Origin of the sequence: Microcoleus harperi Pol14_C6 (genome assembly GCF_036701295.1) — a bacterium.
Classification (GTDB): Bacteria; Cyanobacteriota; Cyanobacteriia; order Cyanobacteriales; family Microcoleaceae; genus Microcoleus.
The window spans coordinates 39,476-97,146 of record NZ_JAUBQN010000007.1; the positions used below are offsets into that span (position 1 = coordinate 39,476).

36 protein-coding genes and 1 tRNA gene (1 of these 37 cut by a window edge) are annotated in these 57,671 nt (G+C 46.7%); 15 read left to right on the forward strand and 22 right to left on the reverse strand.

All coding sequences use genetic code 11. The features are described 5' to 3' along the window. The 5 genes from QUA27_RS07660 to QUA27_RS07680 all read right to left on the reverse strand — a co-directional run. A partial coding sequence (locus tag QUA27_RS07660; RefSeq protein ID WP_333067287.1) for a DUF4347 domain-containing protein occupies positions 1 to 5,366 on the reverse strand: 5,366 nt, incomplete at its 3' end. A gap of 503 nt (positions 5,367 to 5,869) precedes the next feature. Next, positions 5,870 to 13,771 carry a DUF4347 domain-containing protein gene (locus tag QUA27_RS07665; RefSeq protein ID WP_333067288.1) on the reverse strand — a complete coding sequence of 2,634 codons (7,902 nt, stop codon included), beginning with the start codon at positions 13,769 to 13,771 and terminating at the stop codon, positions 5,870 to 5,872. A gap of 333 nt (positions 13,772 to 14,104) precedes the next feature. Next, on the reverse strand, positions 14,105 to 14,983 hold the full coding sequence (locus tag QUA27_RS07670) for a 3'(2'),5'-bisphosphate nucleotidase CysQ family protein (RefSeq protein WP_333067289.1): 879 nt from the start codon (positions 14,981 to 14,983) through the stop codon (positions 14,105 to 14,107). Between the two features lie 98 nt (positions 14,984 to 15,081). Continuing rightward, entirely contained in the window at positions 15,082 to 16,209 is a 1,128-nt protein-coding gene (locus tag QUA27_RS07675) for a cupin-like domain-containing protein (protein WP_333067290.1), read from the reverse strand. 232 nt (positions 16,210 to 16,441) lie between these two features. Beyond that, positions 16,442 to 17,299 (reverse strand): sugar kinase, encoded by an 858-nt coding sequence (locus QUA27_RS07680; protein ID WP_333067291.1) that lies wholly within the window; start codon positions 17,297 to 17,299, stop codon positions 16,442 to 16,444. Positions 17,300 to 17,348: 49 nt separating this feature from the next. Here QUA27_RS07680 and rsmI point away from each other — a divergent pair, with 49 nt between their 5' ends. Further along, complete coding sequence (gene rsmI, locus QUA27_RS07685) at positions 17,349 to 18,230, forward strand: 16S rRNA (cytidine(1402)-2'-O)-methyltransferase (protein ID WP_333067292.1); 882 nt, start codon at positions 17,349 to 17,351, stop codon at positions 18,228 to 18,230. A gap of 83 nt (positions 18,231 to 18,313) precedes the next feature. Next, complete coding sequence (locus QUA27_RS07690; RefSeq protein ID WP_333067293.1) at positions 18,314 to 19,531, forward strand: glycosyltransferase; 1,218 nt, start codon at positions 18,314 to 18,316, stop codon at positions 19,529 to 19,531. A 180-nt stretch (positions 19,532 to 19,711) separates the two neighbouring features. Here QUA27_RS07690 and QUA27_RS07695 read toward each other — a convergent pair whose 3' ends face one another. Beyond that, positions 19,712 to 20,710 carry a DNA cytosine methyltransferase gene (locus QUA27_RS07695; protein ID WP_333067294.1) on the reverse strand — a complete coding sequence of 333 codons (999 nt, stop codon included), beginning with the start codon at positions 20,708 to 20,710 and terminating at the stop codon, positions 19,712 to 19,714. Between the two features lie 141 nt (positions 20,711 to 20,851). Here QUA27_RS07695 and QUA27_RS07700 point away from each other — a divergent pair, with 141 nt between their 5' ends. Beyond that, entirely contained in the window at positions 20,852 to 22,117 is a 1,266-nt protein-coding gene (locus tag QUA27_RS07700; protein WP_333067295.1) for a bifunctional folylpolyglutamate synthase/dihydrofolate synthase, read from the forward strand. 5 nt (positions 22,118 to 22,122) lie between these two features. On the opposite strand, the gene QUA27_RS07705 is transcribed toward QUA27_RS07700, so the two are convergent. From QUA27_RS07705 to QUA27_RS07715, 3 genes are all read right to left on the reverse strand, one after another. Beyond that, the gene (locus QUA27_RS07705) at positions 22,123 to 22,698 is read right to left on the reverse strand and encodes a Uma2 family endonuclease (protein WP_333067296.1); all 576 of its coding nucleotides are present in this window, start codon (positions 22,696 to 22,698) and stop codon (positions 22,123 to 22,125) included. A 394-nt stretch (positions 22,699 to 23,092) separates the two neighbouring features. After that, positions 23,093 to 24,376, reverse strand: a complete 1,284-nt coding sequence (locus tag QUA27_RS07710) for an ABC transporter substrate-binding protein (protein ID WP_333067297.1) — start codon at positions 24,374 to 24,376, stop codon at positions 23,093 to 23,095. Further along, on the reverse strand, positions 24,366 to 24,656 hold the full coding sequence (locus tag QUA27_RS07715) for a hypothetical protein (protein ID WP_333067298.1): 291 nt from the start codon (positions 24,654 to 24,656) through the stop codon (positions 24,366 to 24,368). Before QUA27_RS07715 ends, QUA27_RS07710 begins: the two co-directional genes overlap by 11 nt. A gap of 172 nt (positions 24,657 to 24,828) precedes the next feature. Here QUA27_RS07715 and pilM point away from each other — a divergent pair, with 172 nt between their 5' ends. The 8 genes from pilM (at position 24,829) to QUA27_RS07755 (ending at position 41,098) form a co-directional block, all read left to right on the forward strand. Continuing rightward, positions 24,829 to 25,923, forward strand: a complete 1,095-nt coding sequence (gene pilM / locus QUA27_RS07720; protein ID WP_333067299.1) for a type IV pilus assembly protein PilM — start codon at positions 24,829 to 24,831, stop codon at positions 25,921 to 25,923. A gap of 399 nt (positions 25,924 to 26,322) precedes the next feature. Then, entirely contained in the window at positions 26,323 to 27,228 is a 906-nt protein-coding gene (locus QUA27_RS07725; protein WP_333067300.1) for a PilN domain-containing protein, read from the forward strand. Next, positions 27,225 to 28,025 (forward strand): pilus assembly protein PilO, encoded by an 801-nt coding sequence (locus tag QUA27_RS07730; RefSeq protein ID WP_333067302.1) that lies wholly within the window; start codon positions 27,225 to 27,227, stop codon positions 28,023 to 28,025. The genes QUA27_RS07725 and QUA27_RS07730 overlap by 4 nt, the downstream gene beginning before the upstream one ends. Before the next feature lie 475 nt (positions 28,026 to 28,500). Further along, positions 28,501 to 30,903 (forward strand): secretin GspD/PilQ domain-containing protein, encoded by a 2,403-nt coding sequence (locus QUA27_RS07735; protein WP_333067303.1) that lies wholly within the window; start codon positions 28,501 to 28,503, stop codon positions 30,901 to 30,903. A gap of 951 nt (positions 30,904 to 31,854) precedes the next feature. Continuing rightward, entirely contained in the window at positions 31,855 to 32,163 is a 309-nt protein-coding gene (gene hbs / locus QUA27_RS07740) for a non-specific DNA-binding protein Hbs (RefSeq protein ID WP_278187376.1), read from the forward strand. A gap of 15 nt (positions 32,164 to 32,178) precedes the next feature. Beyond that, positions 32,179 to 33,312, forward strand: coding sequence for a threonine-phosphate decarboxylase CobD (gene cobD, locus QUA27_RS07745; RefSeq protein WP_333067304.1), 1,134 nt, complete (start codon positions 32,179 to 32,181; stop codon positions 33,310 to 33,312). Positions 33,313 to 33,527: 215 nt separating this feature from the next. After that, entirely contained in the window at positions 33,528 to 35,003 is a 1,476-nt protein-coding gene (locus QUA27_RS07750) for a dihydrolipoyl dehydrogenase family protein (protein ID WP_333067306.1), read from the forward strand. 620 nt (positions 35,004 to 35,623) lie between these two features. Beyond that, positions 35,624 to 41,098, forward strand: a complete 5,475-nt coding sequence (locus QUA27_RS07755) for a trifunctional serine/threonine-protein kinase/ATP-binding protein/sensor histidine kinase (RefSeq protein ID WP_333067307.1) — start codon at positions 35,624 to 35,626, stop codon at positions 41,096 to 41,098. A 504-nt stretch (positions 41,099 to 41,602) separates the two neighbouring features. Here QUA27_RS07755 and QUA27_RS07760 read toward each other — a convergent pair. The 3 genes from QUA27_RS07760 to QUA27_RS07770 all read right to left on the reverse strand — a co-directional run bounded on the left by QUA27_RS07760 (position 41,603) and on the right by QUA27_RS07770 (position 45,050). Further along, a tRNA-Ser gene (locus tag QUA27_RS07760) sits at positions 41,603 to 41,689 on the reverse strand. A gap of 60 nt (positions 41,690 to 41,749) precedes the next feature. After that, positions 41,750 to 44,359, reverse strand: coding sequence for a ComEC/Rec2 family competence protein (locus tag QUA27_RS07765; RefSeq protein ID WP_333067308.1), 2,610 nt, complete (start codon positions 44,357 to 44,359; stop codon positions 41,750 to 41,752). A gap of 211 nt (positions 44,360 to 44,570) precedes the next feature. Then, positions 44,571 to 45,050, reverse strand: coding sequence for a DUF4079 domain-containing protein (locus QUA27_RS07770; protein WP_333067309.1), 480 nt, complete (start codon positions 45,048 to 45,050; stop codon positions 44,571 to 44,573). 252 nt (positions 45,051 to 45,302) lie between these two features. On the opposite strand from QUA27_RS07770, the gene QUA27_RS07775 reads away from it, so the two are divergent. After that, positions 45,303 to 46,349 (forward strand): endonuclease/exonuclease/phosphatase family protein, encoded by a 1,047-nt coding sequence (locus tag QUA27_RS07775; RefSeq protein ID WP_333067311.1) that lies wholly within the window; start codon positions 45,303 to 45,305, stop codon positions 46,347 to 46,349. Positions 46,350 to 47,177: 828 nt separating this feature from the next. Here the strand turns inward: QUA27_RS07775 and QUA27_RS07780 are convergent. The 4 genes from QUA27_RS07780 to QUA27_RS07795 form a co-directional block, all read right to left on the reverse strand. Next, positions 47,178 to 47,522, reverse strand: a complete 345-nt coding sequence (locus QUA27_RS07780; RefSeq protein ID WP_333067312.1) for a DUF1815 family protein — start codon at positions 47,520 to 47,522, stop codon at positions 47,178 to 47,180. A 316-nt stretch (positions 47,523 to 47,838) separates the two neighbouring features. Then, entirely contained in the window at positions 47,839 to 48,570 is a 732-nt protein-coding gene (gene radC / locus QUA27_RS07785; RefSeq protein WP_333044167.1) for a RadC family protein, read from the reverse strand. A gap of 122 nt (positions 48,571 to 48,692) precedes the next feature. Next, positions 48,693 to 49,316 carry an excalibur calcium-binding domain-containing protein gene (locus tag QUA27_RS07790; protein ID WP_333067314.1) on the reverse strand — a complete coding sequence of 208 codons (624 nt, stop codon included), beginning with the start codon at positions 49,314 to 49,316 and terminating at the stop codon, positions 48,693 to 48,695. A gap of 448 nt (positions 49,317 to 49,764) precedes the next feature. Beyond that, complete coding sequence (locus tag QUA27_RS07795) at positions 49,765 to 50,007, reverse strand: hypothetical protein (RefSeq protein ID WP_333067315.1); 243 nt, start codon at positions 50,005 to 50,007, stop codon at positions 49,765 to 49,767. A 238-nt stretch (positions 50,008 to 50,245) separates the two neighbouring features. Here QUA27_RS07795 and QUA27_RS07800 point away from each other — a divergent pair, with 238 nt between their 5' ends. Then, complete coding sequence (locus tag QUA27_RS07800; protein ID WP_333067316.1) at positions 50,246 to 51,262, forward strand: succinate dehydrogenase/fumarate reductase iron-sulfur subunit; 1,017 nt, start codon at positions 50,246 to 50,248, stop codon at positions 51,260 to 51,262. 94 nt (positions 51,263 to 51,356) lie between these two features. Beyond that, positions 51,357 to 51,545 carry a CAB/ELIP/HLIP family chlorophyll-binding protein gene (locus QUA27_RS07805; RefSeq protein ID WP_333067317.1) on the forward strand — a complete coding sequence of 63 codons (189 nt, stop codon included), beginning with the start codon at positions 51,357 to 51,359 and terminating at the stop codon, positions 51,543 to 51,545. A 234-nt stretch (positions 51,546 to 51,779) separates the two neighbouring features. On the opposite strand, the gene QUA27_RS07810 is transcribed toward QUA27_RS07805, so the two are convergent. From QUA27_RS07810 to psbX, 5 genes are all read right to left on the reverse strand, one after another. Beyond that, on the reverse strand, positions 51,780 to 52,400 hold the full coding sequence (locus QUA27_RS07810; RefSeq protein WP_333067318.1) for a pre-peptidase C-terminal domain-containing protein: 621 nt from the start codon (positions 52,398 to 52,400) through the stop codon (positions 51,780 to 51,782). Between the two features lie 204 nt (positions 52,401 to 52,604). Further along, on the reverse strand, positions 52,605 to 54,053 hold the full coding sequence (locus QUA27_RS07815; RefSeq protein WP_333067319.1) for a trypsin-like peptidase domain-containing protein: 1,449 nt from the start codon (positions 54,051 to 54,053) through the stop codon (positions 52,605 to 52,607). A 109-nt stretch (positions 54,054 to 54,162) separates the two neighbouring features. Further along, positions 54,163 to 55,287, reverse strand: a complete 1,125-nt coding sequence (locus QUA27_RS07820) for a redoxin domain-containing protein (RefSeq protein ID WP_333067320.1) — start codon at positions 55,285 to 55,287, stop codon at positions 54,163 to 54,165. A 266-nt stretch (positions 55,288 to 55,553) separates the two neighbouring features. After that, on the reverse strand, positions 55,554 to 56,366 hold the full coding sequence (locus tag QUA27_RS07825; RefSeq protein WP_333067321.1) for a Ycf66 family protein: 813 nt from the start codon (positions 56,364 to 56,366) through the stop codon (positions 55,554 to 55,556). Between the two features lie 280 nt (positions 56,367 to 56,646). Beyond that, a complete protein-coding gene (gene psbX, locus QUA27_RS07830; RefSeq protein ID WP_333041933.1) occupies positions 56,647 to 56,766 on the reverse strand; it encodes a photosystem II reaction center protein PsbX in 120 nt (39 codons plus the stop codon). Between the two features lie 124 nt (positions 56,767 to 56,890). Here psbX and QUA27_RS07835 point away from each other — a divergent pair, with 124 nt between their 5' ends. Beyond that, positions 56,891 to 57,175, forward strand: a complete 285-nt coding sequence (locus QUA27_RS07835) for a YggT family protein (protein WP_006634856.1) — start codon at positions 56,891 to 56,893, stop codon at positions 57,173 to 57,175. A gap of 81 nt (positions 57,176 to 57,256) precedes the next feature. On the opposite strand, the gene accC is transcribed toward QUA27_RS07835, so the two are convergent. Further along, a protein-coding gene (gene accC / locus QUA27_RS07840) for an acetyl-CoA carboxylase biotin carboxylase subunit (protein WP_333067322.1) crosses the window boundary here: on the reverse strand, positions 57,257 to 57,671 show its end. 941 nt of this gene lie beyond the right edge of the window; 415 of the gene's 1,356 nt are visible here — the last part of the coding sequence; its start codon lies beyond the right edge, outside the window — the gene reads right to left on this strand; its stop codon occupies positions 57,257 to 57,259.

Here is a 57,671-nt window from a genome sequence, read left to right on the forward strand (position 1 = left end):
TGTCCTACAGTGCCACCACCGCCTGGTTGTCCTACAGTGCCACCACCGCCTGGTTGTCCTACAGTGCCACCACCGCCTGGTTGTCCTACAGTGCCACCACCGCCGATTGGTTCTGGCGCTAAATCGTTATCCGCGATCGCCACTGTCACCCCTGGAACCACAACCGCATTATACTTAGCATCCGTGCTAGTCACAGTGTGAGCAATATTAGCGCTCTGCACCCCTTCCACAACCGTATCGTCAACAGCATTTACCGTAACGGTTTGAGCCTTATTCCAATTATCTGGCGTGAAAGTTAGAGGCGCGCTCGTCTCAATCTGATTACCTGTTGTGAGAGTGATGGTGACAGGGGCGGTCGGCTTGGATTTCAGCACCGCACTGTAAGTACCAATTGCACCGCCTTCTGTAACAGTTGTTGCCGTGGGAGTAATAGAAATACCAGCGGTATCATCGTCTTTATTGCTAAGGCTAACATCCGCTACATCTCGGTTGCTGTAATTCGCATCTGTGCTAACAGTAGCCCCCGTGACAACTTTGTAGTCAATATCGCCGTCAGCAAGGCTATCGTCAACCCCTGTTACTGTCACCTGTTGCGGTGCACTCCAGTTATCGGGAGTGAAAGTTATGGTATTAGGAGAAACTGTTCCCTCGGCCACATTATCCGTGTTCAAACCGATAGTAACATTAGCAGTCGGCTTAGTATTCAGAACCACAGTAAAGTTAGCACTACCGCCGGCTTCACCTGTAGTTAATCCCGCAGTTGGATTCACCGTAACTCCCGGAGTTTCATTGTCACTGTTGGTGACTGTGACATCATCAGGATTGAGGTTATTAAAATTAGGATCGGTGCTCACAGCAACAGCCGTGACAATTTTGTAAGGTTGATCGCCATCAACTAGCAAATCGTCAACACCTGTCACCGTTACTTTTTGGGGTTCATTGTAGTTAGCGGGAGTGAAAGTTATGGTATTAGGAGAAACGGTTCCTTCGGCAACCTTGTCACTGCTCAAACCGATTGTAACATCAGCAGTTGGTTGAGCATCGAGTTTGACAGTAAAATCTGCCTGACCACCAACTTCACTTGTACTTAATGCTGTTGGGTTAATAGTAAAGCCAGCCGTATCATCATTACTGATAGTTGTGGTAGCAGTAGCAGTGGTAATTGTCGGTGTAGAATCTAATACCGAGGGATTGGACAGCGTAACCTCAAGGGTTTCATTGGCTTCGATCGCCGCATCGCCTAAAACATCCAGAGTAATGGTTTTCGATGTCTCGCCCGCTGCAAAATTAATCGTACCAGTCGCAGCAGTTGCACCGGATGTGCCACCGATGTTTTTGTAGTCGCTGGCGTTGCTTGCAGAACCGCCGATGGCATAATCTACTGTGCTCGGCAAGTCAGTGCAACCGCTGCGGGTAACAGTAAAAGTGGCAGCAGTTGTGCCGGAGTTGCCTTCTGTAACGGTTGCAACACCAGCAGTAACCGCGTAGTCGATCGGATTAAGCAGAATTGTCACCTTGCTAGCACCCGATCCGATGCGATCGCCTGGCCCTGAAATCACTCTGTTAAATCCGGCGTAAATCTCGGAATTGACTGGCCCGGTAGCATCAACTTGACCGTTGAGGGCGTAAAGATACGGCGAATTCAAGCTATTTTTTAGCCCATTTTTGTTATCCCACCCAAGTTGTTCGTTGCTGACTTCTAACTCGACACGGGAACCATTACTAACAAAGTTAGGCACATTTCCTGGGGTAAGTTCTCCGCCAGCAGGTGTATTGTAGTCATTCCCGAAAACGCTCATATTGCCGTTAACAATGTTCATCTCGGCATCACGGCTTTGAGTGCTTGCATCCCCTCCATAGCCATTGTTTGAGGCAGAGTCGCCGAGATTTACCGTCCATCCTGACGGGGCTTTGTCGTATTCAACGATAAATTTTGCTTTTTTGATTTTGCCGTCAAAATTGATTTTGGCTACGGCTTCTAACCAACTGTCTGCGTTGGAGTCGGTCGGGGTATTTACTAGAGAAATAAACTGGTTTGGTTGACCGGTAATTGCGCCTGTTTTGAGGTCTATTTGGTACGGACTCAGGCTTGATGTACCAACCGGTGGTGGCGGTGGTGGCGGTGGCGCTACATCGTTATCACTAATCGCCACTGTCACCCCTGGAACCGCAATCCCGTTATAATTCGTATCAGCGCTGCTCACATTGTGAGTAAGATTAGCGCTGTGCGCGCCTTCCACACTCGTATCGTTAACAGCTTTCACCGTAACGGTTTGAGGGTCATCCCAATTATCCGGAGTGAAAGTCAGGGGGGCGATCGCCTCAATCTGATCACCTGTAGTGAGAGTGATAGTTACAGAGTCGCTCGGCTGCGATTTGAGCACCACACTGTAGGTACCATTCGTACCGGCTTCTGTAGCAGTTGTTTCCGTAGGAGTAATAGAAACACCAGCCGTATCATCATTAGTAATAGTGGTGGTAGCAGTAGCAGTGGTAATTGTCGGTGTAGAATCTAATACCGAGGGATTGGACAGCGTAACCTCAAGGGTTTCATTGGCTTCGATCGCACTGTCGCCTAAAACATCCAGAGTAATAGTTTTCGATGTCTCGCCCGCTGCAAAATTAATCGTACCAGTCGCAGCAGTTGCACCGGATGTGCCGCCGATGTTTTTGTAGTCGCTGGCGTTTGTAGCAGTACCTGCGATCGCATAATCTACTGTGCTCGCCAAGTCAGTGCAACCGCTGCGGGTAACAGTAAAAGTGGCAGCGGTTGTGCCGGAGTTGCCTTCTGTAACGGTTGCAACACCAGCAGCAATCGCGTAGTCGATCGGATTGAGCAGAATTGTTACCTTGCTAGCACCCGATCCGATGCGATCGCCTGGCCCGGAAATCACTCTGTTAAATCCGGCATAAATCTCGGAATTGACTGGCCCGGTAGCATCAACTTGACCGTTGAGGGCGTAAAGATAGGGGGAATTCAAGCTATTTTTTAGCCCGCTTTTGTTATCCCACCCAAGTTGTTCGTTGCTGACTTCTAACTCGACACTCGAAGCGTTAGTCACAAAGTTAGGCACATTTCCTGGGGTAAGTTCTCCGCCAGCAGGTGTATTGTAGTCATTCCCGAAAACTGCCATACCCCCGTTAACAATCTGCATCTCGGCATCGCGGCTTTGAGTGCTTGCATCCCCTCCATAGCCGTCGTTTGAGGCAGAGTCGCCGAGATTTACCGTCCATCCTGACGGGGCTTTGTCGTATTCAACGATGAATTTCGCTTTTTTGATTTTGCCGTCAAAATTGATTTTGGCTACGGCTTCTAACCAACTGTCTGCGTTGGAGTCGGTCGGGGTATTTACTAGAGAAATAAACTGGTTTGGTTGACCGGTAATTGCGCCTGTTTTGAGGTCTATTTGGTACGGACTCAGGCTTGAAGGTTGATCGTTTGCTGCAATAGTTAGTGTGGTTTGTTTGGTTGTACCGGCAACGCCACCGGTGATTGCGCCAAAGTTGAGGATTGCGGTTTCGGCGTTTTCAGGGAGATTGTCAGGCTTGATAGTAACTGCAACATTCTGAGTGAGAGTAGTAGTGCCGGCGGGGAAAGTAACAGTAGTAGGCGAAAAGGTGTAGTCTGAATTTTCGGTGGCACTGCTGCTGGGGTCGATGACAATTGGCACTGTTACAGCAGCGTCAGGAGTGGCGCTGATAGTAACGGGAATATTGACTACTGTATCCGCAGTTCCTTCAGTGCCACTGTAAGTGGCCGCACCGAAATTTACCGCCGGGGATGTATGCAGCAGAATCGAGGTGTTTTGACCACCAAAGTTCGCCGTAGCTAAATCGGATAAGCCATCTTTGTTAAAATCGCCTACAACAATACCTTGGGGATTGGTTCCCACAATAAAATTAGTGGCAGTCCCAAAGCTGCCATTGCCACTTCCAAACAAGACGGAGACATCGCCCGAACCATTGTTGGCTGTGGCTAAATCGAGTTTTCCATCGGCATTGAAGTCGCCACTAGCAATAGCAAGGGGTTGTGTTCCAACGCTAAAGTTGGTAGCTGCACTAAAGCTTCCTGTGCCATTTCCTAACAGTATTGATACGTTGTTGGAGCCACCTTCATTGCTGGTTGCTAAGTCAGGATTATTGTCCCCGTTAAAGTCTCCTAAAGCAATGTAATTAGGGCTATTTCCAACGGTAAAGTTAGTGGCGGCGCCGAAAGTGCCATCAGCATTCTGCAACAGGATGGATACGTTGTTAGAACTAAAGTTCGCTGTCGCAAAGTCAGACTTGCCATCCTTGTTAAAGTCGCCGACAAGCACAAAATAAGGATTTGACCCCACGCTCAAATTAGTAGCTGCGCCAAAAGTACCATTACCATTTCCCGGCAAGATGGAGACGTTGTTAGAGCTTTGATTGGCTGTAGCTAAGTCAGAATTGCCGTCCCCGTTGAAGTCTCCCACAGCGACGGTATACGGACTTGACCCCACCCCAAAGTAGGTGGCAGTACCAAAAGTGCCATCGCCATTTCCTAACAGGAGAGAAACGTTGTTAGTCAAATTATTGGCCGTAACCAAGTCAGAATTGCCGTCTTTGTTAAAGTCGGCTACAGCGACAGACCAGGTATAGAGATCGCTTGGCGGGCTGGTGTTAAGATTAGTGGCAGCGCCAAATTTGCCAGTGCCATCTCCCAATGCGATCGAGACGTTGCGATTAGGTCCAGTGGTGGCAAAGGCTAGGTCAAGATTCCCATCTTTGTTAAAGTCCCCAGTCGCAACTTTACGGAGGCTGTAGGTTATGGGAAAATTAGTGGCAGGATCAAAAGTAGACAGAACGTACTCGTAACCCGCTAACACTTCGGCTTCAAATACCAGCGGCGTTTCTATTGAACCGATTGTGACTTCCAGTTCCCAATCGCCACCTTTTGCTACACTTCCGGTGAGGTTTTCCGAAGCCGCAACGCTAGCCCCGGTTAATTCACTCAAGCGTTTAACAAATGCTTTACCGGTCTGGCCTGCTGCTACGGAACACCCGTACAAGAGGATATTAGGTTGATTTTTGCTCCTTGAGTCGGCTTGTGGCGAAAACCATTGCTGTAGATCATCTCGATCGCACTCTATATCATCTAAACTCAAGCTACCATCGCCGAGTTGCAAGCTGCCGGGAGCACCGTGAGAAATGATGTGAATGCTGTCAATATTGCTGCGAAGAGCTAAAATTTCTGTAATTTGGTCGATCGCATCCCGGTTGGCATCCAAAACGACTACTTCCGTACCCGCTTTTACCCCAGCCACTAAACTTTGATAATTTTCTACTTGACGATCGATAAAGGCGATCGACCTTCCTGAACCTTGATTATTTAAATTTGGCATACTGCACCTACTAATAGCTAAAAAAAGACAATGATTCCCCTGTTTCGCGACTTGCATCGGAAACACTTTCTGAAGGTTGTAGTAACAATAACTGTTTTTTTAGAAAATCTCTATAAATTTTTCTTTATAAACCACTATTTAATTAAAGTTTTGATAAAGTTGGGGAATTTTATTAAGTAATATTGCGGATGAGCCAGCGCGAGATGGAGTAAATAACACAAAAAACGTTCAATAGCAAGTGTGATTAGACTGAAATATTAACAGCAGGATTTTTGATACATATGTGCGATCCGGTTCCGTCATTCGTTTCAACCCCTAGCGGATTTTCGGGCAAGGGTGGGGGCGGGTTTACGAGATAATTGGTTTTAGGCAATTATTTTTCGTAAAACCCGCCCCTAAAACTTATTCGTTACCATCTTGAGGGGCGATTCCCTACGGGATAGCTTCGCTTCACGTAGTTACTTCAAACTCCGATAGAATAAGTGCTTGAACCCACATCTTTCTTAAATCAATCCGAAATTAACGGCACTGATACTGCTAGCAGAAACACCACTGAGAGAAGCTAAAATTTCCCCTGTTTGGGCAAACCGGATTAAAGTTGAACCGCTATCTTCGGCAATTGCCAATTGCGAGAAACTCAACCCATTACCCAACACTAACAAGTCTTTACCAACTTCAAAATCATCAATTGTATCAATACCGGAATTGGTAGAGAGTAAGAACTTATCATTGCCTACATCCCCTACTAAGGTATCATCGCCCCAATCGCCACTGAGGAAATCGTTACCCTGACCTCCTAGCAGAATATCATTGCCTTGACCGCCGTAGAGGGTATCGTCGTCCTTTTCACCAATTACGATGTCTTCACCTCGATTACCAGAAAGGAAGTCACTGCTGGCACCACCAGTCAAAGTATCAAAACCCTTTCCGCCGTAAAGCGTATCGTCCCCAATTCCACCATCTGTTAAGTCGTTCCCCTGGTTGCCATTCATCCAATCATTGCCATCAAGGCTAAACAGCAAGTCATTTCCTTTTTTACCGCGCAATATATCATCGCTAGCGCTGCCCATAAGGGTATCGTCGCCATCTGTACTTTCGGTGGTATTTGTCCCATCTTTGACGAATTCAATACCGCTTTCTGGGAATGGTTCTTCGGGTGTAGATGGTGTATTGGAGTCATCAGTATCTAAGGTATTGCGGACTGTTGGGTTGTTAGCTGTCGCCGCCTGAATTTTGGTATTTAGAGATGCACCAGTATTTTCGGAAATCGCCGACTGAATCGTTTTATTTCCGGCTGCGACTTGCAGTAAATCTTGGGCTACTTCTCCTTGTGCAACTTTTTGTATGCGGGCGATTTCTGTCGCGGCATCTGAGGGCGAGGAATTGCTGGAGGCGAGATCCTTTATTCGCTGATTTCCTTCGGCAATAATTTGGGCAGCCTCCGAGGCAATACTAGATAGTTGCGGTACTTGCACTTGACTCGTCGCCGACTCAATAATCGCCTGCACTTGTGTGGAATTGCTTAAGTCGAGAGTACCAGATTTAATTTGATTGGCAACGACGGAAATTACGCTCTTGGCAATCTCATTTTTAGCAGTATTTGAAGCACCGCTAATTAAATCTGTGACTAAAAAAATGGTATTTTGCAAGCTCGCGTGTGCTGCATAAACCGCCAAACCGTTCGGGTCGTTTTGAGTAATTGCCTGTAGCGGATCGTAGCTAGTCAAGTCAATTCCCGACGGCAATCCCAGGGCAGATTTCACCTGAATTTGCGCCTGATTGGAGTCAGTACCTTGCTCTATCAACTCGGTCAATAGGGTAGTTAACGGAGTGACGACAATAGCATCAGGTGTGGCAAATAGGGGCGTTTGCTGCGGCAAATAAGTAGAAGTATCGATGCCATCGGTAAGGACAATTTTGCCTTCATTTGGTTCGATATCGCCGCTGTTATTTTTGTCGAAATCGTCAAGAGAGACATCTAAATCAAAACTGCCATCGGCGTTAGTAATGGTGAAGGGTTCGTTATCATCTCGGATACCGTTAAAGTTGCCATCAAAGAAAACAGTAGCCCCGGCCATGTAACCGTCAATTGCTCTGCCCCTAGTGCTAGAACTCGGCCCCAAACTAAAGCTAGCTAACTCAAATGTGGCAAAGTTATTATCGTAGACTGTTTTGTAATCAAATCCGCAAGGATAAGGTATGGTGAAGCGCTTCCGAAATATTTTGAAAGTTTTCTCACAGATTTTGACTGAAATTGTCTTAACTTGAGCGCCCAAGAAAGCATTAACTTGTCCTGTTACATCAAACAGTTCCGATGGTTTGCTGATACGGGAAGTAATTTCCGATGTTCGGATTTTTCCGTCGCCCCCTTGTTTGGGCTGGAACTCTCCGATATCTATCAAATCAATGCCTACCTTTCCTTGAATTCCACCTTTGACATAACCCTCGGCAATCCCAACATCCAACCCTGCACCGACTGCAATGCTAGCGTCAAGTGTGAGTTCGTCAACATCTAACCCAGTGCCATCAGCATTTTCGCTATCGCTCACATAAAATCCATCCAAAACTTTGCCAGCAGAGTCAGCAGCAAAATTCGAGTTTTTCCACTGGTTTAATCCGTAGGTATCGTACCCAAATCCTAGATGAGCTGAAGCACTAAACTTGCCTTCCAGTAAACCCTTGAGCGGCCCAAATATCGGAAAACTTTGCTCAACATTAAAGTCAAATCCCAGTTTGGGCATCTGATAGGTGAATAGCGAAACATCGGGTTTACCTATCAGCAATTGAATCGCGGTTTCCGGTTTGGTCAAGAGTGGCAAGTCAAAGCCATCAATATCTTGTAAGGCATTTAAGAACTCCTTGACCTTGCCACTTGTTTTGGAGTTGATTTGTTGGTTAGCGGTTTGCTGTACAGCAGTTTTGGCAACCGGGGAAGCATTCTGAAGATTAGCATTTGGCTCGGCAACATCTATATTCCCCAGAGTGTAGGAACCAAAATCGATTTTATCCGGAGAGTTTGCTATTTGGTTTGCCAAGTCAACAACTTTATCAACCTTGGCAACCGCCTCTAAAAAGCGAGTATCGATATCGCGACCAGATATTTTTGCTGCCAGCTCTAGTACACTGACTATGCCATCCCCATTTTTATCAAATGCCCCCGCTAGACCGAGTTTAGACAGTAACTTGGTGTCGGCATTGAGGAAGTTGATAACTGGTCGAAATGGTTTAATGACATCGGAAATTTTACCGATACTTGGTTTGGCAAAATTATTGACAAATGTTCCCAAATCTAGTTGCATATTGTTAAATGCAACTGCGGGCTTTTGCGGCCCGGTTAATTGACCGTTAGCGTAATTTAGGATGGGCCAATCCACTGCTAAGTCGAAGTTATACGAGGGGAATGCAGCATTGCCGTTGATGCTGGTTTTTGCTGTGAGACCGAGATTAGCATTGCTCGTTAAGTTGGCATTGAATAAGTCTTTCAACTGATAGTTGCCTTGCAGTTCTGGCAAGGTGAGGCGAGAGCCATCATTGGGGCTGCCGAGATTGTCTAAGTCATTGAGCTTGACTTCGAGGTTGGCATCGACTTTAGTAGGGTTGTTGGTATCGTTTGCCAGGTCTACTTGGAAAAAACCTAAGTTGCCTTTAGCCTTGAATTGGTCATCTAGGTTCAAGTCAATGTTGGCGGTTAACTGGGTTTTGTCAGTATCTATGTAGCAGCCAAACTCTTTACTGACACCAACTCCTAGAGACAAGTTGTAGTTGTATTTTGATTTGGCTTTTCCATCTACATCTAAGCTTAAGGCTGGTACTCCTAAATTTTGCGAGAGATTGATATCGGGAAACTGATATTGCTTGCTAAGAGTAATTAGCAAGGTACTCTCATCAGCACTAGAATTCTCGGTTAGAGCAACATTGAAGTCAGATCCCAGTGCAGTGCGGAGGCTACTTTCTAACTGGCTCAGAGTTTGATTTCCCGGATTTTTAATGGTATCGACTAGCTTAGTCTTGAAGTTCCCAATAAAATCTGGCGAAATGTCCTTGAGGGGGCCGACAATGGGTAGGTTAACTGCCTGTAATTGGTCGTCAAGAATTTTCTCAAGTTTATCCAATCCAGCTTCTACGCCACACCAATTCTTCTGTGTGTCGATGGTATCAACAGGTATCGGTGGCGTCGGTGTCGGCACTGGTGGCGTCGGTGTCGGCACTGGTGGCGTCGGTGTCGGCGGCTCGACTATTACTGGGGGTGTAGGCGGTGTCGGCGGTGTCGGCGGCTCGACTATTACTGGCGGTGTCGGCGGTGTCGGCGGTGTCGGGGGCTCGACTATTACTGGCGGTGTCGGCGGTGTCGGGGGCTCGACTATTACTGGCGGTGTCGGCGGTGTCGGCGGTGTTGGCGGTATTGGTGCAGTGTCGTTATCAGCGATCGCCACCGTCACCCCTGGAACCACAACCACATTATACTTAGCATCAGTGCTACTCACACTGTGAGTGATATTAGCGCTGTGCGCCCCTTCCACAACCGTATCATCAACAGCTTTCACCGTAACGGTTTGAGCTAGATTCCAATTATCTGCTGTGAAAGTCACAGGCGCGATCGCCTGAATCTGCTCACCTGTTGTGAGGGTTATAGTTACAGGGGCGATCGGCTGGGACATTAATTCGATATCATAACTGCCATTCGCACCGCCTTCTGTAGCAGTTGTTTGCGTGGGAGTAACAGAAATACCAGCCGTATCATTGTCCTTATTGGTAATGGTAACATCCGCTAGATCTCGGTTGTTATAATTCACATCTGTACTAACAGCAGCCGCCGTGACTATTTTGTAGTCAATATCGCCGTCAGCACTGCTATCCTCAACCCCTGTTACTGTCACCGGCTGCGGTACACTCCAGTTAGCCGGAGTGAATGTTAAACTATTTGTCGAAACAGTTCCCTCGGCAACATTATCCGTGTTCAAACCGATAGTCACATCAGCAGTCGGTTGAGTATTTAGAACCACAGAAAAGTTAGCCTTGGTGCCCTCTTCCCCAGTAATTAATCCCGCCGTCGGATTAATTGTAATTCCCGGAGTGTCATCGTCACTGTTGGTGACGGTGACATCATCAGGATCGAGGTTATTGTAATTAGGATCGGTGCTGACAGCAGCAGCGGTGACTATTTTGTAAGGTTGAGGGCCATCAGTTACTAAATCGTCAACACCACTTATCGTTATTGTTTGCGGTTCATTGTAGTTAGCGGGAGTGAAAGTTAAGCTATCAGTCAAAACAGTTCCTTCGGCAACATTGTCACTCCTCAAACCGATGGTAACGTTAGCAGTTGGTTGAGAATCGAGTTTGACTGTGAAATCTGCCTTGCCGCCAGCTTCTGTTGTTGATATTGCTTTTGGACTGACAGTGAAGCCAGCAGCATCATCATTAGTAATAGTTGTGGTGGCAGTAGCAGTGGTAATTGTCGGTGTAGAATCTAATTTCGAGGGATTTGACAGCGTAACCTCAAGGGTTTCATTGGCTTCGATCGCCGCATCGCCTAAAACATCAAGAGTAATGGTTTTCGATGTCTCGCCCGCTGCAAAATTAATCGTACCAGTCGCAGCAGTTGCACCGGATGTGCCACCGATGTTGTTGTAGTCGCTGGCGTTTGTAGCAGTACCTGCGATCGCATAATCTACTGTACTCGCCAACTCAGTGCAACCGCTGCGGGTAACAGTAAAAGTGGCCGCAGTTTTGCCTTCATTGCCTTCAGTAACGGTTGCAACACCAGCAGTAATCGCGTAGTCGATCGGACTAAGCAGAATTGTCACCTTGCTAGCACCCGATCCGATGCGATCGCTATATGCGGAAATCACCCTGTTAAATCCAGCGTAAATCTCGGAATTGACTGGCCCGCCATCATCAGCTTGACCGTTGAGGGCGTAAAGATACGGCGAAGTCAAGCTATTTTTTAGTCCGCTTTTGTTATCCCACGCAAGTTGTTCGTTGCTGACTTCTAACTCCACACTTGAAGCGTTAGTCACAAAGTTAGGCACATTTCCTGCGGTAAGTTCTCCGCTAGGAGGTGTATTGTAGTCATTGCCGAAAACGCTCATACTCCCGTTAACAATGTTCATCTCGGCATCGCGGCTTTGAGTGCTGCCATCCCCTCCATAGCCGTCGTTTGACGCAGAGTCACCCAGATTTACCGTCCATCCTGACGGGGCTTTGTCGTATTCAACGATAAATTTCGCTTTCTTGATGTTGCCGTCAAAATTGATTTTAGCTACGGCTTCTAACCAACTGTCGCTGTCTGAGTCTTCCGGGGTATTTACTAGAGAAATAAACTGGTTTGGCCCACCAGTAATTGTGCCTGTTTTGAGGTCTATTTGATACGGAGTCAGGCTTGAAATAGTACCGTTGGCTGGAATAGTTAATGTGGTTTGAGCCGTTGTATCGGCTATACCACCTGTAATTGTGCCAAAGTTGAGGATTGCGGTTTCGGCGTTTTCAGGGAGATTGTCGGGTTTGATAGTAACTGCAACATTCTGGGTGAGAGTAGTAGTGCCGGCGGGGAATGTAACCGATGTAGGGGAAATGGTGTAGTCTGAATTTTGGGTGGCTGTGCTGCTGGGGTCGATCGCAATTGGTACTCTTACATCAGCAAAAGGAGTGCCGCCGCTGAGAGTAACGGGAATATTAACTACTGTATCTGTTGTTCCTTCTGTACCGCTGTAAGTAGCCGCACCGAAATTAACTGTATTGGGTGTATTCAGCAGAATTGAAACATCTTTAGACGTAAAGTTTGGCGTCGCTAAATCCAACTTGCCGTCAGCATTAAAATCTCCCGCCGCGATCGAACGGGGAAGAGTTCCTACACTAAAATTGACTGCCGTACTAAAACTGCCAGTACCACCCCCCAACAAGACTGAGACATTGTTATCTCCGCCGTTAGACGCGGCTAAATCGGTTTGGCCGTCGCCATTAAAGTCACCCGTAATTACAGATTCGGGAGATGAGCCGACACTAAAGTTGGTAGCAGTACCAAAATTACCAGTACCATCCCCCAACAAAACTGAAACGTTGTTAGAACCGCTATTCGATGCAGCGAGATCCAGTTTGCTGTCGCCATTAAAGTCGCCTGTAACGACAAAGTGATTCCCCGTCCCCGCACTAAAGTTAACGGGGGCGCTAAAGTTCCCCGTACCATCTCCTAACAAAACTGAGATATTGTTAGTGGCGCTATTGTTCGATGTGACTAAATCGACTTTGCCATCGCTGTTAAAGTCGGCTGTGGCAATAGTAAGAGATGCTCCTGTATTAATGCTAACGGGAGTGCTAAAGCTACCAGTACCGTCTCCCAAAAGAATTGAAAGGTTGTTGCCACTCAAAGGGGCTGTGACTAAATCTAACTTGCTATCTCCATTAAAGTCGCCTGCAGCGATCGATCGAGGATTTATCCCTTGACCGAAATTGGTAGGATTACCAAAAGTGCCAGTACCTGTCCCCAGCCGGATCGAAACGAAATTGCCGTTAGCGCCACTGATAGGATTGGCTACAGCTAAATCGAGTTTGCTGTCTCCATTAAAGTCGCGCACTGCAATGGAATTAGGAACCTCGTTGCCGGGGTTAAATAAGTTAGTAGGAGTACCAAAGCTGCCCGTACCCGTCCCCAACAATATGGAAATATCTCTGGAGTTGAGGTTGATCACGGCTAAGTCGGGGAAACCGTCGCCGTTAAAGTCGCCCGTACCAATTGAAAGAGGAGTTGCCGTCGGCGAAAAGCCCGCACTAAAGTTAGTAGCCTTACTGAAGCTGGAGAGAATGTGGTTGTAAGCCGCTAACACTTCTGACCGAAATGCTAAAGGTGTTGCTATTTTCTCTGATGTTACTTCTAGGAACCAGTCGCCGCCTTTTGCTGCACTTCCGGTGAGGTTTTGCGAAGCAGCAACCGACGCGCCGGTTAACTCACTCAGGCGTTTTATAAATGCTTTACCTGTCTCGCCTGCTGCTACGTTGCACCCATACAAAAGAATGTGAGGTTGATTGTTGGGGATTGAGTAGGTTCGTGGCGAAAACCACTGCTGTAGCTCCTGCCGATCGTACTCTATATCATCTAAACTAAAGCGAACGTCGCCGAGTTGCAAGCTGCCCGGAGCACCGTGAGAAATGATGTGAATGCTGTCAATATTGGTACGATGGCCTAAAATTTCAGTAATTTGGTCGATCGCATCCCGGTTCCCATCCAAAACGACTACTTCCGTACCCGGTGTTACTCCGGCAATCAAACTTTGATAATCTTCAACTTGAGTGTCGATAAAGGCGATCGACCTTACTGAAACTGGAATATTTAAATTTGGCATAATCCACCTGACTGCGGTTTCAAAAAAATACAAAAATTCCGGTATTTCGTGACTGGCGTCCGAAACCATCTATCAATTTTTATGTATACAGACACACCCTTTATCCGTAAAAACCCGGCGAGTCCTCATCTTTTGTCCTAAAAATAACAGTTTTTTTACAGAAAGTATGTAAATTTTTCTTAAAAAATACCCGATCAATTAAAATTTTGATAAAGATGTGAAAAATACTTAAGTATTATTACTGTAAAAAACGTGAGATTGATTTACCACAAATATTTATGAAACGTAAGTGCAAGTGTACAGAAATTTCAAACTCAGCAATTTTGATACATACTTTAGGGTGCGTAAGCAATTAGTCGTGCAGAAAATACGGTCTTCTAACGCACCCTACTAAACTTTTGATTACTTCAAACCCCCATCTATCCCCGCTAAAATCTTCTCAGCTTGCCCGCACAAAGCAGCGTGACAGCAACCGTTACTCGCCAACAATCCCCCCCACTGACTCACATCTCCCCGGTTATATTGCAAAGTAGAACCGTCAAAACGAGTAAATTGACCGCCTGCTTCAATCAAAATTAATTCCGGTGCCGCTAAATCCCAATCTTTCGGTGCAGACTTTCCCGAAAGCGCAATATAAACATCAGCCTTTTGTTCGACAATTGTCGCAATTTTACAGCCGATACTGCCGACAGCTATTTGATTTTGACAAGGTAGTTTTTGTAACAATTGATTAAAGCGATCGCCCCGGTGACTGCGACTGGTTACTATAGGTAAATCTGCCACGATATTTCGCGCCGAAACCTGCAATTTGACCGCAGAACCCTCGCGACTTTCCATAAAAGCGCCAGCATCGCGGATTGCGTAATAAATCTTTTGCTGTTGGGGCCAAGCCACAACTGCCAATACCGGTCTTCCCTCGAAAGCTAAAGCAATGTGAACTGCAAATTCACCTGTCCTGTCAATAAAATCTCGCGTTCCATCCAAAGGGTCAATAATCCAAACCCAACTTTGAGGTAAGGGAACTTGACCGTTGGTTTTCAAATAAGATTTGTAAGTTTCTTCGCTGAGATAGCCAAATTCTGCATTCCCTAAAGCCGACTGCAATTCGTCAAGAATGTAAGAATTGACAGCGATATCGGCGGCGGTGACGGGGCCATCTTTTTTTTCTTGGATGTCGAGGTTAGGAGTGTTGGAATCCTGCCGATAATAGGATTGTAGGATATCTGATGCACTCCAGGCGATCGATCGGGCAATTTCGCTGATTTCTTCGAGAGTTTTCATGAATTTCTTTTTTTTGAACCGCAGATAAACGCCGATTAACGCAGATTTCTGTAGGGGCGGTGCCCCCGTGCCCGCCCCTGGGAACCATACATTAGCAATTACCAATTAATATGAGGATATTTCCATTCATAATAATTAGGAAATACAAAATTAGTAAACGAAACCGAAATACTAACCTCCAATGATTTTACATGGTGCCACCAACCTACAGGAATAAAGATAGCTTCTCCCGGTTCCAAAATCACTTCAATAATTTTTGCATCTCTGTAAAGCGGGTATTTGTCATAATCGGGATTTTCGCCGTCCACCTTGCTGAAAACTCCGACGTGATTATAAAGCAGAGGTGTTTGTTGCGGAGAAATCAATTTAATTAGTTTGCGACCCGACACTTGAGCTAAAATTAAATTAACTGGGTCATGGTGCAGCGGTGTAATCGTGCCTTTCGGACCGAACCAAAAGAAAACTCTGCCTTTTGTATCCGTTGGATTGAGGTATTCGGGGAAAATTTCAATGTCGTTGAATAGGGGTTTAAATTCCTCTCTTTCCAGAGTTTTGTTGTTAGCAACCATGTAGTAGTCGTTGCTAGGCCCGCCCTTGACGACCATCTCTACATATTTGCGGAACAAAACAATTTTTTTGTGATTTTCTATTTTGATTTCGTAATTCGGGTCTGAGTTGCGGTTGGCTTGAATTTGTACCTCTGCATCGCCATATTTTTGCTGCAAATACTCCGGCGTCCACAACTGCAAGGCTTTCCAGTTGTGCATAATATTGGTAATAATTACTGGAGTATTTTTTGCGTAGTAATTTTCGAGAAAATACTCTCTAGACAGGCTGCTTTTGCGTTCGATTGTACCAAACTTGGAAGACAATGCAGCTAATTGATTGCTAATCCTGAGATGCGATTCTAATTTCTGCAATAACTGCACGTACTGACTACCTGCTTGAAAGTAGGGATGAGATGATATTTCCCTAACTTCAGCGGTGGCTGTTTCCGCATCTATGCCGGTATTTATTAAGGCTTGAATTATTTCGGCGTCGGGTTGATTTAATAATTTGTTGGCCGCCACCCACTGTTTCATATTGTCGGGGACTTCTGGTTTGCTTGGCGCTGCGAGTAGATTAGGCAAGTTTTGCGTCAGCCATTCTAGATTAACCTGTTGTTGCTCGCTTAGGGTAATCCGCAAAGGGGGAAGGGTGATACTTAGAGGTTGGGTGTCAGGCATGATTAGGGTATGTTGTTTTGGAAATGTTTTGTGTGACTTTCACTTGTCTTACTAATATAGCAATTTTGCTAACGAACCGCGAAGGCGCTAAGGGCGCTAAGGAAAATAAGAGGGAAGTTCACAAATTTTGTCGAGGTTGCTGTCAAGATTTTAACTTAACAAGTGTTGCCAGTTCAAGTTTTCTAGCTTTTAGCGGTTTTAACCGGATAGTTTGGTTAATTTTAATTTAAAGTTAACTCTTATTCATCCAGGCGCGGGTTCCGAAGCTTTGGCAGGAATGGGAAGCGATTTTAGCCGCTGCGGTGAGAGTATCGGTAAAGTTATTTTGTAATATGTAGTGGCAGAAAGCCCCGTGAAAAATATCGCCAGCGCCTAAAGTATCTGTGGCTTGAATTTGAGGTATTTCTATACTGCCGTAACTGCCATTGCTGAGGTATAAAATGGATTTTTCACCGCGAGTGATGGCAATATTGGAAATGCCGGCTGCTGAGAGATAAGCAAAGACTTGTTCTGAATTGTCGCAGTCGGGCGGATAAAAATTATCGGAACATACCGCCCATTCAACAAAAGGCAATATTTCCTCTAATCCGGGTTTCCAACTGCCTCCGTCTAGGACAATTGGAATGTTTTTTGAGTTGGCAAGTTGAGCAATTTCTTTGCTGGCTGCGATTTGATGTCCGTCAACCAGTACAATACTAACTGATGTTAAAATATCCGGGTTAATCGCTTGACGGTCAACCTGAGATTTAGTAGCATTAATCGAGACTAGCGATCGATCGCCCGTTGCTTCAGTTACAATAATCGAGGAAACTGGCGGCGAGTGCGATCGCCCGGGTTGCAAATCAATTATCCTGACATTATACTCCGCTAAGTCTGCACGAATTAATTGGGCGATCGCGTGAGTGCCCAAAACACCAGCCCATACCGCCGCATTCCCCAAATAGCTAAAAGTGACCGCAGCATTGACCGCCGGCCCGCCCGCAGCAATGGTACAATCCGAAGCAACAACTTTCTGATTTTCACCCGGAGGCCCAACAGCCAAATAAACTAAATCTAAAGTCGCCAATCCCAAAAACAATCCGGTTTTCATATCTGCGTTAATCCGCGTTCATCTGCGGTTAAAAAATCCCAATCTTAAAATGCAAGCAAATCCCACCACAGGAACACTTTACATCGTAGGAACCCCGATCGGCAACCTGGAAGACATGACATTTCGCGCCATCCGAATCTTGCAAACAGCAGACTTCATCGCCGCCGAAGATACCCGCCATACCGGCAAACTTTTGCAACATTTCCAAATCAAAACGCCCCAAATCAGCTATCACGAACACAACCAACACCAGCGACTTCCCGAACTCATCGACAAACTGATTTTAGGCAAAGATATCGCCCTCGTCACCGATGCCGGAATGCCGGGAATTTCTGACCCCGGATACGAGTTAGTCAAAGCTTGCGCCGATGCTAATATTAACATTATTCCGATTCCCGGCCCGACTGCCTGCATAGTTGGCATAACTGCATCAGGATTACCCACAGAAAGATTTGTATTTGAAGGTTTCTTACCCGTGAAAGGTCAAGAACGACAACAAATTTTAGAAGCTTTGCAAATAGAATCCCGCACTATAATATTATACGAATCTCCCCACCGATTGCGGCAAACTTTACAAGATTTAGCAAATACTTTGGGAAGCGACAGACAGATTGTGCTGGCGAGAGAGTTAACTAAAATGCACGAAGAGTTTTGGCGTGGTAGTATAGAAAGTGCGATCGCACTTTACACCAATCGCGAACCCCAGGGAGAATTTACCCTCGTAATTGCCGGCATCCAAACAGCAGCCCCAATATTTTCCGAAGACGCCATCAAAGCAGAATTGCAAACATTAATTTCCGAAGGCATAAGTCGTTCCCAAGCCAGCCGCCAGCTAGCGCAACAAACATCCCTTCCCCGCCGCCAAATCTACCAACTCGCCCTCACAATTGGCGACAATGAATCAGTAGAAGAACCCTTAGATGAATTGTGAATAACTCTCTTCTCTTCTCCTCTGCGCCCTCTGTTCCCTCTGCGGTTAAATAAAAAAAGCTAGATACTCACACTCAGGATTATATGGTACGCGGAAACTACGATCGACAAAAACCATATTTACGGAACCCCCACATCAACAAATCAATCGCCGAAATTTATGCAGACTTAGACGCCTTTACCTGGGAGATATTTGAAGACCAACCCCACCGCTTCGATACCGTCAGTTTCTACGTCTTGCTTCCCCCACTGTTTTACGAAGGGCGTTTCATTAAAGGAATTTATTTCAGCGAAGCAGTCGAACTCATCAACAAACTATTTCCCCAACTTTCCTCAGTATTTTTATCCTTCGCCTATTCGCCTGGAATCTCCTACTCCTGGGCCCCCATAGCTGATGCCTACTCTAGTTTATACAAAAACCCGCAGCGAGATAAATGGTTTCGCGAAACTTATCCCGATCGCGCTCACAAACCAATCATACCACTGCAAGACACCGACTTCATCAACGAATACTTAATTTCCCCTCGCAACGTCCCCGCCAAAGACATAGACTTGCTAGCCGTCGCCCGAATTTCCGAAGAAAAAAATTTGCCAATCATAGCCAAAGCCTTAAAAGTTTACCGCCAAAAATATCCGCAAAAACCGATAAAATTAACAGTAGTAACAGGCCACGAATTTGATGCTAGCAACCTGAAAACTCTCGACCAGTACGCCTTACAAGAATGGCAACAAGTGGAAGAAATTTTAACCAATACCCCCGACTACATTAACTTAGTGCCGAGAGTAGACTACTACAGCGAAATCCCCACATATTATTCGCGAGCCCAAGCATTCGTCCTCGGTTCCCTCCTCGAAGGAAAAAACCGGGGAATTACCGAAGCCATGAGTTGCAACGTACCAGTAATTTGTTTTGAAGAATTCAATCAATACGCCAGAGGCAACTCGCCTGTTTTCCCCGAAGGTGCGGGTCTTTACGCCAAATTCGATCCAGAATCTCTCGCAGATACTATATATACAGTATTGGAAAATCAAACAGAATTCAAACCGCGATATCAGTATTTAAAGCATTGCGGTCGCAAGAACTTTTTCAATAATTGTATAGACAGTTTTCCTTACTATCAGCACAACATTCCCGACTACAAACCGGGAGATGCGATTAACAATTTGTGGCTAGATTTAGCCGTTCAACAAAATTATCAAGTTAGTTTGAATAGCTTTTTGTACGGAGGTTCTCCGTTGTCTCATATTCGCGGGATAAATGCGATTCAGCACAATCTCGGTCAGTTAACAAAATTCAAATGACAGATAATTCGGAATGATGAAACCACAGAGGACACAGAGGAAGAGAAGAGAGAGATGAATAATTCTGATGATGTCAACGGATTTGAGATTAGTCTTCATAGCGAAGAATTTCGCTAAAAGCCCCGTGGAATTGATTCCCTACCGACTGGTAGATGGTCGGTTTCAGTTGACACCTATGCCCTATTCCCTATGCTTTATGACAATATCCTCAAAAATCTTACTTGCCAAAACTCTTGCTAAATTCACAGGAACAGCATTGCCGGTCATTTTGTATCCATCCGCAATATACTTGTACTTGAAAATAAACTCATCCGGGAAAGTCTGAACTCTCGCACACTCTCGCACAGAAAGCCGACGGTAAGGCTGAGGCGAATTGGGGTCAAAAATGCGTTTGTCTTTGCCAACCAAAATCATTTTACTAGCTTGAGGATGGAGAGGTGCGTGTCTGCCGCTTGCCTGAATTGTAAAAGAAGGTTCTGACCAACTTCGCACTCGATTGCGCGACATATAAATGCTGGAAAACCCCAAATCGGCACATTCGTGATTTGGGACATAATCGTGATAATTATCTAATTTACCCTTAACTGACATAGGAGCGATCGCCTGCAAATCAAAAATCGCATCTTTCAGCGTCAAAACATCGGTTCCAGGTTCGGGAAACTCAAAACCAAAACCCAGAGTTTCCCGATAGCCAACAACAATCACCCTTTGCCTATCTTGCGGAACCCCAAAATTTCTAGCATTCAACAACTTGTACGAAACCCGATATCCGATGTCCTCAAACTGCGATAATATATAGGTAAAAGCATCCTTATTTCTGGGGGCCAAGATACCGCTAACATTCTCAGCTAAAAAAAACAAAGGCTGCTTGTCCCGCACAATTCTGATATACTCCCAGAAAAGTTGACCCCGACAGTCATCAATCCCCCGTTTCGCCCCGGCTTCACTCCAACTTTGACAAGGAGGCCCGCCGATAATCCCAATACAGTTGGGAATCTCATCAGATTTGATTTTTCTGATATCTCTGCGATCTAAAATAGTTTCAGGATGATTGAAATTATACGTATCCCAAATAGACTTATCATATTCATTCGCCCAAACCGCATTAAAGCCAGCCAAGCGAAAACCCAAATCTAACCCCCCACAACCAGAAAACAGAGAAATAATATCCAAAGCCACCTTTTTTCACCAGCAATAAATACAATAACTCAATTATAAACCTCTCTTTTCTTAGATATCTCTCTCTTTCTTCTCTCACTCTGCGCCCTCTGCGGTTAATAAAAAAAAAATTACACACACAAACAGAATTTATCATCCTCAATGAATGCAGAATCCATCCTCCAATCCTACCAACATTTCGGCGTCCACCTCGGCCTAGAAAGAACTCACCAACTTCTCCAAAAACTAGACAACCCCCACCAACAAATACCCATTATCCACGTTGCCGGCACAAACGGTAAAGGTTCCGTTTGCGCTTATCTCTCTTCCGTACTAACAGAAGCAGGCTATCGAGTCGGACGCTACACATCCCCGCACTTAATCGATTGGACAGAAAGAATTTGTATCAACCAAAAACCGATTTCCTCAACACAATTGCAGCAATGTCTCGAACGAGTTGTCGCCGCTACCGAAAACAACACTGAAACTCCCACTCAATTTGAAATAATCACCGCAGCAGCTTGGCTGTATTTCGCCGAACAAAAAGCAGATATTGCAGTTATAGAAACTGGATTAGGAGGAAGATTAGACGCGACTAACGTTTGCGAAACACCTCTCGCTAGCGTCATTACTTCTATCAGTCTTGAACACTGGCAAATACTCGGCCCCACCGTCGCCGATATTGCTGGGGAAAAAGCGGGAATTCTCAAATCAAAGTGTCCGGCAGTTATCGGAGAATTGCCAGAATCCGCTAGAATAGTAATAGAAAAACGCATTCAAGAATTAGACTGTCCGGCAACTTGGGTAAAACCAGCAGTAGATTTAGGACAAGGATTTGCAGAATATCAGTTTAATCAAAATGCGGATAAAATAAAATATCAATTGCCGCTGCTGGGAAAAATTCAATTAATGAATTCAGCAATTGCGATCGCAACTTTGCAACTTCTCCAAAACCAAGGATGGCAAATTTCCCCAACCGCCATCGAAAACGGTATCGCCAAAACCCAATGGCCCGGAAGACTCCAGCAGACAACTTGGAAAAACCGCAAAATATTAATTGACGGCGCGCACAACCCCGCCGCAGCTATCGCCCTGCGTGAATATGCCGATCGCCTGAACCATCACCCGTCACCGATGAACTGGGTAATCGGCATTCTTGCGACTAAAGACTGCGACGATATTTTGAAAGCATTACTCAAAAAGGGCGATCGACTTTACCTAGTTCCCGTACCCGATCACAACTCATCATCCCCTGCAGAATTAGCCGCCATCGCTCAAATTATCTGCCCCGAATTAACTCTCTGTCAAGCCTTCCCCGACTTAACCACAGCCTTAGATGCTGCTGTTACAGGCGACAACCTAACAATCCTTTGCGGTTCCCTTTATCTCGTCGGCTATTTTCTGCAACAACAACAATCCCAAGCTTAAACGCATCAGAATTGTGTTTCTTCCTCAGTAAAGATAGGAGGCCACAATTCCGAAACAGGCAATTCCCAACCCGGAAAAAGTTCTGCTACTGTTAAGATATCGCTATTTCCTAAAACAGTAGGTTCACCTGTAGAGCGATAAATAGTCACTGTTTCTTCATCAGGATCGATCAGAATTCCGACGATCGCACCCAATTCTATAAACTTCAAAACCTTGGTTTCTATAGGCTTAATGCGATCGCTCTGAGATTTAATCTCAACCACCAAATCGGGAACAAGTTCTCCAAAATAACGCGGACTTTGGCGCAATCGGGCGGCGCGCACAAACGAAACATCCGGTGCTTTGACATTCGTATCCGGCATGATGAAACCGCCTGCGGAGTCAAAGACTCTCCCCAAGCGACGGGGATTTATCCAAGCGAAAAGAAAGGCGATGAGACGGCTACTGATTTCACTGGATACGATGTCTGATGGCCCCATAACTAAAAGTCTCCCGTCTTCTAGTTCAATTTTGTAATCTAAACCCGCTTCCGAAAAAAGGGTTTGAACTTGGTTTAAATCTTTGAGTGTCATCGCTGGCATAAGAATTTTCTTCTATTCCGATCTGAGCTTTGATTTTAACACGAGTCAAATTTCTGAATATTTGAGGAATTCTGGCTATCTTTTTACAAATATTCAATCAAGCTGAATTGAGAAAGGCGATCGCACGGGAGCAATAAACCCGGTTTCTGGGATGAGCGCTCGTGCTTATCAACAAACATTTACTTCTAAAATATTGGAGATTGTCTTATCCAGAGTTCTCCTCCGACTCCGCCTTGTGAAAAGGCGATAATTTCATCATTCGATAATAACTTAAAAGCTTATATAGGGGATTATATATGGCGGCACAGATTCCCATTATTTAATAATACGTCAAGTGACAAAAAAAAGCAAGGGGCGAGAGCAAATAAAATCCCGCCCCTGCTGCAATTCAAAACTACCTTTGATCCCAAGCCTTAGTCGCATCAGCCACAGCCTGTTCTACCGATTTCTCCTCCAACATTGCAGCCTGCAAATTGTCATAAATCGCCTTTTGCAACTTCTTAACATCCTTGAGAGGCGGAATCAATAGCTCGGCGGAACTCAATCCAGAAGCACTAACAATCCGAGCTCGATCGGCTGCAGGAGCATCAGCCGGAACGTTCTTAAAATAATCGTCCTTTAAAGCCTCAACCGTAGAAGGCAAAACATTAGCAGCCTTAGCAAAAGCCAACTGATTTTGAGAATTAGTCACGTACAAAGCAAACTTGACAGCATCATCAGGGCGCTTGCTGTCGCGAGGCACAACCAAATTCATCACCGCCACAGTCTTCTTGCCGGTTTCCCCCGTAATTTGAGGCGCAGCAGCCGAAACAGCACCTATACTAGGAGCATTCTCAGAAATTGCCTTCAAAAACTGAGGCCCAGAAGCCAACAAAGAAGTTTCCCCAGCTTGATAAAGCTCGATCGCTCTGCGATGTCCCTGCACCAAAACATCCTGCGGCAAAAGTCCGTTTTTGTACAAATCTACCCAATACTGAAAAACAGCTTTGCCCTTAGCAGTATTAAAAGCCGCCTTGCCTTTAGCGTCAATCAAAGGCACACCCATCTGCACGAAAGATTGCAAAACTTCCGCCGAATCTTCCGGCACAAAAGTCACAAAAAAAGCAAACTTACCAGTCTTCTCCTTCACCTGCTTCGCCACCTGTGCCAACTCGGCATAGGTAGCCGGAGGCTTAGCAATTCCAGCCTTCTTCAGCAACTCCGTATTGTAAATAGTTACCCCAGTCGTGAGATACCAAGGAATGCCAAAACTCTTGCCGTCGAGTACGCCAGCTTTCCAGATATTTGGCAGATAGGTCGATCGAACTTGCTGCGGAATCCGAGAATCCAAATCCAGCCAAGCATTGCGTCCCGCCAACAGCGAAGCAAAATCGGGATTCAGGTTCACCACGTCCGGCGCAGTTTTCGCCGAAACAGCCCCCAAAATCTTGCTTTCCATCGCCGACCAAGGAACGTCCACCCAGCGCACCTTCACCCCCGGATTTTCGGCTTCAAAACCGGCGATCGTCTTGTTGAAATACTCAGTAAACTGAGGTTGAAGCTGCATAGTCCAGAACTCGATTTCCTGCGTATTATTTGCCTCGGAATTAACAGCCGGCTTGCCACAACTCACCACCGCAGCCAGCAGCAGCCCCACCAGTCCAAAAACAGCAAACAGTTGCCAAGATTTACGTTTCATAGAATAAAATTTGAGAGTTATGGGAACCGTTAGATAACAAAGCGTGAAACGAAGCTATCCCTTTCCCCGCAGGGGTTCCCGTTCCCCGTAGGGGTTCCTGTAGGGTAGGGTAGGGAATCGCCCGAATCAAGCGCGATCGAGTCAGTAACAGAGTTTTGTACCTGGACCCAGGAGCGAGATAGTCTGTTTTTGTGCAGAATCGGCAGGTTTTCGGTCGATCGAGCTGGAATTTATTGACATTCGCAGCAGAATAGCTATTGTCAAGTAAATTGGATAGCATAAAATCGGAACTAGCGATCGCGCAACACAGACGGAGCTGCGTAGCTACGGCGGGATACCGAGATTACAGCACTATTTCGGCAGTTGGAAACCAACCCTCCAACACCGGACTCGCTGAATCAGGCTGGCCAACAACAAAAGAAAAAAATAGTAATTACCGGCGACCCAATCACATGGTTAACTTTTTCAAAGGTCTACTTTCCCAACGCCAGCCAGGAATCGGGATCGAAATAGCCCCAGACCGCATCAACATCATTCAGCTAGAAAAGAAAGCTCAGGCATTAAAATTAGGCATCCTAGCCTCCATAGAAGTTCCAGAAGACATAGTACAAGAAGGACAAATAGTCGATCCGCCGGGAATGGCAGAACTAATACGTACCGTCCTTGCCGACAACAAAATCAAAGCCAAGCGAGTAGCCACAGCCATTCCCGGCCGCGAAGCCGTCATCCGCCTCATCCCAGTTCCTGCAGAACTCAACGAAGAAGAACTGCGGGATTACATGAACGCAGAAGCAGGACTGTACTTGCCGTTTCCCAGAGAAGACGCCGACGTAGACTATCAAAAAATAGGCCTTTTTGTAGATGACGACGGAGTAGAAAAAGTGCAAGTAGTGTTAGTAGCAACCCGCAGAGAAGTTACCGACACATACATCGAAACCTTCAAAGAAGCCGGACTGATTATAGACGTACTAGAAGTAACCAGTTTTGCCCTAATCCGCACCCTCAAAGAACAACTGCAACAATTTTCCTCCCAAGAAGCAGCAGTTCTTACCGCCATAGAATTTGACAGCACCGAGTTAGCTATAGTAGTGGACGGTATACCTCAGTTCAACCGTACCATCCCGATCGGCACCTACCAAATCCAGACCGCCCTCAACCAAGCCATGAACCTGCCGCCAACCAGAGACACCAGCGAACTGCAAGGCATGACCCTGCCCGTCACAGATACAATGGGCGCATCGGGAGACGCCAATCCGGGAACAAATGCGATGATAAAAGTATTGGGAGAACTAGCAGACGAACTGCGCCGCTCAGTAGACTTTTACCTCAACCAGAGCGAAGAACTCGAAGTAGCGCAACTGCTGCTAGCAGGCCCGGGAGCTGCGATCGGCAAACTAGACGAATTTTTTATGCAAAGATTAAGCTTGCCCGCATCTCAAGTCGATCCCATCGAAACCCTAGGACTCGAAATCAGCCAAGAAATTACCCCAGAACAGCGAGCAGGTTTAGGAGTCGCGCTAGGTTTAGGACTAAGGGAGGTTATGTGAACTAACAGTTTTAGATGAGAGAAAAACCGATTTGAGAATTTTAGGTAAAAGCCCCTTCCAAAAGAAGAAGGCAGAAAGCAGAAGGTAGAATATTGGAGGTAGAAGGTAGAAGGTAAAAGGTAGAATATATCGGAGGTAGAAGCAGCCCCTTCCTTGAGTAGAAGGCAGAAAGTTGTTTCTTTCTTCCCTAGATAAATCCTTCACTTGTACCAGCAATCTTGGGTTCTGTCTAAAATCTAAAATTTCAAATTTAAATCTATAGCAACAGCCAAGACAGTGAGGACCTTCTTAATTGCTGAAACATAAGCGGTAGATTACTTTTTACTTCTTCCTTATGTCTTTTACCTTCTACCTTGTGCCTTCTTCCTTCTTCCTTCTGCTATAAAAACGAGTGAAGCCATGTACAGCCTAGATATTAATTTTCTCAACGACCGTCCGGACTACAAACCAGTCACAGTAACCAAAAGCTCAGCTAAAAAAAGTTCCGGTGGAGCCAAAGACCAACTGCCCATATTTGGGGCGGTGCTGTTTGCCCTTGGCATCAACGCCGCAGTCATGGGCGCCTGGTGGTGGGCTACTAACGAAAATAACAAGTTGGCCCAACAACAAGCCACCATCGACCAAGAACTGGCAACGTTAAACACTCAAGCCAACGTCATCAAAGCCATCAATGCCGAAACCGACCAAGTTACCGCCGAATACAAAGCATTAGCAGGAGTATTTGACCAAATTAAACCTTGGTCGGCGATGCTGCAAGACCTGAGTGTCCGCACTCCGGCGGGAGTGCAAATTGGCAAAATCGAGCAAATCGACCCCAGTCCCTCCCCCGTGGCAGCAGCACCCCCTCCCCCCGCAGCCACCCCCGCAGCCAGCCCGTCCCCAGGGGCGAGTCCGTCCCCAGCCAGCCCTACCCCGGCTGCCGCTCCCCCCCCCGTCGTCCCCCAGCAGGCAGCAAAAGTACAAATTTCGGGGATCGCCAGTACCTTTGCTCAAGTTAACGACTTTATGCTGCTAGTCCAGCGCTCTCCTTTCTTCCTCAACACCGATACCAAACTGGTAGCGGCCACATTAAAGAACAACCCCGCACAATTACAAGTACGCAACCAAAACGCAGCACCACCAGAACTTCCCAAACTGCGACCGGTGGTGGAATATAAAATTGAAACGACGCTCAGCCCGACGGGGGCCTCCGAGTTGCTCCCCGAGCTGCGAAGCAAGCAAGCAGACGGGCTCGCAATACGGATAGAAACACTTCAAGAAAAAGGAGTGCTAGAACCACAAAAACCAGAGGTGAAAAAACAATGACAGCAAATCAGTTTATTCCCAGCGGCGCACAAGCAGAAGAGACAGGAGCTCAGGAAATATTCGGCATTAAGCTGACACCCCAAGTCCAAGCAATCGGCATCGCCGTTCTCGGTCTCGGAATTGCCGGCTACCTCGGCTACCAGTTCGTACTGCCCGAATTCCAAAAAAGCGGCGAATTCCAGCAAAAACTTAGCGAAAGCAAGCAAACGCAACAGCAATTGCAAACTCAAATTCAAAAAAAGGCAGAAGCAGAAGCCAAGCAAGAAGAAGCAAAACAGCGTCGGGCCAACGTGACGGCAATGTTTGCCAGCGACGCCAGCGCCAACACGCTTTTGCTTGACATGACCCAACTGGTTAATAGAATCAACGCCGGCGTGCAAGGAGATGACCTCAAGGCTAAAATTACCAAATTTGAGCCGGATATGCCTCCAGCGGCAGCAACCGCCGCGCCGGGAGCTCCAGACCCTGATATTCTCGCCGATACTTCCTTCGGGCCGTCCCTCGCTGGCAAGCTCAGACGGAAAAAATTTAAGGTAGAGTTTGAAGGCACTTTCGCTCAAACCCGCAATTTTATGCGTAACTTGGAGTTGATGCAATCGCTGTTGGTAGTGAGGAATTTGAAATCTGAATTGCTAGCATCAAATCAGCCCATTGAAGTTGACTTTTTGAAAGGGAAAATAGTCCCTGTGGAGCAGCCGCCAACTAAAATTAAAACTGCTTTTGACTTGCACGCGCTGCTGCCGTTAAAGCAAGAAGAAAAACCGCCAACTCCGGCTCCGAGTCCTGGTGCTAAGTAGCCGTAGTTGGGCGGAGAGATATTAGCTATTCCCAATGGCTCTTTCACAAGAAGTCAGAAGGCAGAAGGTTGAAATGGGAAGATTGAAGGTAGAAGTCAAAAAAGTATGAAGACCAGAAAAATATTTTTTAGATGGCAATCAAAAATTGGCTCTAAAATCTAATTTCTTCTAATACCAGTTTCCAAAAGTAATGGAACTCTATAGAAATCCTTGCAGGAGTCGTAATTTTTTTACCACACCCCAACCCTCCCCTTACAAAGGGGAGGGAGTAAGAAATACACAAATGATGCGAGGATTGCTGTAGGATAGCTTCTAACCCCTATGTCATCAGTTATTCCCAATCGAAAATCTCAAATCGAAAAGGGCATAACTTCTTCGTTTAAAAAGGCTCGAATCGAGAATATTTTAGTCAGTTTAGCAGCTAGCGACAAAAGACTGCGAACAACAAATAACAAAGTGTAGTGGAGGAGAGAACGTGAAACAGCATCTACGGTTAAGTGGAGGACTCTTATGCAGCGTTGCAGGAGTTGCGATCGCCCAAGCCCCCGTCTGGGCAGCGCCGACTCAGGTCACAGGAGTGCAAGTAAGTCAAGGCAATAATGGCGTAAATATTGTGCTGGCGACAGAAAAGGGCGATCGCCCGCAAGTTTTCGCCATCAATAACGGCAATACTTACCAAGCCACAATTGTTAACACCCAGCTTCGCTTGCCACAAGGCAACAGCTTCCGTCAAGATAACCCCGCTCCTGGGATTTCTTCCGTAGAAATCAGCCAGGTAGAGGCTAACAGCATTCGCGTTGTGGTAGCCGGCACCAACGGAGTTCCCAACGGACAAATTGTGCCCGGACAAGGCCAAAGCATCGTTCTGAGCGTTGCCGGAGAGGGCGGTACAGCACAGTCTGCCCAAACTGTACCCCCGCCGCCTCCGGGACTGCCGCTGAGCCAAACCGCTCCCCGGCCGGCTCCCCAAGTCCGCACCTCGCAAAACCCAGGGGTGCTGCTGCCAAATCCCGAAGTTACTGTTACCAGAAACGATCGCCCGCCCCTCCCCAGCGAAATACAATCCCAGACAAATCAGGCTGCACCTTTCCAACCGCGGGCAGTGGCTCCGCCCTTGGGAGATATCGCAGTGTCTAACATCGCCCCCGGCGCGGGAAATATTGAACTGAGTTCGGGAGAACGCATCCCCCGCTTGGTGCTGCGGGATGCCCCAGTCCGGGATGTTTTGGCTCTGCTGGCTCGCGCGGCAGGCTTGAACATTGCTTTTACAGGTGGCGGGGCCCCTGCTCAACCTGGCCAGCCCGCAGTGCCTGGTCAGCCCGGAGCCTCCGGCTCAGATGAAGGGCCAAAGATTTCTTTGGACATCGAAAATGAGTCGGTGCAAGATGTATTTAATTACGTGCTACGGCTCAGCGGACTGCAAGCTAACCGCCAGGGGCGGACGATTTTTGTAGGGACTAGCTTGCCGATAGACTCACGCAATATTATCATTCGGACTCTGCGGCTCAATCAAGTTCGCTCTACCGATGCAGCTAACTTTTTGAGCGCTCAAGGCGCGGAAACTCAACTTCCCATTACTCGGGTGACTATTCAAAGCGTGGGCCAGGGAAATGCCGCGCGGGATGTGGAAATTAGGGAACCCGACATTAAGGCGATCGGCGCTAGGGAAGGCACGGGGCCGCTCTTGCTGAGGGGGCTGTCGGTGCTGGCGGATTCTCGGCTCAATTCCATCACTTTGGTGGGCGACCCGCGCAAAGTTGACATGGCTGTGGCTTTCTTGACACAGCTAGATTTGCGTCGCCGTCAAGTGGCTGTCAACGTCAAGGTGATCGATATCAACTTGTCGGGAAACAACACCAGTAACACCAGCTTCTCTTTCGGGATTAATGACAGTTTCTTTGTCAATGACGGCGGGGCGGCGATCGTCAATTTTGGCGGCATCAATCCGCCCAATGGCACGGCTGTAACTAGTGGCATAGCTAATCGGCCGATTATTGAGAACCGAGACATTCCCACAGAATTCAGGGATACTCCTTTCTACGATGCGAACGGTCGGCGTATCGTGCCGTTTACAGGTCAAGGTCTCGAAGGCCCCGGCAAAGGTGTGTTCCTCCAGCCGATAAATCCAGTTACTAATGACCCCACGCGAGTTGGAATTACGAATTACGAGCCAGGATCGACGACAGGCTCAGGAAGTGCAGCTTTCGGCCTGTTCCCGCTGTTCCAGTATCCAAGACGTTTTCTGTCTAACCTGCAAGCAAGTATTACCAGCCAGAATGCCAAAATCCTGACTGACCCGACTTTAGTTGTCCAAGAAGGGGAAACGGCGAATGTGAATATCACCGAAGAAGTGGTTACTAACATTCGATCGGAATCGCAGACAACAGCAGGTCAAACTACCAGAACGGTGACGGCAGAAAAAGGCCTGGCAGGTTTGCGGTTGGGAGTGGCGATCGATCGCATCGACGATAACGGTTTTGTCTCTCTGCGAGTCAACCCAATCGTCAGTGCGATCGGCGCGCCTGTAGCCCTGAGCACTGGCGCAGGAGAAAATAACAGTATCACCCTGCTGGCTGAGCGCTCTTTGCAGTCGGGGCTAATTCGCCTGCGGGACGGTCAGACTTTGATTGTTTCGGGGATTATCCGCGACCAAGACCGGGTTACAGCGAGGAAGATTCCGATTTTAGGAGATTTGCCGATTATCGGTTCGCTGTTCAGGAGCACTAATAAGATCAACGAGCGGGCGGAAGTGATTGTATTGCTGACGCCGCAGATTTTGGATGATAGCGATCGATCGAACTTTGGCTACCAAAACAACATCAGTCCCGACGCCCGCCAACTGTTGCAGCGCAGCCAGCCCGTCCAGCCGAGACAGTAGGAACCAAGGAAAAATGCCTTGCTGTCAATTTTCCACGCTCTTTCCCCTGAGTCCGACAGTCCGACAGTCCGACAGGGGTTGAAACCCCTGCCTCAAAGCTAAAGTCCTCTAAAAGAGGACTAAAGAACTCATTAGTCCTATGCCATTGGACTATAAATCACTCTTTCAGTCGTCTGAAGACGACTTCAGCTATGAGACAGGGACTTCAGTCCCTGGCAGTGGAAAAATGCCTTGCTCTCAACTTTCCCTGCTCTTTCCCCTGAGTCCGCCTGCTCTTTCCCCTGAGTCCGACAGTCCGACAGTCCGACAGGGGTTGAAACCCCTGCCTCAAAGCTAAAGTCCTCTAAAAGAGGACTAAAGAACTCATTAGTCATATGCCATTGGACTATAAATCACTTTTTCAGTCGTCTGAAGACGACTTCAGCTATGAGACAGGGACTTCAGTCCCTGGCGGGTTTAGGGAGAATGAAACAGCCCTGCCCCGCTGGCGAAAGAAAGAGGGGAAAGAAAGAAGAAAGAAGGAAAAAACTTTTCCTTTAGCCCTTGACAAATTACATTTTATTCCTTCTATTTCTTTTTTTTTTAGGCTTTCAAATCCACCGAGGCGACAAATCTTCTCTCCAAGGTGGTATTTTTTTACATAAATTTTGGGATTAATTAAAAAAAATTAGCAAGTTCCATATAAATTAAAGGTTCCACCGATCCATAACGGTCGGCAAGACTTTAGAATAATGCAGTGAAAATTAGATGCTGTGGGGTTTTCAGCACTTAGAAACAAAAATTCCTTTTCTGACCAATTACCCTAGGGTAATTAGTATTCAGCAGGAGTTGTGATTCGGGGAAGCGGACGGGAGCAATCGGGAACCACCCAAACCTCCCAATCCACACCTCAATCCAGTTGATCGCTCACGGCTAATAGTTGAACTAACTCTGTTTAACGTAATTTTGCAAATCCAGAAGGAGTTCGCAATGAACAAAGGTGAATTGGTTGATGCAGTCGCGGAAAAGGCTAGCGTGACGAAAAAACAGGCAGATGCTGTTTTGAGTGCCGCCCTTGAAGCAATCATGGAAGCTGTCTCCGATGGCGACAAGGTGACGCTGGTCGGTTTTGGCTCGTTTGAGTCGCGGGAACGCAAGGCCCGCGAGGGTCGCAATCCCAAAACTGGCGACAAGATGGAAATCCCGGCAACCAGAGTTCCTGCATTTTCCGCAGGGAAGTTGTTTAAGGACAGAGTTGCACCGCCGAAAAACGCGGAATAGCTGGCGAACTGAGTCTTGATTAGACCTGTACACGGTGGGAATTTAGCTTGGGCAGCCGCACTGGCAGGCTGCCCTGCCTCTGCTATTCTCGATTTTTCTGCCAGTATCAGTCCTTTGGGCCCTCCTGAGTCGGCCCTGGATGCGATTCAAGCACACTTGAGCAGTCTGACGGCTTACCCAGACCCGGATTATGCAGAGCTCAGGACTGCTTTGGGTGAGGCTTTGAATGTTGACCCGGATTGGATTTTGCCGGGGAATGGTTCGGCGGAATTGTTGACTTGGGCGGCTTGGGATTTGTCGAAGCTTCCGGCGACTTATTTGGTGACTCCGGCTTTTGGCGATTACTGGCGGGCTCTTTCGGCTTTCGGGGCGAAGGTGCTCAAATGTCCTTTGGATCTCCAATTGTTGGACGCGGAGGCTGTTCGCCGATTAGTAACGGATGATTTGTCGGTTTCTAACCGTTCCCTTGTCTCCCCTTCTTTCCGTCTCCCGGTTCCTCTTGCTCTCGATGCCGAGAGAGGTTTGCTTCTGAACAACCCGCACAATCCTACGGGTTTGCTGTTTGGTAGGGAGGCGATTTTGCCTTATGTGAAGCAGTTAGGTATGGTGGTGGTGGATGAGGCCTTTATGGACTTTCTACCGCCTTCTGAGCAGGAAACTTTGATCGATGCTGTTGAGGAGTTTCCGAATTTGGTGATTTTACGATCGCTCACTAAATTCTATTCTCTGCCGGGACTGCGCTTGGGCTGTGCGATCGCCCATCCCGATATTCTGCGTCGCTGGCAGCAGCAGCGCGATCCTTGGCCTGTGAATGCTTTGGCTGCTGCTGCTGCTGCTGCTGTGGTTCGAGATGCTGCTTTTGAGCGGCAAACCTGGGATTGGCTTCCTGTTGCTCGCCGAGAGCTATTTGAGGGTTTGGCTAATTTACCGGGTTTGCAAACTTTTCCAGGCGCGGCTAATTTCTTGTTGGTTGAGTCGTCTATGTCGGTTTCTTCTATTCAAAAAAGTCTGTTGGAACGACACCGGATTTTGATTCGGGATTGTTTGAGTTTTCCTGAGTTGGGCGATCGTTTTTTTCGGGTGGCTGTGCGCTCCAGGACGGACAATCTGCAGCTGATTGCTGGACTTACGGATGTGATTAGTCGTTAACTAGGAAATTCATTTCACGCCAGCATCAAAGATTTGGCGTGAGATGAATGCCAGTGAGTTTAAGACTGCACATCTTTGATACAGCGGGTGAACCGCAGATGTAAGGCAGATAAACACAGATAAACGCAGATAATTTCAAGAATTAAGAGCTAAGGAAAGCAATTCAAGTCTGCTGACTACTGACTATTGACTACTGACTACTGACTTCTTTATTTATGCTTGACTATGATTTAGTGATTATTGGTGGAACTCCGGCCGGACGTTATGCTGCTTTGACTGCAACTAATTTCCCGGCTCGCGTTGCTTTGGTGGAACCGCTCAGTAATCCCCAAGATTTGCCGACTGGGGGGAAAGAGTCGATCGACCTTGGTTTGAGATACAGCCAAACTTTGAGGGAGGCTGCTCGTTTTGCTCAGCAGATAACCCGCCAGCAGTTGGGGGTGCGCTGGGAAGTAGCTAATTCCTCCATGCCGATCAAATTAGGGTTTGACGGGGTTCTCAAGTGGGCCGAGGGTGTTGTTTCTAATTTGTCAGAAATTGACGATCTCGGCGTTTTGGCTGCTCGCGGTGTCGATGTTATTTTTGGCAGCGGCGAGTTTGTGGCGAAACCGGATTTGGCTTTTGTTGTCGGCGGGCGAAAATTGCGATCGGTTTGTTATTTGCTAGCTTGTCCAACTCTGCCGGCAATTCCCAATATAGAAGGACTTTCGTCTGCTGGCTTTTTTACTTCGGAAACTGTCGGGGAATTAGCCAAACTTCCACAGTTGCCTAAAAGTTTGGCTGTAATCGGCGCAGATCCCAGCGGTGTCGAAGTGGCTCAAACTTTTGCTCGATTAGGGGTTACTGTTACGCTTGTGGTGAAGGGTTCGCACATTTTGACGAAAGAAGACCGAGAGGCTGCTGGCTTGGTTCAAGCTGCAATGGAAGCTGAGGGAGTGCGAATTCTGACTGCTACTGAGGTGACTCAAGCGAGGGTGATTGATGGTAAGAAGTGGATTCAAGCTGGGCCCAGGGCGATCGAAGCTGAGGAGATTTTTCTGGCCACGGGCCGCCAGCATCATTTTGCATGGTTAAATCTCGAAGCCGCTGGGGTTAAATTCAGCGATCGGGGGGTGATTTTAAATGAAAAGCTGCAAACAACTAATCGCCGCATTTACGCGATCGGCGATCTTGCTGGGGGTTATCCGTTCCCTCACATCGCTAATTGCGAAGCTGCGGTTGCTGTGAAAAATGCTTTGTTTTTGCCGATGTTTCAAATAGATTATCGCGGGATTCCTTGGGCGATTTTTTCTGACCCGCAATTGGCGAGGGTTGGCTTGACTGAAGCGCAAGCAAGGCGCCGTTTTGGAGACGATCTCATTGTTTGTCGCGAATATTTCAAGAATGTTGAAAAAGCTCAAATGTCCGGGGATACAACTGGTTTTTGTAAGATTGTGGGGCGTCGCAACGGGGAGATTTTGGGAGCAAGTATTGTGGGGCCGCAAGCTGCTGAGTTGATTCACGCGATCGCTTTGGCTGTGCGTCACGGAATGAAGGTTGAGGCGATCGCCGAACTTCCTTATATTTGGTCTAGTTTTTCGGCAATTAACGGTCAAACTGCTGCTGTTTGGGAGTCGCAGCGCTTGGGCAGCAATACTTTTATGCAGAATTTGTGGGAGAATTTGTTTCACTGGCGCAGGTATTGGAAGTAAAAAAATCAAAGGGGTAATGGGTAATTCGTAATTGTAAGTATGTGAGTGGCAAAATATAATTGACTTTGGCTAGTTCCATAGTCTACTTATGAACTTTGGCATTTAATGCCTGATTCACTTATTAGAGTGGGGCAGCTTGTTTTGGCATCTCGACAAATAATTGGGCTGGCGCTCCCATGAATCCCAATTTATCCCAAATCTGACACACAAACTCAATTTTCTCTGCTTTACGCTTTAAATTCCGCTTTCCTCAAATTGTATTAATGATATTAAATTATCACCTCAACTATACATTAACATTTAATAGGCGATCGCATACAAGCATCGGTGTCAAAAATACTCTTAAGTACCTGATTAGTCTCTTAAATTCCTCTTCTATCAACTGCTGTCCTTCACTCAGCCTTAGCCTCCTTCATTTTCTACTTAGTCTTAACTCAAGTATAAACAGCTCTTACATAAACAATTCAAGTATTGTTTTAAACTCGTGCTTTCATAAGTTGAACCACAAAGTATATTAAGAAAAATGTAATACACTGAATACCACAGCAGATAGAGCGACAATAGTAGATATCAACTCTCAGAAACTTCAGGCTTTATAGAAGTAGTAGGAATACGTAGGTATGACTAGCATCACAAATCTTTTTCTAGGATATCACATAAACGAGCAAATATACGCAGGTAATCGAACTCTAGTTTATCGTGGCATTCGCTCGGAAAATGGGCAGCCAGTCGCGATCAAACTGCTGCGAAATGACTTTCCCCGCTTCAACGAACTGGTTCATTTCCGCAACCAGTACATCATTGCTAAAAACTTAGAGATCCCTGGCAGTGTTAAGGCATACAGCCTGGAGACTTACCATAACCACTATGCTCTGGTGATGGAAGACTTTGGCGGAATTTCCTTAAGTAACTATCTTGCTAGTCTCGCATCCGAGAGCAACGAACCCCTAGAATGCTTGCCCGTTAACGAGTTTCTTCCGATGGCGATTCAAATTGCCAACGCCCTTGACGGACTTTATCGCCACCACGTCATCCATAAAGACCTCAAGCCCGCCAACATTCTGATTAACCCCACCAGCAAAGAAGTGAAGCTGATTGACTTCAGCATCGCTTCCCTGCTGCCTCGCGAAACCCAAGAAATTCAAAATCCTAACGTCCTCGAAGGCACTTTACCCTACATATCTCCAGAACAAACTGGCCGGATGAACAGGGGTATTGACTACCGCACAGATTTCTACTCTTTAGGAGTAACATTCTACGAATTACTAACAGGAAAGTTACCATTTCAAACAAATGATCCAATGGATTTGGTACACTGCCACCTCGCCAGACAACCTATCCCAGCCTCAACGATCAACCAGAGTGTTCCATTGGTGCTGTCTGAGATTGTCAGCAAACTGATGGCGAAGAATGCTGAAGCTCGGTATCAAAGTGCGATCGGACTCAAGTTTGATTTGGAAACTTGTTTATCGCAGTGGCAAGAGACAGGGGCGCTGACTAACTTTAAAATAGGGGAGCGAGATTTGTGCGATCGCTTTACTCTTCCAGAAAAATTATACGGTAGAGAAAGGGAAGTATTCTCCCTGCTAGCGGCCTTTGAGCGCGTCAGTGAGGGAAGCACCGAAATGATGCTAGTTGCCGGTTTCTCCGGCATTGGCAAAACCGCTGTTGTCAACGAAGTTCACAAACCAATTGTGAGACAGCGAGGCTACTTTATTAAAGGCAAATTTGACCAATTTCAACGCACCCTTCCCTTTTCAGCATTTGTCCAAGCTTTTCGCGATTTAATGGGACAATTGCTGTCAGAAACAGATGCTAAAATTGAAGAATGGAAGTTGAAAATTTTGGCAGCTTTGGGCGATAGCGCTGGGGCGATCGTTGAAGTCATTCCCGAACTCGAACGTATTATCGGCTCACAACCCCCAGTCCCAGAACTTTCTGGCAGTGCCGGTCAAAATCGCTTCAATTTGTTGTTTGAAAAGTTTATTCAATTATTCACAACAAAAGAACATCCTTTAGTGATTTTCTTAGACGATTTGCAATGGGCAGACTCAGCATCATTGAAGTTGATGCAACTGCTGATGAGTGCTGCCGATAACTGCTATCTCTTATTAATTGGAGCTTATCGAGATAACGAAGTGTTTCCAGCACATCCCTTGATGCTGACCTTAGCAGATATTCAAAAAACTGAAGCAAAGGTGAATGCGATTACCTTAGCTCCGCTCGATCGAGCCGACGTAAATAGTTTAGTAGCCGATACTCTAGCTTGTTCTACAGCGTTGGCTCTGCCTTTGACAGAACTCGTTTATCAGAAAACCCAAGGCAATCCATTTTTCAGCACACAATTCCTCAAATCATTGCATGAAGATGGGCTAATTAAATTTAATTTTGAAGAGCGGTATTGGCAGTGCGATATTGCCCGAGTGCGAACCTTGGCACTAACAGATGATGTAGTAGAATTTATGGCACTTCAGTTGCGAAAGTTGCCAACCCAGACACAGGCAGTTTTAAAGTTAGCTGCTTGTATTGGCAATCAGTTCGATTTAGGGACTTTAGCAATTGTTGATGAAAATTCGCCCGTAGAAACCGCAACAGCTTTATGGAAGGCACTACAAGACGGGCTAATTTTACCCATTACCGAAGTTTATAAATTTTATCAAGCAGAGGGGTATAGCGAATCGGTAATCGGTAATGGGAAGGACTCTGACCAATTATCATTTACCCATGACCAATTACCCAAATATATGTTTTTACACGATCGCGTCCAGCAAGCAGCCTATTCTCTCATTCCTGAAGACCAAAAGCGATCGACTCACTTAAAAATCGGTCAACTGCTGTTAGAGAAGACGCCAGAAGCCGATCGAGAAGAAAGAATTTTTGATATTGTCAACCACTTAAATGTGGGAGTTGAGCTAATTACTCAGGAGTCACAACGGGAGCAATTAGCACGCTTGAATCTGGTTGCTGGAAAGAAAGCCAAAGCTGCTACCGCTTATGCTGCTGCGGTTGAATGCTTCAATATTGGCAGGAAATTACTGACAGAAAATTGTTGGCAGAATCAATACGAACTAGCCTTGGTGCTGTGTACAAAAGCAGCAGAAGTGGCATATCTCAGCGGTGATTTTTACCAGATGAAAAAATTAGCCGCAGTCGTGGAAAACAGCGCCCAAACGCTGCTGGACAAAGTAAAAGTGTACGAAGTCCAAATTCAAGCTTATATAGCTCAGAACAAGTTACTAGAAGCAGTTAATACGGCGCTACAAGTCTTAAAGCTGTTGGAAGTAGAATTTCCTTCTAAAGTGAACCCGTCAGATATTGAGCAGGCACTAGGGGAAACTGCGTCAATTTTGAATGGCAAGCGAATTGAGGATTTAATTGACCTGCCTCAAATGAGCGATCCCTATAAACTAGCAGCTATGAGACTTTTATCCAGTATCTTTGCTGCGGCATACATTGCTGCGCCAGAACTGGTGCCTTTGACGGTGTGCAAACAAGTAGATTTATCTGTCCAATATGGTAATGCTTCGGTGTCTCCGTTTGCTTATGCAAATTATGGTCTTCTGCTTTGCGGAGTTGTGGGAGATATTGATTCGGGTTATCAGTTCGGCCAATTGGCTTTAAATCTATTGTCGAAGTTGAATTCTCAAGAAATCAAAGCCAAGACAGTCGTTATGGTAAATATATTTATCCGACCTTGGAAAGAGCATCTGAGAGAAACCTTAGAACCTCTGGTATCAGCTTACTCTACTGGAATGGAGACAGGAGATTTACAATATGCTGCCTTTGGTCTAATGCTGTACTCCTATTTTGCTTACTTTAGCGGCAAAGAACTGACTGTCCTGGAAAGAGAGATGGCAATCTACAGAAATGCTCTTCATAAAAGTATGCAAACAACAGCGCTTCATTATCACGAAATTTATTGGCAGGCTGTCTTAAATCTTCTCGACAATAGTGGAAATAATTGCTGCTTAAAGGGCGAAGCCTGCGATGAGCAGATCAGGTTGCCACTGCTCCAGCAAGCAAACGACAAAACGGGACTTTACTACATATATTGGAACAAACTTTTACTTAGTTACTGGTTTGAAAATTACTCAGAAGCGATTGAAAATATTGCTTTAGCAGAGAAGTATTTGGACGCAGTGGTAGGATTGCCTCTTATTCCTCTCTTCCATTTTTACGATTCTCTACTGAGGTTGGCGGTGTATTCTTATACTCCACAGTCAGAGCAACAGGGGATTCTTGACAGAGTACAAGCTAATCAAGAAAAAATGCAAAAATGGGCATATCATGCCCCCATGAATCATCTGCATAAAGTCTATCTAGTAGAGGCAGAACGGCATCGGGTTTTAAACCAAAAAATAGAAGCGATCGAGATGTACGACCAAGCGATCACTCTTGCTAAAAAAAACCAGTACATCAACGAAGAAGCTTTAGCTAACGAACTAGCCGCTAAATTCTACTTGGAATGGGGAAAAGAAAAAATCGCAAAACCGTATTTAATTGATGCTTACTATGCTTACGCTCGTTGGGGAGCAAAAGCAAAGATTGACCATCTAGAACAGCGCTATCCTCAATTGCTTGCTGTGATCCTGCAACAGGAGCGAACTCGCCAGAATCCGAGCGAAACAATTCACACATCCACCCATAATGAATCATCCGTATCTAACACGAATAGAACAATTATAGGTAGCACCAGCAGTTGGGGCTTAGTAGATTTGCCGACAGTTATCAAAGCTTCTCAAGCTCTATCTAGCGAAATTAAACTCGATCAATTGCTCACTACCCTGATGCAAGTGGTGGTGAAAAATTCCGGAGCACAAAGCGGAGCATTAATTTTGAATGAAGAGGGAAACTGGAGGCTCAATGTCCACTGCACAAACCGTCAAGACTGCCTTCTGCAATCAATTCCGGTTGAGGAGAGCGAAGTAATTCCTCTGAGCCTGCTCAACTACGTCAAACGTACAAAAGAAACCCTGATTTTTGATGATGCTAGCAATCAACCAAGATTTGCATCTGACCCCTACATAATCCAACACCAACCTCAGAGTCTGCTTTGCACTCCAATCAACGAGCGAGGGAAAATGATGGGGATTTTGTATTTGGAAAATAATTTAGCAACAGGGGTATTCACTGGCGATCGCGTCGCCATCCTCAATATCCTGTGCTCGCAAGCAGCAATTTCCTTACAGAACGCCCGCCTGTATCAACAATCTCAGGAATATGCCCAAAAACTAGAGCAATCTATCCAGGATCTCAAACAGATGCAGTTGCAATTGGTGCAGGGTGAGAAGATGTCTGCTCTGGGAAATTTAGTGGCAGGGGTAGCCCACGAAATTAACAATCCCGTAGGCTTTATCGCCGGCAACTTGCAACCGGCTCAAGAATACGTCGGGGATTTATTTAATTTGATTGATTTGTATCAAGAAACATTTCCCAATCCGGGAGGGGCAATTGAAACAGAAATTGAGGATATAGACTTGGAGTATTTGCGAGAAGATTTGCCGAAATTGATTGGCTCAATGAAGGATGGAGTCGAGCGCATCCGCAATATCAGTACGAGTTTGAGAACGTTTTCCAGGGCAGATAGCGATCGACCCGTTTCTTTCAATATTCACGACGGACTCGAAAGCACTCTCCTGATTCTCAAGCATCGTTTAAAAGCGAGCGAGTTTCGCCCTGCCATTGAAGTTGTGAAAGAGTATGGTGATTTGCCCCTCGTGAAATGCTTTCCCGGCCAGTTAAACCAGGTATTTATGAACGTACTGGCTAATGCCATTGACGCTCTGGAGGAGTCAAATAAGGAACGCAGTTTTAGTGAAATTAAAGCCCTACCTAATCAAATCACTGTTCAAACTGCTCTGGGCGAAGACAACAATCAGGTTTTGATTCGCATTAAGGATAATGGAGTGGGGATGTCAGCCGAAGTCAAGGAAAACATCTTTAACCACTTATTCACAACCAAGTCTGTGGGTCAAGGAACCGGATTAGGATTGTCTATAGCCCACCAAATTGTTGTGGAAAAACATGGAGGTACATTAGTAGTGAATTCCTCCTTGGGGCAGGGTTCGGAGTTTGTGATTTCTATTCCAGTATGAGCAGTTCGTGCTAGGCTTTTACCGGATAGAGCACCGCCTCCCAACTCGCAACCTCGTTATTACAAGAAAGAGGATACGGGGAACGGGAAACAGACTCTTTTGCTCTCAGGCTAGGAACTAGCGACTACCAACTAGGGAAACAAAAAATCTAGGCTCATTCCCCCATACTCCGTCCGCACCTTATTAGTTAGTGATAGAGGCAGCGGTTTACAACCGCCTGCTTTACAAAAACTCTTCCCTGTTTTTGTTCTCGGTTTCGAGTTAAGAATTCCCTTGAGATTCTACGCATCTACCTTACCGAAACGAAAACGGCTATCATGCTACTGAGATTGTGGAGTTTAATTTCATAGCTGAAAACTCTATTTGAATTAACTCGTTTTTGATAGAACGATCGCTAACATCATAATGTGCGCAGCGCGGGCCCTACGTTGAAGTTTGGGTTAGATAGGCAGCGCGCACCCTACATTAATAAGGTGCGCGCTTGCCACTTGAGGCTTAGATGTACGGAGAGGGTGGGATTTGAACCCACGTTAGAGTTACCCCTAAAGTAGATTTCGAGTCTACCGCATTCAACCGCTCTGCCACCTCTCCAATAGATTTGAGATGTGAGCTAAAAGTATTTTACCGCACAGTGCGCCACATTGTAAATCTTTATAAAAAAGAAGTTTGATTTTCTTCAGATTCCAGAGTGGTCTTAAATCCCCCTGCTGGAGTCCACTGGAGGGCTCCGTCGCGCCCTGTCCAGAATATCTGGGTTTTGCTTTGACGCAGTTGGGCTGCGGTTTCTGGGTCTATTTCGTTAGCAGATGCGATCGCCACTTGCGGCCCAACTGCGCCCAATAACTCAGCCGTCAGGGCTTTTCCTGACCACCACAGCACTTGAGCCGACTTCAAGGTTCCCGTTGCTGCCAATTTTTTTTGTACTTCCGGTGTCATTTCACCCAGGAGCAACCAAGTTCGATTTCCCACCAGGAATTCTACCACCGGAATCTCCGCATTCACCAACTGCAACCGCGTCGAACCCATATCAACTGTACTGCTAGTTTCTAAAGGAATATAAACGCCTTGGCGTGATTGCACAGCCGTCATAAATTCGTGATTGCTGCCACGGTGAATTTGTTTAGGAGCATTATTATCATAAAATGTTTTAAGTGGCAAGCGTTCTAGTAATTTTCCCCAACCACCGCTCAAACCTAAATGACCGTGAGTGGCGATCGCAAAATTCACAGAATTAACTCCTTGCTGCTGCAAAAAAGGCAGCACTGTAAACCTCACGGTATTTTCATCACCGCTATTAATTAGCGCCACTTTTCCCCTATCTTGAATTACTAAAACTGGATCGCCAGATGTTGCCAGCAAAGTAACTTGAAATAAAGATGCTTGAACGTGCCAAGCTGGCAAAACTATGATACTTATTCCCGCCACCAGCGCCAGCGGTAAAATCCAAGCCGCAGAAAAAACCGGCAGCGCAATAACTCTGCTTTTCCCCTTCTTCCCTTTCCCTTTTTCCGGGTTTTTCCCTCTGACTGCTTCCGGCTTCCGTCTTTTTTCTTCCTTCCTTTTTCTATCCGTTACATCCCGTACATTGCTCCTTGCAGAACTTCCCCCGATCCAAACCCAGCAAATTAAACTGTAAAGCGCTATTAGCTGAAACACCGATACTTGACCGACAGCTACCGAATTACCCGGTAATTGCGAGAAATATTCGGCGATCGCAATTAACCCCTTTGCCGGATAATCGAGCAGTTGCGCTAAAACACTGCCAGCGGGCGGAAAAATCAATCCAGCTAAAGCGCTAACCATCCCCCCAATACTCAAAATCCACAGCAAAGGAGCCGCAATAATATTAACAAAAATGCTGTAAGGTGATACCACACTAAAAACATAAAGTAACAGCGGTAGCACCCAAACTGAAGCGGCGATCGGAACCACAACAATCGAAGCGATCGCGGGAGGCATCCAGTCCAACTTTGCCATCAGCGGGGGCGTTGTCACGATTAACCCCAAAGTCGCCAAAAAACTCAGTTGAAAACCTAAATCCCAAATCCACAAAGGGTTAACCAGCAGTAAAATAGTAGCAGCGATTAACAGCAATCCCAGTGGCTTAACTGCGCGGTTGAGAACCAAAGCAAATAATGTTCCAAATCCCATCAAAGCGGCGCGGCAGACAGAAGCTTCAAAGCCAGTTAATGCCACTAGCAAAAATAAAGCACCGACGCCAAAACTAAATTGTAATTGTTTGGAAAAACGTCTGGTTAAACCTATAACTAAAGCCAAAACCATTGAAACTTGAGTGCCGGAAGCTGCGATCGCGTGGGCTAATCCAGCCTGCACAAAATAGTCGCGGATATTGTAAGGTAAATCTACTGCTTGTTTGCCGAGGGCGATCGCACTGATTAAGGGCCCTTCGGGAACATTTAACTGCGATAGTTGCGATCGCACGATCCGCTGCCGCATAGCTTGAATTTTCGATGGCTGCATCCCGCTGGGCTCCAAGAAAGCAGCCGTTTGGCTGTTAACTCGATTGACATCCGCAATCGCATTTTCTCTCCTCCAGTCGATTTGACGGCCTTTTAGCCCTACAAAAGCTCCTTCTCTGGCTAAATATGTTTGAAAATCAAAAGCCCCCGGATTCGACGGTGGCTGCGGTTTGTACAAGGAACCCACAACTGCGATCGTATTGTCGGCGTACAAACCCGTTGCTTGCAGGAGGGGCACTGTAACGTAGAGTTTGCCGGATACTGGGCGGTTTACAACTGCTCCTCCCTCGCCGCCGTTGATTTCGCTAACTAAATCTGTTTCTAGCCAAAATTGCGATCTACCCGATCGAGTCAATCGAGGCGTACTGACAACTCTACCGCGAACTGTCACTGCCACTTCTTGAGTGTTCCCGCCAGCCGGAATCAGTTTGCTGATGTCATCTACTGCCGGTTGGGGCGATCGAACTGCAAAATAAATGCTAGCTAGAAATGCCACCAAACCCGCCACTACCCACACCCATTTCGCTCTCGGCAGCATCTCCAGCAAACTCAACTCTTCCCTCGCATCTAAGGGTGCTTCAAGAGCATTATCTTTTTGTCTGCTGCGTCTTTTCTTAGTAACTTTAACGGAATTTTTAGTAAAATTTCGCAACAATTTTGGCAGGGCTATCGCCACGGCTATTCCCAAAGCAAGTATCCCGTATCTACCCCAAGGAACCGCTGTAGAAATCAACCCCAAAATGTAGGCAAGACAGAAAATGACACCCGTTGCTTGATTCATTAATTAGTAATTCAGAGGGGGAATATTTCAGGGAAACCGATGCAGGAATTATGCACTCCTTACCCAAGAAACCGGGTTTTTCAAGCGGAGTAAAAAGCTAAACGCCGTGTATTTAGATCGAAAACCCCGTTTCTGGCTACCCCTGCGTAAGTTATGGGAAAATTTCTTTCCTTACATTCTTTCCCTTCCCCTTCCCCTTCCTCTTCCTCTTCTAAATAGACAGCCCCAATTTTAAACCGAAAGCCGCGTGCAGCACCATAAGTGCAAGGGCCGTCGTGCCTAAATAAGCGTGAACCGCGCGCAGTCCTACCTTGCCACCCCCAAAACCCGTTAGCGAAATCAAGCTGCCAACAGCCAATAAAACCAGCACTGCCGAACCCGTCCAAAAATGCGGACTTTCCATGACAGGCTGGTGCTGCATCACCAGCGACAGCAAGCCGCCTGTATAACCCAAAGCTAGAAACAGAAACATCCACGGTGCAAGCTTGCGGTGATCCGAGCGACTTTTGAGTGCGACATCTTTATCGGTAGCCAAACGTCCCTGCCATCCCGTATAGCCGACAAAACTGCCCATTGCCACCACCACTATCCCCATCATTACAGGGTGTCCCCAATGGGTAATTGGTTCGGGAATTCCCAGACTGCGAAATTGACTGGCGATGGGTTCTAGTAGTTCGCTGAGATTTATCATTTGCTTGAGATTCCTAACTTCGCGATCGCTAATTTTGATTTAACCAACAACTTACTCTAAATAGCAATATATCGATCGCGATTTTCAATCACTGTTTCCAGCCAGAAGTCTGTATAAAATAAAAGAGCCGGACACAGGAGAAGTGTATTCCCTAGCCTCAGCCGGGCAGCGGCCATTTCAGTTAATTTGAGCTGACCAGTATCCAGTTTTTTGTCCCCACACCCGTAAGAGGATGCTATTGCAGACGGCGCTATGATTAAGCCTTACCGATTTTTGCAGCGAATTGCTCAACTGCTCGCCTACGCTTACTCCGCACTGATTGTCAGCTATCTGATTCTGAGACTGATCTTTTGGGACAGGCTGTGGCCGATTGCCTTGATGGGGGATTTTGTTCCTTGGATTTTCTTGCCCATCTTCCTGCTGCCAATTCTAGGGTTTTTTATCATCAAGAAACGCTGGTTCGCGATTCTTTCCTCTGTGGCCGGCATCTGCTTGCTGGGTTGGCTACACGTCACCTACTTTTCTCCCCAGTCGGCGAACATCAGTGACTCCCAGCCAACCCTCAAGGTTTTTTCTCTCAACCTCGGCTGGCATCACAAATCCCCACAAGCTTTGGTCAACCTAATTGAGGAAGAAAAACCCGACCTCATTTGTTTGCAAGAAATTAAGGAGGATTACGCCAAAGAAGTATTCTCTAAGTTGGTCGCATTATACCCGCACCACCTGGGGCGCGGATACCATGTGATTCTCAGCAGATATCCCATTCGCTCTTTCCAAAAGTTAAAGCTAGCCGATGGGAACGAACCACAGGAACGAGCTATTATCGGAATGAACCAGCAAGATGTAGTTCTTTATAACATTTCAACAACCCCACCGTGGTTTCGCAAGCATAAAATTTTGCCTTTCCTCAAAATCCCAGTTTACGAGTACGGCGACCGACCGGCACAAATTCAAGATTTACTGCGACGACTCCAGAAAGAAACGCTGCCGACTATTGCCGCCGGGGACTTTAATCTGACTGACCAGTCTCAAGACTACTATTATTTGAAAGCGGTTATGCAAGACGCTTTCCGAACAGCAGGAGTGGGTTTTGGCTTTACTTTTCCTCACGGGTGGGATCTGAGTTTACTGGTTAAACAGTTAAACTGGAAATTAACTTTCCCCCTGGTGAGGCTTGACTATGTTTGGTATTCTCACCACTGGGGGGCCAAATCAGCCAAGGTTTTACCGCCAATGGGTTCAGAGCATCTGCCGGTGTGGGCAGAACTGCGGATGCAACCGAAATTGGGACGAGTGTAGGGAGTACACAACTCTTTTGTGGGGCGACTACAAGGGCATTGGTGTCAATTTAAGCTCCGGGCGGAGATCGTGATACTGTTGGCGAATCCGTGAAGGGTGACTCCTCACATTTGCTCCCATCACACCCCTCTTAGATCGTGTTCGGATAATTGCCCGCAATTAATTTTTCTATCCTTCTTCCTCTTTCTTCTTCCTTTTTTGGGTACTTGACGTACTTGGCGTTTTGGCGGTTCATTATTAAACCCCCAAAGAAACAAAATATTGATTCGCCAACAGTCTCATGGAGTTCGCGACTATACAAACAGGGAATTTTAGACAAATGAAGATGTTTTCAACAAAGCACAGACTAAATGGCTCGAATTAAGCCTTACCGACTTTGCAGTTGACTCCTAAATCGCCCGTATGCCATAGCCCTCGGTCTGCGCTTCACCCAATCTTCACAAACTCATCCTCACTGTAGATGTTAAATTCTACCTCCCTGCTTAAAGTTAATTTCAATTCCTTGACTTTTGAATGCCAAAGTGAGAAATTAACATCGCAGCCGACGAGCAGTCGCACTTCTAAATTTTGCTAATGGCTCTCAAGGGAGAATCAACTGCTGAAAAAAAACTAGAGGTTCCAAGTTTGACACTTTTTGGATAAAGTATGCCGTCTGCCCGATGAGAGTTCGATCGACTGAGCGTCTCAAGGCACCCTGAGAGCACCCTTGTCAGTTGAGCAGCCATCGCTGTGCAACACCTGAACCCTCTCAACGAACTCGCTGGGGATTCGGTTGTAGCAGACAAGCACCGACTTTCTTGCGTCGCCTTTCTCGGAACCGTGCAATCGCTAAACTCGCTGCGCCGTCGCTAAAGTAGCTTCCGAAGGTTGGATTTGATACTTTACGAGATTTGCCAGTTCTTGTAACTGATTAATCGCTTCTGCACCTTCTAGTTTCATGAGTTCGCGGTCGTCCCGCATCTCAGTCCAAGTGATACCGTAATCTGACACTAAAAATCGAATCAGATGGTTGTCCGTCAAACTGACCATAAATGAGGCACTGTTCATCTGACCCCCGCAAGTGTAGCAGGATGCCAGATAACCCCGATGCTCTAGCACGATCGCTAAAGCTTGGAGGTTCATTACCAGATCTTGAACGAATTTACGGTGTTGTTCTGCAAGTCTCAGAAACACAGTTCTCCTCCTATCACCACACCGTGTATTTTACATCCCATTTAATAATTTCTTAATAAGTGGGTATTTAGGTGCTGGTTCAGTATACGTTTAGTATGCTCAAAAAAAATCGGATTAGCGACCTCTTCAGCCTACCTATACTACATTAACCGAGTTGTGGTCGAAACGCAGTATCAGCAGCGACATTCAGCCTAAACAGGCTCTCGCGGGGGACTCCAGCCGGAAAATTTGCCTTCTGTCATGGCTGATTCAGCCGTCGGAGAGCCAAAGATACAAATAACTAATGATAGCAATCAAATTAGTTAAGTATAAGAGTTCAATCGCCCTGCGGATACTCGTCCCAAAGCGTCGTCGTCTGCCGCAAGCTCCGAAAATCCCCATTCCCCAAAATCAAGTGATCGAGCAGCGGAATCGACAAGAACTGCGCTCCGGCCAGCAACTGTCGCGTCAAAGCAATATCCTCCGGGCTTGGCTCCACAATCCCGGAGGGGTGATTGTGCGAGATAATCGCCCGCGTCGCCCCTTGGCGGATCACCTCCCGAAATATATCCCGTGGGTGAGCCAAAGTTTCCGTGGCTGTGCCGATCGTAATTACCTGAGTTCCCAGCAGCCGATTTTTCACATCCAGCAGCACCACAGCAAAGCGTTCCTGAGACTGCCACATCAAATCCTGACTCAGGGCATCCGCCGCCGCTTGCGGAGAGTCAACCACAGCCATTTCCGGCGGTCGCGACTGAAATACCCGCTTCCCTAACTCCACTGCAGCCAAAATCGAAGTCGCCTTAGCAGGGCCAATCCCGTGAATCTGCGTCAACTCCTGAACGCTAATAGTGCGTAGCACAGCCACAGGATCGCGGGAATGCAAACTCAACTGATTTAAAATATACTGTCCGAGCCCGACGGCGGAAAGTTTTCCGGGTCCCTGACCAGTACCCAGGAGAATTGCAATCAATTCTGCAGTCGCCAAACTTTTCGGCCCACCCGCCATCAACCGTTCCCGTGGCCGTTCACTCGTTGGCAAATCGACAATTCTCAAGCTGTAAGTCATAGCTGCACCCGCACCGCAAGCTCAACAATTACATGATTTTAGCCGATCGATTTGCGTTCTTCAATTCGTACAATCACCCAAAAAAGCCTTCATCATTAGCCGAGGCTGTTGGCAGATTAAATCTAACGCAGCGTTTCGCAAGCGATCGAGTCTCGATCTCGATCGAGCTTAAACGGATCGCCCGGATATGCCTCTAAAACTCGCTGCGCTTCAGCTTGATTCGCAAAGTCAGAACAGTTGCAATCCGAGTTAACGCAACTCGGAAAATCGGCACTTTTAACCTTCGGTTTAGAAGACTCATAAATAACTTTCTTGGTATCTTCCTTTGGGTGCTGTGTATCAAGAGCAATCTCTGCGGTTCGCTCAACAGATTTGACTGAAGATGGCAATTTGCGATCGGGCACTGGTTTGACAAGTGCAGGTGTGGCAGCAGAAATGGCAGGTTTCGGTGTTTGTGGCGGCGTTTTCACAGTCTTTGGGTTGGGTGTCTGCACTGCCAAAAGCGGTGACAGCTTAGCGGTTTGAGATGATACTAGCGGAGCGCTTGGGGCCGGAAGCGCCACTGAAACTTCCTGAGATGGAGGGGGTGCGGTGACGCCAACAAGCACAAACGAAGCCGCCATCAACCCCCCGTACATCGCGATCGATCGCTTGCGGGTTGGTGCGCCAACCCATTTCGGATTAACAATACCTAGGAAGAAGGCAGGGATAGACAATAGAAAGCTTAAGACGAAAAAATTAAACATAGCGATTTTTAGCAGTAAAAAAGAGAAGTCATCCAGGACGCAGCAACCGGGTTTCTTTTACCAAAATCCGAGGTAAAGCACGAATGATATCGGTTTAAACAAACTGAGTTCTTTAATCCCTGTGCGTCAGTCCTGAGAAGTTAACTTGCTTATTTATCTGCCGGTCAACTCACAAATCCCTATGATTTACGAAGTAAACTAGAATGTTGGACACCAGGCCATGGTGCAACCGGGTTTCTGAGTGTATTTCTCCTTACTAAGCCCACGATTTTTCCCTACAGTTCGCGATCGCACTCCGACGCCTATAAACCGGGGTTTTTAATTTCAGTAAATGAGTAGAACCAAGTATTGTTCTTAAAAAACTACGTTTCTGGCCCCAACCGGCAGTAAGTCCTGGTAAAATTTCTTGTAATGCTGCCAAAAAAGTGAAATGCATACCCAGCTACCTTCAGCGCAAAGGTTCGCTTACCCTAAATTCTAGCGATTCAGTTGAGGCCAGCAGCCCCGATGAAACTGGTTGTGGCGCCTTGGGTGCTGTAAGCCCAAGCAAAACGAACGAAACTGCCATCAAGCTGCCGTACAAGGCACTCGATCGCTTGCGAGTTGCCAGTCCCACCCATTGAGGATTTAGCAGACCCAGACAAAAAGCCGGTGTGGAAAACATGAAAGTTAATACAAACAAGCTGGACATCACGCACCTCCGACTACCGAATTGCAGCGATTAATTACTTTTATCTCCAATTAATAGCTCACAAATCCGCTTAAAAAAGTGGTAATTTAGGATTTATAACTTGAGAATTATTCATGTTTATCAAACAATAATAAATTTTCTTAAATCTATTACTTTAGGTAGTGGTTAAAAAAATAAGAGGTTTCTAATGAAGTCAAAAATTTAGCTTAAAATAGAAACTAAATTCCTTACTCAAAATATGAAAGTCCGCTTTAATGTAGTGCGCCAAAATCAAAACGAGGCTCCCCGGGTTCACACTTACACCCTAGATGTGGAAGAGAGCAATACCATCCTAGACTGCCTCAACAGTATTAAGTGGGAACACGACGGCACTTTAGCTTTTCGCAAAAATTGCCGAAATACAATTTGCGGCAGTTGTTCTATGCGAATTAACGGTCGCTCAGCATTAGCTTGCAAAGAAAATGTAGGCAGCGAACTGGCAAGACTGCAAAAAATAGCCGATTCCAGCTCAGCAGAAATACCTACCGATTTCATCCCAGAAATCACCGTCGCCCCAATGGGAAATATGCCGGTTATTAAAGATTTGGTTGTTGACATGACCAGTTTTTGGGACAACCTAGAAGCAGTTGAGCCCTATGTGAGCACCGCCTCGCGATCAATTCCAGAACGCGAATTTCTGCAAACTCCAGAAGAGCGATCGAAACTCGACCAAACCGGCAACTGCATCCTCTGCGGTGCGTGCTATTCTGAGTGCAACGCCCGCGAAGTCAACCCGGCATTTGTCGGCCCCCACGCCCTCGCCAAAGCTTACCGCACGATCGCCGATTCCCGCGACAGCGAAACCGAAAATCGGCTCGAAAAATACAACGAAGGCACCGCAGGCGTCTGGGGATGCACCCGCTGTTACTACTGCAACTCGGTTTGTCCGATGGAAGTCGCGCCGATGGATCAAATTGGTAAGATTAAACAAGAGATTCTCGATCGCAAAGACGACCAAGCCAGTCGATCGATCCGTCACCGCAAAGTCTTAATCGATCTCGTCAAAGAAGGCGGCTGGATAGACGAGCGCAAGTTTGGCATCGAAGTAGTAGGAAATTACTTCCGCGACGTTAAAGGTTTGCTGAGTCTGGGCCCGTTAGGTTTGAGAATGATCGCTCGCGGCAAGTTCCCGCTGTTTTTTGAGCCTTCTGAAGGTACCGAAACGGTGCGAAATCTGATTGAATCGGTTCAAAGCCTAGAAAAGTCAGCAGATTAGGCATGGGCTGTCATTTTCCTGGTAAATTACAAGTTGTGCGATCGTAAAGCTTCCCAAAAGTCATCACTCAAAACTCGAAACTTAAAACTTTTAAATGACTGCCAAAACTCCTCCATCCCCAAAACCGACAACCCCAAATACCCCACAACCAGAACCAGCCTTTGGGTGGAATGCCTATGCAGAACAAATCAACGGCCGATTTGCGATGGTGGGATTCGTGGGGCTTTTGCTGCTAGAATTCTTCACCCGCCAGGATTTTTTTACCTGGCTGGGTTTTCGTTAAATTAATCTAAATCAAGAAGGGAAGTTGAAAATTTATCGCTCTTTCAGCTTCCCTTCTACTTTTAAGAGTTATTTAAAATACAGTTTATCAAATTATAAATGCAAAATTATGACTTTTCTAGTTTCAGATAACACATGAAGGTACCAAAGTCGATCGCAGTTACTGGTAGTGCGATCGTTCTAGAATTATAGGGACACGGCAATGCCGTGCCCTGACTCCGAAGTTTCGTTTAAACTAATTCCCAGTTGTTTCGCGGACGGTCAAACTGTACTTGCCTCTACCTTTTGGAGGCGGATCGTAAGCATTGACAATAACCCGGTAGCGACCGTTCGCAGACAAGGTAACAGTAAGCTCTGAATTGGAATTTTGCTGCGTGGCATCATCATTTTCTGCAAGTAGCTCGCCCTGGGAGTTGAAAATAGCGAGATAAGTATCAAACTCGGTACTTTCTACGGTAACAACCACTTTCTGACCCTGAGTGCCTTCAAAGGTATACTCGTCGTACAAACTGCTGTCCGAAGGCAGTACAGAAGACTTAGCAGGGCTGAGTTCTCCGTTTTGCTCTAAAATAACCTTAGATGAACCCGCATCAGGACTCGGCGGAGGTTCTACAGTTGGGCTCTGAGTTGGCGAACTCTGTGGTGATGGCGAGGGGCTGGGGCTTGCTTGCGCTAAAACAGCCTTGTCAGCAGGCTTCGCGTTAGGTAAATTTTGAGGAATTTCTCCTGAAATGAGGGTGGAAATACTGTTAGCAACTCCACCTGAATTTGAAACTGGCAGGGAGAGAGTCGGCTTACCAGAAAAAGTAGCTACCAGAGCAATTGGCGCGATCGCCCAAAATCTAACTTGACGCATGAATTACCTCGATTTGCAACGAAGAAGGAAGTTCGGCAACGGATGAGTGTAACGGATTTAACGGATTGAAGAAGGAAGTTCGGCAACGAGCAATGTACGGGATTTAATGGATGGAAGGAAGTAGGAAGAAAAATAATTCGACCAATTCCCAATTACCAATTCCCAATTACCTATTCCCGATTACCAATTACCAATTACCCATTTTCACCGGACAGTTAGAGTGTAACGACCCCGGCCCGAAGCATCGTAAGCATTGACAATTACGCGGTAGCGACCCGTAGCGGGCAAAGTAACGCTTAGAAACGCATTTTTAGTCGAATCGCTCGCATCGTCATTTTCTGCCACTAATCGGCTATTAGGGCCAAAGATAGCCACATAGGGATCAAAATCTGTGCTTTCGAGGGAAATGGTTACAGACTGACCCGATCGACCTTCAAAAGTATACTCGCGATACAGACTGTTGTCAGACGGCAATACTGGACCGCCTGCGACTAAAGCGCCTTCTTCTTGCAAAATCGCCCGAGAAGGCGCGGTAGGAGCACTCGCTTTTAGTTCTAACGTATAAGCCCCTGACTGCCTAGCTTCATAGGAATTTGCCACTAACGTGTAAGTCCCGTCTGCAGGCAGCCTGACTGTAATTCTGGCGTCTTTACTGCCTGCCCCGTCATCATCTTGCGCGATTTCGCGCTGGTTGGGTCCGAGCAAAATTAAATAAGGGTCAATTTCTTGACTTTTCATTTCTATTGTGATTTGCTGGCCCGCTTTTCCCTCAAAGGAGTAGAGGTCAAAAAAGCTGTTGTCTGCGGGCAGCACGCTAGACTGGTTGGTGAGTTTGCCGCTGAGGGCGGGCCCGTTTAACGCAACTTTTTGAGGTGATTTGTTGCCAAAGGGCGATCGGGTTTGACCCACGCGGGGAGCTCGCCCTTCTCGTACCGCTGTCAGGAAAGCGGGTACTTTGTCTGCTGAAATTGCAAAACCGATACCAATATTACCTCCGCCCCGACCGCGAGTAAAAATAGAAGTATTGACGCCGATTAATTCTCCTGAACTGTTTAGCAGTGGACCTCCTGAATTGCCGGGATTGATGGCGGCGTCGGTTTGAATTAAGCCTCGCTGCTGGTCGATGCGACTGACGATTCCGACTGTAAAAGTACCTTGAAATTGACCGAAGGGATTGCCGATCGCAAATGCTTGTTGCCCGACTTTCACCGAACCGGGACGGGCTAAAGGAATGGTGGGCAAATTATTTTGACCGCGAATCTTAACCACGGCTAAGTCTAGACCTTCTTCACCGAATCCAACGACATCGGCGACAAGTTTTCTGCCGTCTGACAAAATGATATTGACTGTACCGCCTGCGGCAACAACGTGGGCGTTCGTTAACACCATGCCGTCGGGGCTGATAATTGTGCCGCTACCGTTAGATTTATCTGTATCGACGGTAACAACCGCCGGACTAGCCTTTTCGTAGACCCGAATATTGGTTTGTTCTTCGACATTTTGGGCGATCGCACCTTGGGAATGCACCGAGTTAAATTCCGTTAAATCTGTTGATTGCCGCACAGGGGATGTCGTAACAACCGCAGCAGTGCTCGCTGTTACCCCAACCGTTAAAATTCCCGATACTGCTAAACTTAGAAGTTTGAAATTCATGGCTATCGATTATTATTTAGCGATCGGTAGCTAGGAATTAGGTTTTGTGGCTAACCGCTAACTACCTTCTCTAATTATTTTAGGACTTGCACCACGGTAGTGACATTTCTCACGCCGGTTCTCCAATTCGGGAATCTGAATCAGCGGCTAAATACTTAAAATTAGCTTCTCGTACAGCAGCGTCCTCATTGCCGTAGAAAAAAGACAGCAAAGCAAAGCGCTGACCACTAATCACGGCAGTGGCTTCATGCAGCAAAGAACACGAAAAAATAATCGCCGTGCCAGAATCGCCTTTATAACCGTGCGGCGCGTACTCTGGAAACCGTAAAAATCCCCCCGTGTACTCTCCCACATTCAAGTTTAGCGTCATAGCAAACCTACGGTGCATCGTAGCTTTGCTAGTGTTGTCGCGGTGCGGTCGAAAATAACCGCCGCTGTCAGCATCGTAACAACCTATCAAATACCGTTCAAACCTAGTGATTGTAAATTGAAAAGCTTTCTCTACTTCCGGCCGCACCCGGCGTAGAATAATCGCATTCAACTGTTGCTGGAAATCCTCGTCTTGAATAAAGAAATCTCGGCGCTTCTTAAAAGTGTCGTCGTGCAAGCCAACTGTTTTCCCGCCGATTTGCCTCATAAAGCCCGAGGGACTGCCACCATTAGCTTTGTACATATCGATCAAACTGCGGCAAGAAGCTTTGTCCAAAACGTTAGGAATTACCAACACCGGGGCGTGGCGAGTGGCCGCTCGGGCTTCCTCAATGGGGGGTAAAGTTTTGAGAAAATCTAATACTTGTTGGGCGTGTTGGTGCGGTTCGCCCATGGGCAAAATATTAATTACCTGAAGGTTTTCGTTGAGAACAAAAGTTTGTGGTGCATAGTGAACTCCGGCAACTCCATTTTCTTCGACATCTCGGAAAACAGCGTACTGCTGACTGACTTTTTTATCTAAGTCCCAGAAAAAGATGAATGACGGAGCAATTGTTGTTGGTCTGTCTAGTTCTTTGTCTGCTGGGTCAACGCTGACTCCGAACCTCGGTACTTGCAAGCTTCGGAATTCTTCTGAGAGATATTGAAAGCTTTTGAGGATAACTTGGATTTGTTCAAAAGCTGCGCTGGCAAAGAAAAAGAGGACGACTCGCCGCCCGCCAACAGTCGGGAAATGAAATAAGGGGTTATTTGTAGAAGGAATGGAAAACCAGGGAGCCGGATCTCCTATTTCGAGTAATGGCATCTTGCTGATTTAAGATTGGGGATTTTATATTTAGATTATTATGCTGTCGATTAGTTCCACAGATTCGGTATGTCAAAATAATTAAAAAAAAATTAGCTTTTATTTGTGTATATTTGCGTTGGGCTGGGGTTTTACCCTCGCAATTTACACTTTTTTTAATCACTTTAATATCTAAAAATAAGTAGATGGGCATCAATAAACGCAACTTATTTTTTTGCTGGCGGGCACCAGAAAAGTTTAGTTCCACCCATCTACTTAGTGTTTGCCTATTTGTCGAAACTGGGGGAATTATCCGGTTGGTCTTCCGGGTATTCTACAGGTCGATACTCCACGTAGTCTGACGGCGGTGCTTCAACGTCGCGGTTGCTGGGGCGAGACCTGGATGATTCCGTAGGACGGGGTTTTTTGGTTCTCGGCGGCGTATCGGAACTACGGTTTTCCGAAGCTGGGGGGCGACTGCTGCGGCTGCGGGTCGGTCTTTCTTCGGGGGTGTCTGAAACGTCCCAGTTGTCAGACCCTTGAGTGGGCGCGGCTTCTGGGCGAGAGGGACGTTTGCGAGACGACGATCGATCCGGCGAGTCGGGCTTGGACGTGTTAACGCTGCCGTTGCGATTCGAGGGGCGGCGACGGGGTTCGTCATCGTAGGCTTCCCGGGACGAACGGTAGTCTTGGCTGCCTCTAATCCGGGGACGCTGCGGATAGTCTTCTTCGGGTTCTAGCTGCTCCATGTCGGCATCGTAGCCGTCGTAACCGTAGGCGTTGCTGACCGGTCGGTCTTCATCTATATATTGGGCGCGACTTTTGGCTTGGGCTGTGGTCGCTCCTCGCAGTTTAATGCTTTCTGCTGCAAAAAATATGGCCGAACCGGTGAGCAGAAATTGACCGAATGCCAGAATAGGGTCAAGCCGCCATCCTTGAAATAACAGAATGCCGCCGCACAGCAGGCCGACTGCTGCAAAAAAAATATCGTGGTCTCGGGCTAGTTTGGGACGCCACGATCGCAGAAAATACAGTCCTGCCCCTGCTACTGCTAGGATGATCCCTAACAGGCTGCTCCAGTTCAATCCTAAATTGACCATTAGCCTATCTCCTATGTCTTTCCTATGTTAGCGAGTTAGATTTTACATCTATCATTAAGTCTGTCAGCCCGACTGTGCTTTCTGGGGCAGCGTCCGGTCAGGGTTTCAGCTTGGGAAGTGAGTATAATAATGAGTTTAACGGGAAAAAACCTCAGCTTGGCAGTCAACCGAAGGTTTTGCCTTGACAGTTGCTGGCAGCCGAGGTTTCTCGGATCGGGGAAATGCCCGACGTGCAGGCGAAAATTGAGTTTCACGCCGGACTTAAAGACCTGCGGACTTTTTAGGTGCGCTTGATTTTGTCTTTTTGGCTGATGAAGATCAGGGCGATCGTTGCTGGAATCACTACCACTGTCACGCCGACCAGCAGGCTGTACAAAAAGTTCGCGAGAGAAGGAGTCATAGATTCAAAGCCTTTGTTACAACAATTTGATTTTTATTAATTTTATACTTTCGATCGCACCTGTGAAACGGTTAAAATTATGAACGGCTGACTTAACAAAACTTAAAATTTCGAGATAAGACCCATGACTGGTATTACCGTTGCAAGTTGGATTCTGGGCTCTGTCCTAGTCGTGATGACCTTGCTGTTTATTTTTCGGATCGTCCTGACTTGGTATCCCGAGGTGAATCTGAGCAAATTGCCGTTGAGTCTGATTGCTTGGCCTACGGAACCTTTTTTAGCCGTAACTAGAAAGATTGTACCGCCGATCGGCGGGGTGGACATTACGCCGATTATTTGGGTGGGTATCTGTAGCTTGCTGCGAGAAATGATTCTCGGTCAGCAAGGGCTGCTGACGATGATGATGTAATAGTCAGTTGGCGGGCATCGGGCATCGGGCATCGGGCATGGATTAGTCGCCACCCACTGCTAACTGCCAACTGACTACTGACTAATGACTGTTTTGGTTCAAGAACTGTTCGACGAAATTCGTGTAAACTTCGCCGTTGAGAAACTCGGGGGAATCGAGAATTTTTTGGTGGAAGCTGAGGGTGGTAGGAACGCCGGTGATGGCGCACTCCCGCAATGCCCGTTTCATCCTGCGGATGGCTGTCGGTCGATCGCGCCCCCATACAATTACTTTACCGATTAAAGAATCGTAGTAAGCGGGTATTTCGTAATCTGTGTAAACGTGAGAGTCCATCCGCACGCCGGGGCCACCGGGAGGCAAATAACCGCTGATTATGCCGGGGTGGGGCCGGAAATTGCGATCGGGATCTTCGGCGTTGATGCGACACTCGATCGCGTGGCCGTTGAGAATTACTTGGTTTTGTTTGATTTGCAGCTTTTCTCCTTGGGCGATGCGG

What these genes read in the sequence shown, in the direction of transcription:
- QUA27_RS07665 (WP_333067288.1), bottom strand. Translation starts at nt 13,771, where the DNA reads ATGGTTTCGGACGCCAGTCACGAAATACCGGAATTTTTGTATTTTTTT.
- QUA27_RS07670 (WP_333067289.1), bottom strand. Translation starts at nt 14,983, where the DNA reads ATGAAAACTCTCGAAGAAATCAGCGAAATTGCCCGATCGATCGCCTGG.
- QUA27_RS07675 (WP_333067290.1), bottom strand. Translation starts at nt 16,209, where the DNA reads ATGCCTGACACCCAACCTCTAAGTATCACCCTTCCCCCTTTGCGGATT.
- QUA27_RS07680 (WP_333067291.1), bottom strand. Translation starts at nt 17,299, where the DNA reads ATGAAAACCGGATTGTTTTTGGGATTGGCGACTTTAGATTTAGTTTAT.
- rsmI (WP_333067292.1), top strand. Translation starts at nt 17,349, where the DNA reads ATGCAAGCAAATCCCACCACAGGAACACTTTACATCGTAGGAACCCCG.
- QUA27_RS07690 (WP_333067293.1), top strand. Translation starts at nt 18,314, where the DNA reads ATGGTACGCGGAAACTACGATCGACAAAAACCATATTTACGGAACCCC.
- QUA27_RS07700 (WP_333067295.1), top strand. Translation starts at nt 20,852, where the DNA reads ATGAATGCAGAATCCATCCTCCAATCCTACCAACATTTCGGCGTCCAC.
- QUA27_RS07705 (WP_333067296.1), bottom strand. Translation starts at nt 22,698, where the DNA reads ATGCCAGCGATGACACTCAAAGATTTAAACCAAGTTCAAACCCTTTTT.
- QUA27_RS07710 (WP_333067297.1), bottom strand. Translation starts at nt 24,376, where the DNA reads ATGAAACGTAAATCTTGGCAACTGTTTGCTGTTTTTGGACTGGTGGGG.
- QUA27_RS07715 (WP_333067298.1), bottom strand. Translation starts at nt 24,656, where the DNA reads ATGCTATCCAATTTACTTGACAATAGCTATTCTGCTGCGAATGTCAAT.
- pilM (WP_333067299.1), top strand. Translation starts at nt 24,829, where the DNA reads ATGGTTAACTTTTTCAAAGGTCTACTTTCCCAACGCCAGCCAGGAATC.
- QUA27_RS07725 (WP_333067300.1), top strand. Translation starts at nt 26,323, where the DNA reads ATGTACAGCCTAGATATTAATTTTCTCAACGACCGTCCGGACTACAAA.
- QUA27_RS07730 (WP_333067302.1), top strand. Translation starts at nt 27,225, where the DNA reads ATGACAGCAAATCAGTTTATTCCCAGCGGCGCACAAGCAGAAGAGACA.
- QUA27_RS07750 (WP_333067306.1), top strand. Translation starts at nt 33,528, where the DNA reads ATGCTTGACTATGATTTAGTGATTATTGGTGGAACTCCGGCCGGACGT.
- QUA27_RS07755 (WP_333067307.1), top strand. Translation starts at nt 35,624, where the DNA reads ATGACTAGCATCACAAATCTTTTTCTAGGATATCACATAAACGAGCAA.
- QUA27_RS07765 (WP_333067308.1), bottom strand. Translation starts at nt 44,359, where the DNA reads ATGAATCAAGCAACGGGTGTCATTTTCTGTCTTGCCTACATTTTGGGG.
- QUA27_RS07770 (WP_333067309.1), bottom strand. Translation starts at nt 45,050, where the DNA reads ATGATAAATCTCAGCGAACTACTAGAACCCATCGCCAGTCAATTTCGC.
- QUA27_RS07775 (WP_333067311.1), top strand. Translation starts at nt 45,303, where the DNA reads ATGATTAAGCCTTACCGATTTTTGCAGCGAATTGCTCAACTGCTCGCC.
- radC (WP_333044167.1), bottom strand. Translation starts at nt 48,570, where the DNA reads ATGACTTACAGCTTGAGAATTGTCGATTTGCCAACGAGTGAACGGCCA.
- QUA27_RS07790 (WP_333067314.1), bottom strand. Translation starts at nt 49,316, where the DNA reads ATGTTTAATTTTTTCGTCTTAAGCTTTCTATTGTCTATCCCTGCCTTC.
- QUA27_RS07795 (WP_333067315.1), bottom strand. Translation starts at nt 50,007, where the DNA reads ATGTCCAGCTTGTTTGTATTAACTTTCATGTTTTCCACACCGGCTTTT.
- QUA27_RS07800 (WP_333067316.1), top strand. Translation starts at nt 50,246, where the DNA reads ATGAAAGTCCGCTTTAATGTAGTGCGCCAAAATCAAAACGAGGCTCCC.
- QUA27_RS07805 (WP_333067317.1), top strand. Translation starts at nt 51,357, where the DNA reads ATGACTGCCAAAACTCCTCCATCCCCAAAACCGACAACCCCAAATACC.
- QUA27_RS07810 (WP_333067318.1), bottom strand. Translation starts at nt 52,400, where the DNA reads ATGCGTCAAGTTAGATTTTGGGCGATCGCGCCAATTGCTCTGGTAGCT.
- QUA27_RS07815 (WP_333067319.1), bottom strand. Translation starts at nt 54,053, where the DNA reads ATGAATTTCAAACTTCTAAGTTTAGCAGTATCGGGAATTTTAACGGTT.
- QUA27_RS07820 (WP_333067320.1), bottom strand. Translation starts at nt 55,287, where the DNA reads ATGCCATTACTCGAAATAGGAGATCCGGCTCCCTGGTTTTCCATTCCT.
- QUA27_RS07825 (WP_333067321.1), bottom strand. Translation starts at nt 56,366, where the DNA reads ATGGTCAATTTAGGATTGAACTGGAGCAGCCTGTTAGGGATCATCCTA.
- psbX (WP_333041933.1), bottom strand. Translation starts at nt 56,766, where the DNA reads ATGACTCCTTCTCTCGCGAACTTTTTGTACAGCCTGCTGGTCGGCGTG.
- QUA27_RS07835 (WP_006634856.1), top strand. Translation starts at nt 56,891, where the DNA reads ATGACTGGTATTACCGTTGCAAGTTGGATTCTGGGCTCTGTCCTAGTC.